The organism is Streptomyces sp. NPDC001222, from assembly GCF_042896945.1.
In the GTDB taxonomy this organism is placed as follows: domain Bacteria; phylum Actinomycetota; class Actinomycetes; order Streptomycetales; family Streptomycetaceae; genus Streptomyces; species Streptomyces gibsoniae.
This window is the reverse complement of record NZ_JBIAXT010000011.1, coordinates 1-57,671: the sequence shown is the minus strand read 5'-3', so window position 1 is coordinate 57,671 and position 57,671 is coordinate 1. Positions and strand designations below refer to the sequence as shown.

Annotated in this window: 44 protein-coding genes and 3 pseudogenes; 22 read left to right on the top strand and 25 right to left on the bottom strand. The window is 69.9% G+C overall.

Annotated features, from left to right (window positions below):
- Positions 1–368: 368 nt before the first annotated feature.
- The 7 genes from ACFY2Z_RS17065 (at position 369) to ACFY2Z_RS17035 (ending at position 11,822) form a co-directional block, all read left to right on the top strand.
- On the top strand, positions 369–1,613 hold the full coding sequence (locus tag ACFY2Z_RS17065) for a ThuA domain-containing protein (protein ID WP_390744959.1): 1,245 nt from the start codon (positions 369–371) through the stop codon (positions 1,611–1,613).
- A gap of 770 nt (positions 1,614–2,383) precedes the next feature.
- On the top strand, positions 2,384–3,988 hold the full coding sequence (locus ACFY2Z_RS17060) for an amino acid permease (protein ID WP_390744958.1): 1,605 nt from the start codon (positions 2,384–2,386) through the stop codon (positions 3,986–3,988).
- A gap of 62 nt (positions 3,989–4,050) precedes the next feature.
- Positions 4,051–4,962 (top strand): urea amidolyase associated protein UAAP1, encoded by a 912-nt coding sequence (locus ACFY2Z_RS17055; protein ID WP_390744957.1) that lies wholly within the window; start codon positions 4,051–4,053, stop codon positions 4,960–4,962.
- Position 4,963: 1 nt separating this feature from the next.
- The gene (locus ACFY2Z_RS17050; RefSeq protein ID WP_390744956.1) at positions 4,964–5,764 is read left to right on the top strand and encodes an urea amidolyase associated protein UAAP2; all 801 of its coding nucleotides are present in this window, start codon (positions 4,964–4,966) and stop codon (positions 5,762–5,764) included.
- A complete protein-coding gene (gene uca / locus ACFY2Z_RS17045; protein ID WP_390744955.1) occupies positions 5,761–9,354 on the top strand; it encodes an urea carboxylase in 3,594 nt (1,197 codons plus the stop codon). Before ACFY2Z_RS17050 ends, uca begins: the two co-directional genes overlap by 4 nt.
- Before the next feature lie 5 nt (positions 9,355–9,359).
- Positions 9,360–11,063: an allophanate hydrolase gene (locus tag ACFY2Z_RS17040; RefSeq protein ID WP_390745109.1), complete on the top strand. Its 1,704-nt coding sequence runs from the start codon at positions 9,360–9,362 to the stop codon at positions 11,061–11,063.
- 75 nt (positions 11,064–11,138) lie between these two features.
- The gene (locus tag ACFY2Z_RS17035; protein ID WP_390744954.1) at positions 11,139–11,822 is read left to right on the top strand and encodes a TetR/AcrR family transcriptional regulator; all 684 of its coding nucleotides are present in this window, start codon (positions 11,139–11,141) and stop codon (positions 11,820–11,822) included.
- A gap of 70 nt (positions 11,823–11,892) precedes the next feature.
- Here ACFY2Z_RS17035 and ACFY2Z_RS17030 read toward each other — a convergent pair.
- The 4 genes and pseudogenes from ACFY2Z_RS17030 to ACFY2Z_RS17015 all read right to left on the bottom strand — a co-directional run.
- Positions 11,893–11,964, bottom strand: a pseudogene (locus ACFY2Z_RS17030) (oxidoreductase); the annotation flags it as partial.
- A 28-nt stretch (positions 11,965–11,992) separates the two neighbouring features.
- Positions 11,993–12,121 (bottom strand): annotated as a pseudogene (locus tag ACFY2Z_RS17025) (XdhC family protein); the annotation flags it as partial.
- Positions 12,122–12,127: 6 nt separating this feature from the next.
- Positions 12,128–12,604, bottom strand: a complete 477-nt coding sequence (locus ACFY2Z_RS17020) for a (2Fe-2S)-binding protein (protein WP_390744953.1) — start codon at positions 12,602–12,604, stop codon at positions 12,128–12,130.
- A gap of 8 nt (positions 12,605–12,612) precedes the next feature.
- Positions 12,613–14,895, bottom strand: coding sequence for a molybdopterin cofactor-binding domain-containing protein (locus ACFY2Z_RS17015; RefSeq protein WP_390744952.1), 2,283 nt, complete (start codon positions 14,893–14,895; stop codon positions 12,613–12,615).
- 266 nt (positions 14,896–15,161) lie between these two features.
- Between ACFY2Z_RS17015 and ACFY2Z_RS17010 the strand changes: the two genes are divergently transcribed.
- Positions 15,162–16,379 (top strand): PucR family transcriptional regulator, encoded by a 1,218-nt coding sequence (locus ACFY2Z_RS17010; protein ID WP_390744951.1) that lies wholly within the window; start codon positions 15,162–15,164, stop codon positions 16,377–16,379.
- Positions 16,380–16,597: 218 nt separating this feature from the next.
- Here the strand turns inward: ACFY2Z_RS17010 and ACFY2Z_RS17005 are convergent, their stop codons facing one another.
- The 16 genes and pseudogenes from ACFY2Z_RS17005 to ACFY2Z_RS16930 all read right to left on the bottom strand — a co-directional run bounded on the left by ACFY2Z_RS17005 (position 16,598) and on the right by ACFY2Z_RS16930 (position 31,405).
- On the bottom strand, positions 16,598–17,356 hold the full coding sequence (locus tag ACFY2Z_RS17005; RefSeq protein ID WP_390744950.1) for a hypothetical protein: 759 nt from the start codon (positions 17,354–17,356) through the stop codon (positions 16,598–16,600).
- A 34-nt stretch (positions 17,357–17,390) separates the two neighbouring features.
- Entirely contained in the window at positions 17,391–17,906 is a 516-nt protein-coding gene (locus ACFY2Z_RS17000; RefSeq protein ID WP_390744949.1) for a hypothetical protein, read from the bottom strand.
- Positions 17,879–19,159: an MCE family protein gene (locus ACFY2Z_RS16995; protein ID WP_390744948.1), complete on the bottom strand. Its 1,281-nt coding sequence runs from the start codon at positions 19,157–19,159 to the stop codon at positions 17,879–17,881. Before ACFY2Z_RS16995 ends, ACFY2Z_RS17000 begins: the two co-directional genes overlap by 28 nt.
- Entirely contained in the window at positions 19,156–20,439 is a 1,284-nt protein-coding gene (locus tag ACFY2Z_RS16990; RefSeq protein ID WP_390744947.1) for an MCE family protein, read from the bottom strand. Before ACFY2Z_RS16990 ends, ACFY2Z_RS16995 begins: the two co-directional genes overlap by 4 nt.
- Positions 20,436–21,560 carry an MCE family protein gene (locus ACFY2Z_RS16985; protein WP_390744946.1) on the bottom strand — a complete coding sequence of 375 codons (1,125 nt, stop codon included), beginning with the start codon at positions 21,558–21,560 and terminating at the stop codon, positions 20,436–20,438. The genes ACFY2Z_RS16990 and ACFY2Z_RS16985 overlap by 4 nt, the downstream gene beginning before the upstream one ends.
- On the bottom strand, positions 21,557–22,642 hold the full coding sequence (locus tag ACFY2Z_RS16980; RefSeq protein ID WP_390744945.1) for an MCE family protein: 1,086 nt from the start codon (positions 22,640–22,642) through the stop codon (positions 21,557–21,559). The genes ACFY2Z_RS16985 and ACFY2Z_RS16980 overlap by 4 nt, the downstream gene beginning before the upstream one ends.
- Positions 22,639–23,676, bottom strand: a complete 1,038-nt coding sequence (locus ACFY2Z_RS16975) for an MCE family protein (protein ID WP_390744944.1) — start codon at positions 23,674–23,676, stop codon at positions 22,639–22,641. Before ACFY2Z_RS16975 ends, ACFY2Z_RS16980 begins: the two co-directional genes overlap by 4 nt.
- A complete protein-coding gene (locus tag ACFY2Z_RS16970; protein WP_390744943.1) occupies positions 23,673–24,920 on the bottom strand; it encodes an MCE family protein in 1,248 nt (415 codons plus the stop codon). The genes ACFY2Z_RS16975 and ACFY2Z_RS16970 overlap by 4 nt, the downstream gene beginning before the upstream one ends.
- 5 nt (positions 24,921–24,925) lie before the next feature.
- Positions 24,926–25,741 carry an MlaE family ABC transporter permease gene (locus ACFY2Z_RS16965; protein ID WP_390744942.1) on the bottom strand — a complete coding sequence of 272 codons (816 nt, stop codon included), beginning with the start codon at positions 25,739–25,741 and terminating at the stop codon, positions 24,926–24,928.
- 3 nt (positions 25,742–25,744) lie between these two features.
- The gene (locus ACFY2Z_RS16960) at positions 25,745–26,515 is read right to left on the bottom strand and encodes an MlaE family ABC transporter permease (protein WP_390744941.1); all 771 of its coding nucleotides are present in this window, start codon (positions 26,513–26,515) and stop codon (positions 25,745–25,747) included.
- Complete coding sequence (locus tag ACFY2Z_RS16955; RefSeq protein WP_390744940.1) at positions 26,512–27,447, bottom strand: ABC transporter ATP-binding protein; 936 nt, start codon at positions 27,445–27,447, stop codon at positions 26,512–26,514. Before ACFY2Z_RS16955 ends, ACFY2Z_RS16960 begins: the two co-directional genes overlap by 4 nt.
- 117 nt (positions 27,448–27,564) lie before the next feature.
- The gene (locus tag ACFY2Z_RS16950) at positions 27,565–28,578 is read right to left on the bottom strand and encodes an RNA polymerase sigma factor (protein ID WP_390744939.1); all 1,014 of its coding nucleotides are present in this window, start codon (positions 28,576–28,578) and stop codon (positions 27,565–27,567) included.
- 52 nt (positions 28,579–28,630) lie between these two features.
- Complete coding sequence (locus tag ACFY2Z_RS16945) at positions 28,631–29,641, bottom strand: lytic transglycosylase domain-containing protein (RefSeq protein WP_390745108.1); 1,011 nt, start codon at positions 29,639–29,641, stop codon at positions 28,631–28,633.
- 386 nt (positions 29,642–30,027) lie between these two features.
- Positions 30,028–30,153, bottom strand: a pseudogene (locus ACFY2Z_RS16940) (IS481 family transposase); the annotation flags it as partial.
- 227 nt (positions 30,154–30,380) lie between these two features.
- Positions 30,381–30,650 carry a DUF3761 domain-containing protein gene (locus tag ACFY2Z_RS16935; RefSeq protein WP_390744938.1) on the bottom strand — a complete coding sequence of 90 codons (270 nt, stop codon included), beginning with the start codon at positions 30,648–30,650 and terminating at the stop codon, positions 30,381–30,383.
- A 317-nt stretch (positions 30,651–30,967) separates the two neighbouring features.
- Positions 30,968–31,405, bottom strand: coding sequence for a hypothetical protein (locus ACFY2Z_RS16930; protein WP_390744937.1), 438 nt, complete (start codon positions 31,403–31,405; stop codon positions 30,968–30,970).
- Positions 31,406–31,644: 239 nt separating this feature from the next.
- On the opposite strand from ACFY2Z_RS16930, the gene ACFY2Z_RS16925 reads away from it, so the two are divergent.
- The 7 genes from ACFY2Z_RS16925 to ACFY2Z_RS16895 all read left to right on the top strand — a co-directional run bounded on the left by ACFY2Z_RS16925 (position 31,645) and on the right by ACFY2Z_RS16895 (position 42,941).
- Positions 31,645–32,649 (top strand): helix-turn-helix domain-containing protein, encoded by a 1,005-nt coding sequence (locus ACFY2Z_RS16925; RefSeq protein ID WP_390744936.1) that lies wholly within the window; start codon positions 31,645–31,647, stop codon positions 32,647–32,649.
- A 372-nt stretch (positions 32,650–33,021) separates the two neighbouring features.
- On the top strand, positions 33,022–36,870 hold the full coding sequence (locus tag ACFY2Z_RS16920) for a S8 family peptidase (RefSeq protein ID WP_390744935.1): 3,849 nt from the start codon (positions 33,022–33,024) through the stop codon (positions 36,868–36,870).
- Positions 36,871–37,491: 621 nt separating this feature from the next.
- Positions 37,492–38,508: a GlxA family transcriptional regulator gene (locus ACFY2Z_RS16915; protein WP_390744934.1), complete on the top strand. Its 1,017-nt coding sequence runs from the start codon at positions 37,492–37,494 to the stop codon at positions 38,506–38,508.
- On the top strand, positions 38,505–40,265 hold the full coding sequence (locus ACFY2Z_RS16910; RefSeq protein WP_390744933.1) for a thiamine pyrophosphate-binding protein: 1,761 nt from the start codon (positions 38,505–38,507) through the stop codon (positions 40,263–40,265). Before ACFY2Z_RS16915 ends, ACFY2Z_RS16910 begins: the two co-directional genes overlap by 4 nt.
- Positions 40,237–40,905 carry an SRPBCC family protein gene (locus ACFY2Z_RS16905; RefSeq protein ID WP_390744932.1) on the top strand — a complete coding sequence of 223 codons (669 nt, stop codon included), beginning with the start codon at positions 40,237–40,239 and terminating at the stop codon, positions 40,903–40,905. The genes ACFY2Z_RS16910 and ACFY2Z_RS16905 overlap by 29 nt, the downstream gene beginning before the upstream one ends.
- Positions 40,902–41,921 carry a 3-oxoacyl-ACP synthase III family protein gene (locus ACFY2Z_RS16900; protein WP_390744931.1) on the top strand — a complete coding sequence of 340 codons (1,020 nt, stop codon included), beginning with the start codon at positions 40,902–40,904 and terminating at the stop codon, positions 41,919–41,921. The genes ACFY2Z_RS16905 and ACFY2Z_RS16900 overlap by 4 nt, the downstream gene beginning before the upstream one ends.
- Positions 41,922–41,924: 3 nt before the next feature.
- Positions 41,925–42,941: a histidinol-phosphate transaminase gene (locus tag ACFY2Z_RS16895; RefSeq protein WP_390744930.1), complete on the top strand. Its 1,017-nt coding sequence runs from the start codon at positions 41,925–41,927 to the stop codon at positions 42,939–42,941.
- A gap of 295 nt (positions 42,942–43,236) precedes the next feature.
- Here ACFY2Z_RS16895 and ACFY2Z_RS16890 read toward each other — a convergent pair whose 3' ends face one another.
- Positions 43,237–43,467 (bottom strand): hypothetical protein, encoded by a 231-nt coding sequence (locus tag ACFY2Z_RS16890; RefSeq protein ID WP_390744929.1) that lies wholly within the window; start codon positions 43,465–43,467, stop codon positions 43,237–43,239.
- Positions 43,468–43,976: 509 nt separating this feature from the next.
- Between ACFY2Z_RS16890 and ACFY2Z_RS16885 the strand changes: the two genes are divergently transcribed.
- From ACFY2Z_RS16885 to ACFY2Z_RS16870, 4 genes are all read left to right on the top strand, one after another.
- Entirely contained in the window at positions 43,977–44,396 is a 420-nt protein-coding gene (locus tag ACFY2Z_RS16885) for a hypothetical protein (protein ID WP_390744928.1), read from the top strand.
- A gap of 808 nt (positions 44,397–45,204) precedes the next feature.
- On the top strand, positions 45,205–45,582 hold the full coding sequence (locus ACFY2Z_RS16880) for a MerR family transcriptional regulator (RefSeq protein ID WP_390744927.1): 378 nt from the start codon (positions 45,205–45,207) through the stop codon (positions 45,580–45,582).
- Positions 45,583–46,252: 670 nt separating this feature from the next.
- Positions 46,253–46,459 (top strand): hypothetical protein, encoded by a 207-nt coding sequence (locus ACFY2Z_RS16875; protein WP_390744926.1) that lies wholly within the window; start codon positions 46,253–46,255, stop codon positions 46,457–46,459.
- 323 nt (positions 46,460–46,782) lie between these two features.
- The gene (locus ACFY2Z_RS16870) at positions 46,783–47,415 is read left to right on the top strand and encodes a DUF4360 domain-containing protein (RefSeq protein ID WP_390744925.1); all 633 of its coding nucleotides are present in this window, start codon (positions 46,783–46,785) and stop codon (positions 47,413–47,415) included.
- A 466-nt stretch (positions 47,416–47,881) separates the two neighbouring features.
- Here ACFY2Z_RS16870 and ACFY2Z_RS16865 read toward each other — a convergent pair whose 3' ends face one another.
- On the bottom strand, positions 47,882–48,334 hold the full coding sequence (locus ACFY2Z_RS16865; RefSeq protein WP_390744924.1) for an SRPBCC family protein: 453 nt from the start codon (positions 48,332–48,334) through the stop codon (positions 47,882–47,884).
- A gap of 714 nt (positions 48,335–49,048) precedes the next feature.
- On the opposite strand from ACFY2Z_RS16865, the gene ACFY2Z_RS16860 reads away from it, so the two are divergent.
- Entirely contained in the window at positions 49,049–50,422 is a 1,374-nt protein-coding gene (locus tag ACFY2Z_RS16860; RefSeq protein WP_390744923.1) for a vanadium-dependent haloperoxidase, read from the top strand.
- A 692-nt stretch (positions 50,423–51,114) separates the two neighbouring features.
- Here the strand turns inward: ACFY2Z_RS16860 and ACFY2Z_RS16855 are convergent.
- Both ACFY2Z_RS16855 and ACFY2Z_RS16850 read right to left on the bottom strand, forming a co-directional pair.
- Entirely contained in the window at positions 51,115–52,233 is a 1,119-nt protein-coding gene (locus tag ACFY2Z_RS16855; RefSeq protein ID WP_390744922.1) for a SpoIIE family protein phosphatase, read from the bottom strand.
- A 638-nt stretch (positions 52,234–52,871) separates the two neighbouring features.
- Positions 52,872–53,312 (bottom strand): VOC family protein, encoded by a 441-nt coding sequence (locus tag ACFY2Z_RS16850; RefSeq protein WP_390744921.1) that lies wholly within the window; start codon positions 53,310–53,312, stop codon positions 52,872–52,874.
- Between the two features lie 179 nt (positions 53,313–53,491).
- Between ACFY2Z_RS16850 and ACFY2Z_RS16845 the strand changes: the two genes are divergently transcribed.
- Positions 53,492–53,872 (top strand): transposase family protein, encoded by a 381-nt coding sequence (locus ACFY2Z_RS16845; RefSeq protein WP_390744920.1) that lies wholly within the window; start codon positions 53,492–53,494, stop codon positions 53,870–53,872.
- A 656-nt stretch (positions 53,873–54,528) separates the two neighbouring features.
- Positions 54,529–55,995 (top strand): SpoIIE family protein phosphatase, encoded by a 1,467-nt coding sequence (locus ACFY2Z_RS16840; protein WP_390744919.1) that lies wholly within the window; start codon positions 54,529–54,531, stop codon positions 55,993–55,995.
- Between the two features lie 1,362 nt (positions 55,996–57,357).
- Here the strand turns inward: ACFY2Z_RS16840 and ACFY2Z_RS16835 are convergent.
- On the bottom strand, positions 57,358–57,671 hold a 314-nt coding region (locus ACFY2Z_RS16835), incomplete at its 5' end, for a DNA-directed RNA polymerase subunit alpha C-terminal domain-containing protein (protein ID WP_390744918.1).

Sequence of the window (57,671 nt, the reverse complement as noted above, 5' to 3'; positions counted from 1 at the left end):
GGAGGCCGCCCAGGGCTTCGACGCTCACCTGATCGTCGTCAGCCCGCACCACCGGACCGCCTCACCCCCTGGTTCTCCCCCAGCGTCGGCATCGCGATCGCCCACAAGCCGCGCACATGGTGCCCCGAGGATCACCGCGGCATTACGCAGAAAGGGACGGTGGATCAACCGGAGGAGAGTCGAGCTGCTGCCGCACGAGCGCGACATCCATGCCCGCCGTCGGTCCTCAGATCGGCGGGCACGTGCCGTACGCGTGGGCGACGGACGGCTTGGCCTAGACCAGAGTTGGCATGTACTCTCCCAGCACCTCAGCACTGCGGCACACCACAGCACGGCTCCCCACGGTCGCGCACCAGGAAGGTCCCCGCATGATGCCCTCCCGTACACAAGTCCGCTTCCCTCTTAGCCTGTTGAGGCTGTTTGCCCTGTTCGCCGTGCTCCTCGGCGTCCAGACAGGACCCGCGTACAGCGCCCACGCCGCCACTCCCTTCAAGGTGATCGCTTTCTACGACGGCACCTACGACGCGGCGCACATCAGCTTCGACCACGAGGCCAACGCGTGGTTCCCACAAGCCGGTGCACAGAACGGTTTCACCTACACCGCGACCACCGACTGGAACCAGCTCAACACCGCGAACCTGGCCAACTACCAGGTCGTCATGTTCCTCGACAACTACCCGCACACCGCCGCACAGCAGTCCGCCTTCCAGACGTACGTCACCAACGGCGGCGGCTTCATCGGCTTCCATGTCTCGGCGTACAACGCCGACACGAGCGACTGGCCCTGGTACCACAACACGTTTCTCGGCACCGGGACGTTCCAGAGCAACTCCTGGGGGCCGACCTCCGAGACGCTGCGGATCGAGGATGCCGGCCACCCGGCGACCGCGGGTCTGTCCGCCACCATCACGTCGTCGGTCAGCGAATGGTACAGCTGGCAGAACGACCTGCGGCAGAACCCGGACATCGACGTCCTGGCCTCGCTGGACCCGTCCACCTTCCCCGTTGGCACCGACCCCAACCAGACGTGGTACAGCGGCTATTACCCGATCGTGTGGTCAAACCGGCACTATCGGATGGTCTACAACAACTTCGGCCACAACGCGATGGACTACTCGACCAACACCACCCTGTCCTCCACGTTCGCGAGCGCCCAGCAGAACCAGCTGCTCCTGCAGGAGATCAAGTGGGCGGCGGGGCAGTCCGGTCCGGTGACCCCACCCTCGAACTCCAAGGGCCCGATTCACGGCTACGGCGGCAAGTGCGTGGACGTCGCGGGCGCGGGCACGGCCAACGGCACGGCCGTCCAGCTCTACGACTGCAACGGCACGGCCGCGCAGAGCTGGACCGTGGGCAGTGCCGGCACACTCACTGCGCTCGGCAAGTGCATGGACGTGACCTCGGCCGGCACCGCCAACGGCACCAAGGTGCAGTTGTACGACTGCAACGGCACCGGTTCCCAAATCTGGCAGCCCGGCGCGAACGGCTCCCTGGTCAATCCGCAGTCGGGCAAGTGCCTCGACGCGACCGGGCCCAGTTCTGCCAACGGCACCCGCCTGCAGATCTGGTCCTGCACCGGAGCGGCCAACCAGAGCTGGACCCTGCCCTCCTGAGCACAAGGAGCCCGGCGGGCGATGAGTATTGCCGGACCCCGGCGAGGCGATGAGCCTTGCCGGGCCCCGGCGACGCCGCTCGGTCGTCAGTTGTGGTCAGGGAAAGGGGAAAGGTGCAGAGTGGATGCACCGGAGGCGTCCAGAGCCTGATGTGCCTGGGTGGATGACGGATGATGGCGGGCTGAGGAGTGTGCGGCACGGGGGTGTCGGGCTGTCCGCGCCAAAGCCATCCGGTCCTCCCGAATGCGAGCCGGTAGTGGCAAACCCCTTGCGCGGCATCGTCGCCGAGTCGTCGAAGGCGTACGAACAGGCCTAAGGCGCTGCCCGTTTGGACACCTTGGTGCAGTCGACCGGCCACTTGGCGGGTACGCAGTTCTCACGGCCTCGCCCACTGGACGCGGCAGCAGTAGGTGTCGCCGCCGAACGCCGCGCGCGGGCGGCTTGCAGCCGACGACCTGACCGCCCGCCACGGCCTGCATGCCTTCTCGGAACGGGCAAGGCGCTCCGCACGCTGACGGCTTTCACGCCCGCCGACTGGGACGACCGGCAGAGCCGGCGGTTCACCTGCCGACCGCCTCCCTACCGCGTACGAAACCGGGCCGCCGGGGCATGCCGGTGCCACGAGAGGGCTCCCCCGGGCCGGGGTGAGCCCTCTCGTGGCACCGGATACACGAAGTTAACTCCCCGGACCCGGGCGTGAGACCGGTCGGGCCGACGATCGCCATACCTGTCAAGCGACAGGTATCCGTCGACCGATCGGAGGTGCGATGATGAGCCGGTCCCAACTCCCCCTTGGGCAGGGCCCTGACGGTGGTGTCACGACCAACCCTGCTCACTTCGGCTACCAGCAGGAACTCCGCCGCGGGGTGGGCGGCTTCGCGTCGTTCGCCGCAGGCTTCTCCTTCGTGTCGATCCTCACGACCGTCTTCCAGCTCTTCGGCCTCGGCTTCGGTCTCGGGGGCGCTGCGTTCTTCTGGACCTGGCCACTGGTCTTCGCGGGCCAGCTGCTGGTCGCACTGTGTTTCGCCGAACTGGCCGCGCGCTGGCCCATATCCGGGGCGATCTACCAGTGGTCGAGCCGACTGGCCGGCACCACGACGGGCTGGTTCGTCGGCTGGATCATGGTCATCGGGCAGATCCTCACGGTCGCGGCTGCCGCGATCGCAGCACAGGCGGTGCTGCCGGGTATCTGGTCCGGGTTCCAGATCGTCGGCGGACCGGAGGCCGATCCGTCGGTGGGTTCTGCGACCGGCGCGCAGAACGCGGTCCTTCTGGGGTGCGCCCTGCTGGTGATCACCACGATGGTGAACATCCTGGGCATCCGCCAGATGGCCGCCGCCACCAGCTTCGGCGTCACGGTCGAGATCATCGGCGTGATCGCACTGGTGCTGGTCCTCTTCTTCCTGCCCGAGCGGGGTCCCCAGGTGGTGGCCCACCCCACCGGCTGGGCAGGCCACGGGAGCTACTTCGGGGCCTTCCTCGCGTCCTCGCTGATGGCCGCGTACGTGATGGTCGGCTTCGACTCGGCGGGCGAGCTGGCGGAGGAGACCCACAGCCCGCGCCGGACCACTCCCCGAACCATCCTGCGGGCGTTGATCACCTCCGGGGTCGGCGGCGCGCTGCTGATCCTCTCGGGGCTGATGGCGGCACGCAGCCTGACCGACGGGAAACTGGCCACCGGCGGCCTCTCCTGGGTGCTCACAGACCGGCTCGGCGAGGTCCTGGGCCGACTGCTGCTGTGCTGCGTGGCGGTCGCGGTGTTCGCCTGCACCCTTGCCGTGCAGACCTCGGGGGCGCGGATGATGTACTCCATGGCGCGCGAAGGCGCCCTGCCGTTCCACCGGCGCCTCGGCGAGGTCTCGGCCCGCACCGGCACGCCGATCACCACGTCGATCGTGGTGGGCATCGGCGCCGCGATCGCGCTCGTGGTCAACATCCGCCAGTCGGCGGTCTTCACCGCCCTGTCCAGCCTCTGCATCGCCCTGCTGTACCTGGCCTATCTGGGCGTGACCATGCCGATGCTGGTCACCCGGATCCGGCACCGGGGCAGCGGCGGGCTCCCGGAGGGCGTCGACGAGAGCGGCCGCCCCCTGTTCTCGCTGGGCCGATGGGGGCTGGCGGTCAACACGCTCGCCGTGCTCTACCAGGCCTGCATGACGGTCAACCTGATCTGGCCCCGCACGGAGATCTACGACCTCACCGGCGGCACGTGGTGGCTGCGGTGGAGCGCCCTGCTCTTCATCGGGCTCAGCCTTGCCGCCGGTGCCGCCTACTTCCTCACCCGCCGACTGCACCGCCGTATCAAGCTGAGGCACGTACCGCACACGCACACCAAGTCGCCCCTCGAGGCCGAGACCGTCGCCGAGCCCGCCTGAGGGCCCGTGTGACGCGAGCAGACGCACTGATGACATACCAACGAAGGGACGACGGGGCATCCATGACCACCGCCGAGAGCTCGACGGCCGAGACGCCGCAGGGCCGGTACCCGACCGGGCAGTCTCCCGCCCGCGCCCGTGATCTGCACCTGACCGACAGTGTCCGCAGTGCCCGCGAAGACGCCCGCGCCCAGGGCGGGCAGGCCGGCGCGTGGATGCCGTACCTTCCGGCGTCCGGCAGCCCGCACTGCCCGCCGGGGGTGGACCCGGCCGCCCTGGTGTGGGCGGAGACGGTGGCACCCGGCGGCTACACGCACAAGGTCCTCGCCCGCGGCACCCGGCTGCGCTTCGACGACCCGAGCGGTGACGCCTGTGCCCACCTGCTGCTCTTCAACGCCCTGGAGCCGGTCGAGCGGCTCAACGTCGCCGACACCCAGAAGGTGCCGTGGCAGGCGTATCTGGGCGAGAACCATCCCCTGCTGTCCGGCGACGGCCGGGTCATGGCCGTGGTCAGCGGTGACTCCTCCGGCCGACACGACGCCTTCTGCGGCACCACCACCGACGCCTGGAACGAGCGCAAGTACGGTGACGCCCGGCCCGAAGGGCCGTCCCCGTCCGGCCGCGGGCTCTTCCTCAAGGCGGCCGCCAAGCACGGTCTGAGCCGGCGCGATCTGCCACCCAGCCTCTCCTTCTTCCAGGGCGTACGCGTCGAGGCGGACGGCGCCCTGGCCTGGCAGGGCAGCGCGGGTGCGGGCACTCATGTCGAACTCGTCGCGGAGATGCCCCTGTTGGTGCTGGTCGCCAATGTCGCCCATCCGCTGGACCCGCGTCCCGGCTACGTCGTCGGTCCGCTGCGCATACACGCCTGGCGCGGTGCCCCGACCGGCCCGGACGAGCCGCGGTTCACCGCCTCGCCCGAACTGCACCGGGCGTACCTGAACACCGTCGACTACTGCGAAGCCCGGGGGCTGTGACATGGCGACCACGCGGACCGAGAACACGCCGGCCTTCTGCCCGACCGCCGCGGGCGGCACCGCCGCCTCCACCGTCCCGGTCGGTGCCGTGTACGCCGAAGGCTCCCCTCTGGACTGGGGAACGAGCCTGGTCGAGGGGGCCGTCGTCCTGGACGAGGCGGTGGCCCCCAACGCACCCTGGTCGGCGGTGGTGCGGAAAGGGCACGTTCTGACGATCGTCGACGTAGGGGGCAACCAGTCGGCCGACTGCCTGCTCTACAACGCGAACGATCCCGAGGAGCGCTACAGCGTCCCCGACACCCTGGCCTGGCAGGGCAATGCCTACGTACGCACCGAGACAGTGCTGCGCAGCAGCGAGGGCCGCCCGCTGATGACCGTCGTCGCCAACGAGATCGACCGCCAGGACACCATCGGCGGGGCGTGCGGCAAGGAGTCCAACACCGTGCGCTACGGCCACCACGTGATGTTCCAGCACGGCTGCCGTGAGAACTTTCTCGCCGAGGCCGGCCGGCGTGGCCTCGGGCTGCGGGACATCGTCTCCAACCTCAACTGGTTCATGAACGTGCCCATCGAGGCGGACGGCGCACTGGGCATCGTGGACGGCATGTCCGGGCCGGGCCGCCGGGTCGCGGTGCGCGCCGAGACGGACGTCCTGGTGATGGTGTCCAACTGCCCTCAGATGAACAACCCGTGCAACGACTTCAACCCGACCCCGCTGCGGATGATCGTCGTGGACCCGGTACGGGCCGTCGGTGACCTTCGGTCAGCGGAAGCGGTCCGCGCCCCGGAGGTAGCCTTGTGAACCGTCCCACCGCAGTCCTCGTCGCCAACCGCGGTGAGATAGCCCGCCGGGTGATCCGCACCGCCAGGAGGATGGGCCTGGGCACCGTCGCCGTCTTCTCCGACGCCGACCGGGCCGCACCGCACGTCCGTGAGGCCGACCACGCGGTCCGCCTCGGTCCGGCGCCCGCGCGCGAGTCGTATCTGCGTGGCGAGGCGATCATCGAATCCGCGCTCGCCCATGGCGCGGGCATCATCCACCCCGGCTACGGCTTTCTCTCCGAGAACTCCGCCTTCGCCCGTGCCGTGGAGGAGGCGGGCCTGCGTTTCGCGGGACCGACCGCCGACCAGATCACCGCCTTCGGCGAGAAGCACACCGCGCGTGCCCTGGCCAAGGCAGCCGGAGTGCCACTACTGGCCGGGACCGAGCTGCTCGCGAGCGCCGAGGAGGCCGTCACCGCGGCCGGGTCGATCGGGCTACCCGTGATGGTCAAGGCCACCGGCGGTGGTGGCGGCATCGGCATGCAGGCCTGCGCCACCGCCGATGAGGTACGCGAGGCCTTCGCCCGGGTCGCGGCGCTCGCGGAGTCCAACTTCGGGTCCGCCGGCGTGTTCCTGGAGCGCCTCGTACGCCCCGCCCGTCATGTCGAGGTGCAGGTCTTCGGTGACGGCACCGGCCGGATCGCCGTCTTCGGCGACCGGGACTGCTCTTTGCAGCGCCGCAATCAGAAGGTGATCGAGGAGGCCCCGGCGCCGGCCCTGCCTCCTCATGTGCGGGCACTGCTGCACGACTCCTCGCGCCGACTGCTCGCCTCGGTCGGCTACCGGGGCGCCGGGACCGTGGAGTTCGTCTACGACCCGGTACGCGAGGAGGCCGCCTTCCTGGAGGTCAACACCCGTCTCCAGGTCGAGCACCCGGTGACCGAGGAGGCGTACGGCGTCGACCTTGTCGAACTCATGCTCGTCCTGGCCCGCGACGGCAAGGTCGAAAACGCGGTGTTCGAGCGCGAGTGGACACCCGCCGGGCATGCCGTGGAGGCCCGCGTCTACGCCGAGGACCCCGGCAAGGACTCACTGCCGTCCTCGGGCCTGATCACCCGGGTGGCCTTCCCCGGTCAGGGCGCCGGCGAGATGCCCGGCGTCCGCGTCGACGGCTTCGCCGAGACCGGTCTGGAGGTCTCGCCGTACTACGACCCCATGCTCGCCAAGGTGATCGCCAAGAGCCCCACCCGGGACGCCGCGTTCGACCTGCTCGGCCGGGCCCTGGCCGCGAGCCGGGTCGACGGCATCGTCACCAACCTGGGCCTGCTGCGCGAGCTGACGGTGCGGGGCGAGGTGCGTGAGGCGGTGCACAGCACCAGCACGCTCGCCACCACCGTCGACCCCGAGCCGCGTATCGACGTCCTGGTGCCGGGGGCGATGACCACCGTCCAGGACCTCCCCGGCCGACTCGGCTACTGGCACGTGGGTGTGCCGCCGAGCGGCCCCTTCGATGCCGTCTCCTTCGCGGAGTCCAATCTGGCCGTCGGCAACCTGGCCCAGGAGGCCGGCCTGGAGGTCACCGCGGGCGGGCTGGCACTGCGCTTCTCGGCCGCCACCGTGGTCGCCGTCACCGGCGCTCCCGTCCGGGTCACGGTGGACGGCAGCGCGGCGGCGCTGTGGGAGCCGGTCACGGTCCCGGCCGGCGGCACCCTGGTGCTCGGCGCCTGCCAGGGGCCCGGTCTGCGCAACTATGTGGCAGTACGGGGCGGCATCGACGTACCCGAATACCTGGGCAGCGCCTCGACGTTCACCCTCGGCGGCTTCGGCGGGCACGGTGGGCGGGCGCTGCGCGCCGGAGACGTTCTGCGTCCCGGAGCGTCGGCGACCGCCGGCGGCGGCCCGACCCCGCCCGAGCGCCGGCCGGCCATCACCTCGCACTGGCGGATCGGTGTCACCGAAGGGCCGCACGCGGCGCCCGAGTTCTTCACCCGCGAGGACATCGACACCCTCTACGCCACCGACTACAAGGTGCACCACAACTCGGCCCGCACCGGCATCCGCCTGATCGGGCCCAAACCGCGGTGGGCCCGCCAGGACGGCGGCGAGGCCGGGCTGCACCCCTCCAACATCCACGACACGCCGTACGCGGTGGGTGCCCTGGACTTCACCGGCGACACGCCCATCATCCTGGGCCCCGACGGGCCGTCCCTCGGCGGTTTCGTCTGCCCCGCGGTGGTCGCCAGCGGCGAACTGTGGAAACTCGGCCAGCTCCGCCCGGGCGACACCGTCCGCTTCGTCCCGGTCAGGGAAGCCGAGGCAGCCGCCCTCGACGCCCGCCGCGCCTCGCCCACGCTGATCAGCACGGGCGGAGACGGCGACGACGGCGTACTCGGCCGCCTGGCGGCCACCGATGCCCGTCCCAGCGTCACCTACCGCCGGGACGGCGACGACAACGTTTTGGTCGAGTACGGCCCCATGGTGCTCGACCTCGGCCTGCGGATGCGGGTCCACGCCCTTCAGGAGACCCTCACCGCGCACGCGCCCGCCGGCATCGTCGACGTCACCCCGGGCATCCGCTCCCTCCAGATCCACACCGACGCCCGCCGGCTGAAGGCCCGTGACCTCACCGCCCTGCTGCGCGAGCTGGAGGACGAGGTTGCGCCCACGAACGAACTGGTGGTCCCCTCCCGCACGGTGCGCCTGCCGCTCAGCTGGGACGACCCGGCGACCCGGCTCGCCATCGAGCGGTACATGGCCGGGGTGCGCGACGACGCCCCGTGGTGCCCGTGGAACATCGAGTTCATCCGCCGTGTCAACGGCCTTCAGACCGCCGACGACGTCTACCGCACCGTCTTCGACGCCTCCTACCTGGTGCTCGGCCTCGGCGACGTCTATCTCGGCGCCCCCGTCGCCACCCCGCTCGACCCGCGGCACCGCCTGGTGACCACCAAATACAACCCGGCGCGCACCTGGACCGCGGAAAACTCCGTCGGCATCGGCGGCGCCTACCTGTGCATCTACGGCATGGAAGGCCCCGGCGGCTACCAGTTCATCGGCCGCACCGTGCAGATCTGGAACCGGTTCCGCAGAGGCGGCCTGTTCAAGGACTCCCCGTGGGCGCTGCGCTTCTTCGACCGCATCGAGTGGTACCCCGTCACCGCGGAGGAACTGCTCGAGCTGCGCGCCGAGACCGACGCCGGCCGCGGTGACTTCCCCACCGAGGAAGGCACCTTCTCGATCGCCGAGTACAACGCCTTCCTGGCCGCCGACGCCGACTCGATCGCCGCCTTCCGGAAACGGCAGAGCACCGCGTTCGAAGCCGAGAAACAACGCTGGCGGGCCGCGGGCGAGTTCGACCGGGACCACGAGCCCGAGTCCGTGACCGCCGCCGCTGCCGTCACCGTCCCGCACGGTGCGGTCCCCGTCACCGCGCCGTTCACCGCCACCGTCTGGCAGACCGTCACCGAGCCCGGCGCCACCGTCGCCGAGGGCGACCCGATCCTCTCCCTGGAGGCGATGAAAATGGAGTCCAAGGTGAACGCCCCGGCCGCCGGGACCCTGCTGGAGATCTACGTCAAGCCCGGTGAACAGGTCGCCCCCGGCCAGATCCTCGCGGCGGTGAGGGCGTGAACGCCATGACGCCGGCCGCACGCGTCGAGGCCGCCTACGACCGTATCGAAGGCGCCGACCGGCCCGAGATCTGGATCCATCTCAGGCCGCGCGAGGAGGTGCTCGCCGAGGCGGCCGGCATCGACCCGGCGCTGCCGCTGGCCGGCCTGGTGGCGGCCGTCAAGGACAACATCGACGTGGCCGGCCTGCCCACCACCGCGGGCGCCCCGTCGTATGGTTACACCCCTCGGGCCGACGCGCCCGCGGTGGCGCGGCTGCGCGCGGCCGGCGCGGTGGTGCTCGGCAAGACCAACCTGGACCAGTTCGCCACCGGCCTGGTCGGCACCCGCAGCCCCTACGGCGCGGTACGCAACGCCTGGGACACGGCCCGCATCTCCGGCGGGTCGTCCTCCGGCTCCGCCGTCGCGGTCGCGCTGGGCATCGTCGACCTCGCGCTCGGCACCGACACCGCCGGCTCCGGGCGAGTGCCCGCCGCCCTCAACGGCATCGTCGGGGTCAAGCCCACCAAGGGCCTGGTGCCCGTGACCGGGGTGGTCCCCGCCTGTTACACACTCGACTGCGTGACCGTCTTCGCCCGCGACCTGCGGCTCGCCCGCACCGGCGCGGAGATCGTCGAAGGCCCCGACCCGGCCGACCCGCTCTCCCGCACCGGCACCCGGCTCCCGCCGCCCCCCGCGCGCCCCAGGGTTGCCGTCCCGGCTCCGGAACACCTGGACGGCATGGCCGACGGCTGGCGCGCGGCCTTCGATGCCGCGGTCGCCCGCCTGGCGAGCACCGGCGCGGAGATCGTCGAGGCCGACATCACCCCGTTGCTGGAGGCCGCGGAACTGCTGTACGGCGGCGCGTTCGTCGCCGAGCGATACGCCGCCGTGGGCGAGCACCTGGAGAAGCACCGCGACCTGATCGGTACGGCCCTCGATCCGACTGTCGCCTCCATCGTGCTGGCCGGCCGCGAGAAGACCGCCGCAGACTGGGCCGCCGACACCGCCCGGCTCGCCTCGCTAGGGGCGGCCGGACGCGCGGTGTTCGACGGCTGCGCGGCGCTCTTGACCCCGACCACCACCTGGCACCCCACCCTCGATCAGGTGGCGGCCGACCCGGTCGGCGTCAACGCCCGGTTGGGACGCTTCACGAACTTCGCCAACCTGCTGGACTGCGCCTCGCTCGCCGTTCCCGCCGGGTTCGTGGACCGCCTGCCGTTCGGCGTGATGTTCACCGGGCCGGCCTTCTCCGACCGCGCCCTGGCCGCGCTGGCCGAGCGGTTCGCCAACCCCGGGCTCGACCTGTTCGTGGTCGGCGCCCACCTCACCGGGCAGCCGCTCAACGCCCAGTTGGTGCAGGCGGGAGGCACCCTGGTCGGGTCGGCGCGCACCGCAGGCGGCTACCGGCTGTATGCCCTGTCCACCGAGCCACCCAGGCCTGGTCTGCTCCGGGTCACCAGGGGCGGGCGGGACCCCGGCACCGGGGCGGGTCACGGCACGGTGGCAGGCGGCGATGCGAGGACGGGCATCGAGGGCGAGATCTGGCGACTGCCTGCTTCCGGGTTCGGGGCGTTCACCGCCGCCGTGGCCGCGCCGATGACCATCGGAACCGTCGAGCTGGCCGACGGGCGGCAGGTCAGCGGCTTCCTGGTGGAGCCGTGGGCCGTCGAGGGCGCCCCCGACATCACCCGCTTCGGTGGCTGGCGGGCGTACACGGCCTCCGCATGACTGGAGGCCGCAGAGAGCGGGCGGCTGGTGCCGGGCACGGCCGGGTGCCCGGCACCAGGGTGACAGGATGGGTCCATGACGACGACGCGTCCCCGTCAAGGCAGGCCCCGGCACACGCCGCCGCCCGACCCCGGCACCTCCGCCCGGGAACAGATCCTCGACGCCGCCGGAGCGCTCTTCGTCGACCATGGGATCACATCCACCAGCACCCGCATGATCGCCGAGCGGGTCGGCATCAGGCAGGCCTCGCTCTACTACCACTTCGCCACCAAGGAGGAGATACTCGCCGAGCTGCTGGCCACGTCAGTGCGGCCCAGTCTGCAGATGGTGGACCGGATCCGGGCACTGGTGCCCGAGCGGGCGAATCCGGCCGCCGCGCTGTACGCCGTGGCCGCCATGGACGTACGCACCCTCTCCCGCACTCCGTACAACATCGGCACGCTCTATCTGCTGCCGGAAGTGCGGGCCGAGCGATTCGACGCCTTCCGGGCCGAGCGGTGCCGGCTGCAGGCGAGCTACGGCACCCTCGGTGCCTTGGCGGCGACCGAGGACATCGCCCGCGGCATGCCCGCCGAGCGGCTCGGTGAACTGCTGATCCAACTGGTGGAAGTCGTCATCCAGATACGGCGTACCCGCGAACCTGAAGCGACCGACACGGATGCCATCGCGTCGTCGTGCCTGCGACTGTGCGGGCTCGACGAGCCGGCGGTGGCCACCGCCAGACACCAGGCACGGATCCTGCTCAGCAGCCTGGACTGACCGGCGGCTCGCAGAAGGCTCCGACGGCGCCACACAGCGGCCCGGACCCGGCCGCTCCAACTACCCCGCAGACATCCATGGTGATGCTGATCTGGGAGTGCCCGAGAATCTCCATCACGACGCGAGGCGCGATCCAGAGGGCGGGCAGTGGGACGGCGCGACGGCGGCGACTCGCTGTCGACCGCCATCCCCGCGCCCGGCTGCCGGGGTGCGCTCCCCGACACGGAGACGACGGTCGCCACGGCGAACGCTCTGCCCTCGGCGCACCACCGCGCCAGCTGCTCGGCAAGCTCCAGCATGGCGCCTCAGTACTTCTTCGCGCCGGCCTGGATCGCCTCGCGGATGCGGTGGTACGTACCGCACCGGCAGACGTTGCGGATCTCGTCGAGGTCGGCCTCGGTGATCTCGCGGCCCTCCTCGCGGGCCTGGCGGACCTTGGCGACGGCGGTCATGATCTGGCCGGGCTGACAGTAGCCGCACTGAGCGACGTCGTACTCCAGCCAGGCCTCCTGCATGGGGTGCAGGTCCTTGCCGACCGTGGCGGGCAGGCCCTCGATGGTGGTGATCTCGTCGTCGGCGCCGATGTCCTTCACCGGCACCGAACACGGGTTGAACGCCTTGCCGTTGATGTGACTGGTGCAGGCCTGGCAGACCCCCAGCCCGCAGCCGTACTTCGGTCCGGTGACACCGAGGACGTCTCTGAGCACCCACAGCAGCCGGACGTCGTCCTCGATGTCGACGGTCGTCCGCTTGCCGTTGAGGATGAAGGTGTGTTCGGGCACGGGGTCTCCTAGAAGGCGCGGTCGAGGCCGTCGGTGGGGGACGCGGGGATCGGCGGGGTGGTGGGCAGTGCCTCGAAGCCCAGCGGTCCGGTGTGGTTGAGCGGGAAACTGGTCGGCATGGTGCCGGTGGCGCGGCCGTAGGCGCAGGCCACGGCAGCCGCCGCACCCGCCACGGCCAACTCGCCCGCACCGCCGGGCTGCCCGGTGGTCGGCGGCATGACCACGATCTCCAGCTCGGGCGGGGTGTTCCACTGCCGGGTGTAGAAGTAGTTGTCCCAACTACCTTCCAGGAAATGCCCGTTGTCGAGGTGGAGGCCGGAGCTGAGGGTGATCGCGATGCCGTCCATGATGCCGCCCATCATCTGCGCTTCGAGCCCTCGCGGGTTGATGGCCAGACCGACGTCGACCGCGCACACGACCTTGGTGACACGGGGGCCGGTGTAGGCGTCGCGGACCTTGCGGCCGGTGGTCTCCGGCCGGCAGTCGATCTCGGCGAGGACGGCGACGTAGGCGTGGTACTCGGGGTGGAGCGCGATGCCCTGCGCCGTGCCGGCGGGCATGCTACGGCCCCACTGCCCGAGGTCGGCCACCTTGTCGAGGACGGCTCGCGCCCGTTCTTCCTTGAGGAACTCGCGGCGGATACGGTACGGGTCCTTGCCCATCCGCTTGGCCAGCTCGTCCACGACCAGTTCCTGCGCGCAGCGCACGTTCGGGGAGTAGATGTTGCGCATGGAGCCCGTGTGGAAACCCTTGTCGGTCTCGCTGAGCAACTGGGTGACGACACCGAAGTGGTACGGCGTCTGCTGACTGAGCGCGAAGATCGTCTCGGAGAAGGTCAGATCGCCTACGGGCAGTCGCGCGGCCTCGGCAGTGATGATCTCGCCGACTCCGTGCCCGAAGTCGGTGGCGACGGAGGTGTGCCTCTGGTCGTAGGTGAGCACCTGACCGAGCGCGTAGGTGGCACGCACCCGCGAGGTGGCCATCGGGTGGGTGCGGCCCTGCCGGAAGTCGTCGGTGCGGTGCCACATCAGCTTGACCGGCTTGCCCATCGCCTGCGAGATCTCGGCGGCCTCGGCCGCGGCGTCATGGAAGAGCTTGCGCCCGAAGGAGCCCCCGCCCTCGGTGACATGCACCTTCACTGCGGAGACGGGCAGTCCCAGCTTCAGTGCGATCTGCTCCTGGGCCACGATCGGGGACTTCAGGCTTCCCCAGATCTCGGCCGAGTCCGGCCGTACGTCGGCGATGGCGCAGTTGGTCTCCAGCGCGCTGTTGCTCGCGAAGTGGAAGGTGAACCGCGCGTCGACCGACTTGGTCAGCAAGCCCAATGCAGGGAGCGGGAGTTCCGCCTTGCGGAGTTCGTCACGGATGGTGTCGTCACTTTTTCCCTCGGCTGTTCCCGGACCCCAGGAAAGCTTCAGCGCGCGCACGGCGTCGATGCACTGGCCGAAGGTACGGCCGCGGACCGCGACCCCGGTGGAGACTGTCACGACATCGGTGATGCCGGGCATCGCCCGCACCTCCGCGAGGTTCGCCACCGAGCGCACGGCGCCGTTGACCGTCGGCGGCCGGCACACCATCGTCGGCAAGGCGTCGGTGACCTGTAGGTCCATGGCGAACTTCTTGCGGCCGGTCACCGCTTCGTGCGCGTCGATGCGCCGCTGCGAGGTGCCGATGACCTCGAACTCCGCGGCCTCCTTGAGCTCGACCGGCACCTGACTGTCCGTCATTGAGGCGGCCTTGCCCGCCAGTTCACCATAGGTGAGACTGCGGCCTGAGGCCGACGAGGTGATGACCCCGGCCTTGACGGTAAGGACGTCCAGGCTTTCCCCGAGTTCCAGGGCCGCCGCCTTCAGCAGCCGCCCCCGGGCCACCGCCGCGGCGACGCGGATCGGTGTGAAGGTGGAGATCGTGGTGTTGGAGCCGCCGGTGAGCTGGTTGAACAGCAACTCCGGCCGGGCGTCGGCGAGCATGACGCGGATCCGGTCCAGTGGCAGGTCCAGTTCCTCGGCGATCAGCATGGCGCTTGACGTCGTGATGCCCTGCCCGACCTCCGCCCGAGGCAGCACGAAGGAGGCCGTACCGTCGGCGTCGACGCGGATCGTGATCAGGTTCGCCGTCGGCAGCGCCGCGTCGGTGAGCATGTCGTTGAGGTCGTAGATCTCCGCCGGCCCCGGCACGGAGGGCACAACCGCCGCCGCCTCGTCCGGCGCGAGCACCGCCGCACCGAGTTCCGCGGCCACGGTCAGCGTCGAGGCGGCCAGCACATATCCGAGGAATACGCGACGCCCCATCCCGGCCGTTCCGGGCTCTTGCCCCTCCCGCGAAGAGCACCTATCCCTGTCCGTCAACTGTCCTCCCGGTGACGCCCATTGCCGCTGTCCATGCGATCTCCTCCGATCCGCCATGACTTGTGCACACGCCCCCTGTGCGCGGCCGTGGCGAAGCACCGCCACCGGTGATTCCACCGCTCACCACAGGTTTCGGCCATAGGCAGGGGGCGGGAGAAGGCGACGCGGGACTGTGCCGGTGCACAGTCCCGCCGGACTACACTGCGCCCGTGACGACGCAGCTGAGGGCAGGCGACCGGGTCGTCGAACTGGTCGGCCGCTTGCTGACCGAGGTGGACCGGCTCGCGGAGGACCTCACCGACAAGATCCTCGGAGGCGAGCACTCGTACGCCGAGAGCACGCTTCCCGGCCGGGACCAGTTGCGCGCGGTGGTGCGCGACAACCTGTCGACGATGTTCGCGGCGCTGCAGGGGCGGCCCAGAACGCTGGAGGCGCCCCGTGCCGCTGGGCGGCTGAAGGCCGAACAGGGTATTCCGCTGGCCGCACTCCTGCACGCGTACCGGCTGGCCGGCCGCTTCATCTGGGACCGGCTGCTCGCTATGGCCGTCGACGAGGAGAGCATGGTCCAGCTGCTGCACATGGCCTCCGACATGTGGGCGGCCATCGACGACTACTCCGGCGCGGCAGCCGATGCCTACCGGGCAACCGTCGAGGAGCGGTCACGTCGTGACGCCACGGCTCGGAGCATGATGCTCACCACCCTGCTGGACGGCAGGGCCGGCACGAACGCGAGCGCATGGGAGATCGCACGCGTCCTGGACCTCGACCGCCAAGGCCCCTATCTGGTGGTCTGCGCCGAAGTCCACGACAGGGTCGAGCCCTTGCCCAGCGTGCGCAGCCGCCTCCGTGCCGCCGGGGTCGGGTCCGAGTGGATCCAGCCGATAGGGGCGTGGGTGGGCCTGCTGTCCCTCCCGGGTGAGCATGCCATCGCGGTGGCGGTGGGCCAGCTGTCCGACATCGCTCTGTCCCGGGTCGGGGTCAGCCGCGCCTTCACCTCGCCCGTGAAAGCCCCGGCGGCCTGGCGGCAGGCCCAACTGGCCGTACAGTGCCTGCCACACGGAACCAACGGCACCCACCTGTACGGCAGCGCGCCGGTGTCCCTCCTGGCGGCCGCCTCCCCCGACACGGCACAGGAAGTCGCCCTGGGGGTTTTCGGCCCCCTCCTCGCCCTGCCCCCGCAAGAACAGGTCACCCTGCTGGAGACCCTGCACGCATGGTTCGCCGGCGGCGGATCGACCACGGCTGCGGCCGACCATCTGCACTGCCATCGAAACACGGTGCTGTACCGCCTCAACCGCATCGCCGAACTGACCGGTCGCCGTACCACCGACGCGGAGTGTTCCGCCGAGCTGTACATCGCCCTTCAGGCCGTACGCCTGAGCGGCCGGCCGGGGTCGTCGTTCGGGATGCGCGGCACGATGGACTGAGTCTCTGACACGCCACAGGGCGGACGACGGTCGCAGGAGAGCAGGGCATGACGGGAACCCCCGTGCTCGTCCGGGTGATGCGTCCGGGAACACCGTCGTGCGGGGGAAGGGCTCGGCCGGTGTTGCGCAGGCGCGCGGCCACGCGATGCCGGATCACTCTTGGACCGGTTGAGGAAGTGCCCCCGCGCGACTGCGCGAGGGTAGTTGCAAAGGCCTGGTCAGAGGGCGTCGACTCCGCTCACCTTCCAGCCGTCGGAGGTGCGGGTGAGCGTCATACGCACCCGGTTCAGGTCCAGCCGGGGCTCCGGGACCTGGGTGCTCCGGGTGACCTGGTTGACGAAGACCAGGACGACGGCCCGGTCGGGTGTGGCCGACACGACGGAGACCGCCGGGGCGCCGCCGTCGGCGGGTGTGGCCACGGTCGCCTTCACCACGCCGTGGTACTTCGTCGCGGTCGGCGCGACCACCGCCTTCGTGGTCTTGTCGTACTGGTCGCGGAAGTGCCCGGTCAGCAGGGCGCGGGCGCGGGAGAAGTCCCGGTCCAGATGCCGGTAGTCGTACGACAGTACGAGCGGCGCCGTCTTCCGTGCGGCCGTGAGGGCCTCGCCACGGGCGTGCTCCGCCTGCCGCCCCTGCCGGTACTGCCACCCGAGGACGGCGGCCGCTACCAGGGCCGCCACGAGGACGACGCCCAGCACCGCCGTGAGCGCGCTCCGCCCAGCCTTGCGCGGGGGCACGCCGTCCTCCTTCTCCCCCTCGAACGACTCGGGCGACTCGGGCTCCGGTGGGTCCTCCCAGCCGTTCGCCGGGGGCTCGACGAGCAGGGTGCGCCCGGAGGCAGTCTGCTCTTCTCGGCGGGTACCGCGCTCGGGGGGCGCGGGCCGCCCGGTGCGCTTGGCTGCCGCGCGGGCGGCCGCAGTCATGGTGCGGCGGGCCGGTGAGCCGGTGCCGCGGGTGCGGGAGGTCGGGTTCGCCACGGTGTCTCTTCTCATCGATGGCCTCACGGGTGGGTCAGCCCACGAACGCGACGTCGGAGGTCAGCCAGTGGCCCGCCACGCGCGTGAGGTCGAGCTGGAGCCGGTAGGTGCGCGCCTGGCCCTCGGGGGCGGCGGTGTTGGTCACCTTGCTGTCGGCCACGACCAGGACCCGGGCCGAGCGCGCGTCGGACCGCACGATGCCCGCTTCCAGGACCTGCCCCTCGGACACCGACTTGTTCCGCGCAACCAGCTTCGTCAGCTGCGCGGTCTGCGCCGCGAACTGCTTCTTGAAGTCGCCGGTGGCGCCCTTCAGCACGTTCTGGCTGTCCCGGCCGTAGTGCCGGTAGTCGAGCGAGGTGAAGTTGAGCGCCGACTGGCGGGCGGCGGCCAGGATGTCCTGGCGGCGCCGCTCCACCGCGTGCTGGTCGGACAGCCCCGCTCCCAGCCAGACCGACAGCGCGATGGTCACCGCGGTCACGGCGATCAGCCCAGCGAGCAGCGCCCTGTTCATGCCGACGGCGTTCACGCCATCGGTCCGACGAGCAGCCATTGCCACGACTCCTTTCCGAATGTGCTCTGTTCCCCGCCCGTCGAGCCGATCTCGACGGGCGTCCCGTCCGGGCCGATGGCGGTGGCGGTGCCGGTCTCCGGGTCGTACGGGGTGACGTAGGCGGACTGGTTCGCGCCACCCGAACCGGCGGACGCACCGGGGGCGTTCTGCGCGCCGCGCACCGACGCCCTGCCGCCCCGCGGGGCCGTACAGCGGGCGTCGGTGTTCGCCGGACGTGTGCTCGTGTCGGAGGGGTCGCGCTGCCGCGTTCGGTAGCCCTGGGTGCAGGCCGGGGGATCGTCGGCGTTCACCGTCAGCCCGAAGTGGGTGGTGCCGTCGCCGGGCACTACGGTGTAGCTGCCCGCGACCACCACCGGGAAGGTGACCAGGGCCTGCTCCACGCCGGGCAGCCGCGCCAGGGTGATCTGGCCGCCGCTGATCAGATTGGCCAGCAGGACCGGCAGATAGGGCCGGGTGGACTTCAGCAGGGAGTCGATCTGCTCGGCGGCGGGCACCGCGTTGCCGATCAGCCGGCGCAGATCACCGTCGCTCGACTTCAGCTGTGCGGTGAGCGCCGCGAGATCACGGGAGAACGACTTGATGGCCGAGCCCTGGTCGGCCTGCGTCTTGAGCACCTTCCGCGAGTCGTTGATCAGCGAGACCGTCTGAGGGAGCGACGCCGACGCCGACTCGACGAGCGCGTTGCCGGAGTCCACCAGGCGGCTCAGCCCCGCCCCGGTGCCGGCGAAGGCCTTGCCCAATTCGTCGACACTGGTACGCAGGTCGTTCCTGCCGACGGAGTTGACCAGCCGGTCCAGGCTGAGGATGAGGTCGGTGACGGGCAGTGGCGTCCGGGTGCGGTCGCGTGGGATCGGGCTGCCGTCCATCAGATACGGGCCGCCGGAGTGCCGGGGCTGCAGATCGACGTACTGCTCGCCCACCGCCGACCGGTCGGCGACCACCGCCAGGGTGTCCGCCGGGATACGCGGCGCGCCGTCCTCGATCCGCAGCGCCACCGACACCCCGGACCCGTCGAGGCGCAGGTCGCTCACGCGGCCCACCGGAACGCCGCGGTAGGTGACCTCGGCGCCGGGGAAGACGCCGCCGGAGTCGGCGAAGTCCGCGTGCACGGTGTAGCCGCGACCGAGGAGGGTCTCCGCAAGACCCGTGTACTGGACACCGACGTACGACACCCCCACGGCGGTGACCGTGGCGAAGGCGAGCAGCTGGGCCTTGACCGTACGTGTGATCACGGCTGTATCCCCTTCAGCATGAGCTCAGCGAGCGCGAGATCGATCCCCGGAGAGAAGCGGCCGGCGTCTCCTCCGGTGCCGTGGGCCGCGGTGCACACGGGCGGGCACAGCACGCCGCCACCGCTGCCGCCCGTCGGGGCCGAGGGCTGGACCGGCAGCTTCGGCACCTTCGGCACGCTCGGGGTGCTGGGCAGCGCGGTGGGTAGCGGCACGCTCGGCAGGCTCGGGAGCGAGGGCGTCGGGGTAGGCTGCCTGCCGGCTCTGCCCTTGCCCGGCTGGTTCGTGAGATTGCCGTAGATGCTCGCCAGGTCCAGGTCGGCGGTGATCTTCAGGTTGACGTAGTCGCCCTTGACGGCGTCCGTCACATCGCGCGGGAACGGGTAAGTGGTCAGCAGCTCAAGAGAGTTAGGCAGGTCGTCGCCCGCGTCGTTCAGTTGCTGCAGGATCGGCCGAAGCTGTTTGAGGTCGGCGACGGTGTCGTCCCGCGAGGCGTCGATCACCTTTGTGCCCGTCGTGCCGAGGTCCGACAGCGAGGTGAGCATCTTCGTCAGGTCGCGGCGCTGGTCGGCCAGGACCTTCAGCGCGGGCGGGATGGCGTCGACGGCCTGGGCGATGGTCTCCTTCTCCTTCCCCAGCCGCTTGTCCAGCCGGTCGATGCCCTTCAGGGCGCGGACGATCTCCGTGCGCTGCCGGTCCAGACCGCCGAGGAACGTGTCGAGCTGCTTGAGCAGCGACCTGACCCGGTCCTCGCGGCCGTTCAGGGCTCTGTTCAGCTCCGCGGTGATCGTCTTGAGCTGGGCGACACCGCCGCCGTTGAGAAGCGCGGACAGGGCGGAGAGCACCTCCTCGATCTCCGGGTTGCGGCCGCTGCGGGACAGCGGGATCACGCCGCCGTCGCGAAGCCGGCCGACCGGCGGTGTGCCGGACGGAGCGGACAGCTCCACGTACTTCTCGCCGAGCATGCTGGTCTGCCTGAGGTCGGCGACAGCGTTCGCGGGCAGCTTCACCGAGTCGGCCACGCGCAGCCGCACACGCGCGTGCCAGCCGTCCAGGTCGATCTTCTCGACCGCGCCCACGGTGACGTCGTCGACCTTGACCGCCGACTGCGGCACCAGATCGAGTACGTCCCTGAACTCGACGGTGACGTGGTAGGCGTGGCCGTCGGCCGCCGCACCCCCTGGGAGTTGGACGTCGTACCAGCCGTTGAACCCGCAGCCGGACAGCAGTAGTGCACCTGCCGCAGTCCACGCGACCGACCTGCCCTCGCGCGGCGCGCTCATGCGCTCGCCCCCAGGATTCCGCCGAGCGTGCGGTCGACCGTGCCCGTACCCGTGGAGGCGGCCTGCGGCTTCGGCAGCGAGTCGAAGAGCTTCCGCAGCTGTGAGCAGTCGGGGTTCTTGCCGCCCGTGTCGCCAGTCGTCCGCAGCAGGGAGCACAGGAGGGACGCGGGGTCCTGCGGGCTCTGCGGGTTGTCGCGGGTGTCAAGGGTGCCCGACGCCGGGTTGTAGGCGTCCGCGAGGTTCGACAGGCCGGTGGGGGCGACGGTCAACAGCTCTTCCAGGGCGGCCCGTTGGGTCACGAGGACCTCGGTGACCTTGCTGAGGCCCTTGACGTCTGACGTCAGTGATGTCTTGTTGTCCTTCACGAAGCCGGACACGTCGCCGAGCGCCACCCCCAGGTGCTGGAGCGCCGCCGCCAGGTCCGTGCGCTCCCCGGCGAGCTGCTGCGCCACCGTGGCGAGACTGGTGTTGAACGACCGCACGCTCTGGTCGTCGGCTGCCAGCGCGGCCGTGAACACCTGGAGGTTCCGCACGGTGCCGAACAGGTCGCCCCGGCCGTCGGAGAGCGTGGTGACCGCCTGTGAGAGGTCCTCGACCGTCTGGTTGAGGTTCGTGCCCTGCCCCTTGAGGTTCTCCGCGCTCACCCCGAGCAGCCGCGACAGGGAGCCGTCCTTGTTCGCGCCCTTGGGGCCGAGCGCCTCGGCCGTGGTGTGCAGACTGTCGAAGATCCGGTCCAGCTCGACGGGGACGGCGGTGCGGGACTCGGGGATGACGGCGCCGTCCCGCATGACCGGGCCCTTCCGGTACACCGGCAGCAGCTGCACGTAACGGTCGCTCACCACCGACGAGTTGATGATCGCTGCCCGCGCGTCCGCGGGCACCTTGCGCCCCTTGTCGTACTCCAGCTGCACCCGCACCCGGTCGCCCTCCGGCGTGATCTTCTCGACCTCGCCGATGCGGACGCCGAGGACGCGCACGTCCGAGCCGGGGTAGATGCCGACGGTGCGCGGGAAGTACGCGGTGACGCGGACGGTGCCGGAGCGCGGCCACAGTTCGACGGCGAGAGTGGCGGCGACCGCGAGGGCGGTGAGCAGGGCGAGGGCCCAGATTCGGCGGTTCATCGTGAGCCTCCCGTGCGCGGCGCCACCGGGGTGGCGACCAGGTTCTGGACGTAGGAGTCGAACCAGCGGCCGTTGCCGAGGGTGTTGGTGAAGAGCCGGACGTAGGGGGCGAGCAGGGCGATGCTGCGGTCGAGGCTCGCCTGGTTGCGTTCGAGCATGGTGACGAAGGTGTTGAGGTTCTTCAGGGCGGGCCCGATCTCCTTGCGGTCGTCCTCGACCAGGCCGGACAGCTCCACTCCCAGCAGGGCGGAGCTGACCAGCAGGTTGTGGATCGCGGTGCGCCGCGCGCTGATCTCCTTGAACAGCTTGTCGCCGTCGGTCACCAGCGCGGAGAAGTCCTTCGTGTGCTGCGCCAGCACCTTGGTGACCCCGTTCGCGTGGGCGAGGAGGTCCCCCAGCGCCTGGTCGCGCGAGGCGATCGTCCTCGAGATCCGCGACAGTCCCTTGATGGACGCCCGCACCTCGGCGGGCGAGTCCTGGAAGGTGGTGGAGATCGTGTCCAGCGCCTTGGCGAGCCGCTGGGTGTCGACCTGCTCCGTCGTGGTCGTCAGGTCGCTGAACGCCTGCACGACGTCGTACGCCGACACCGTCCGGCTCAGCGGGATCTCGCTGCCCGGCTTCAACTGGCCATGCCCCTTCGGATACAGGGCGAGGTACTTCGCGCCGAGGATCGTCTTGACCCGGATCGACGCGCCGGTGTCGATGCCGAACGCCGGGTCGCCCTTGACCTTGAACGTCACCCTGACGTGGTCGCCCTCCAGGTCGACGCCGTCGACCTTGCCGACCTTGACGCCGGCGATCCGCACCTCGTCGCCCGGCTTGAGGCCGCCGGCCTCCGAGAAGGCGGCGCGGTACGTCTCGCCGCCGCCGATCAGCGGCAGGCTGTCGGCGTTGAACGCGGCCACGGCCAGCAGGGCGAGCACGGTGAGGCCGACGACGCCGACGACCACGGGGTTGTGCTCGCGGAACGGCTTCAGGCGCGGGCGGCGCAGGCTGAGGCGCGGCAGCTTCGGGGGCAGGACGCGCACCTTGACCAGGGATGCCGGGCGCCGCCTCCTGCGCGGCACGAAGCGCATGCTCATCCGCCACACCTCGCCCGTGCCACATGGAACTCCGGGGTGAGCACCTGGTTCGTCTTCGGCAGCACGATCCGGCCGTCGAAGTCGCAGAGGTAGAAGTTGAACCACGAGCCATAGGACGCCGTCCCGGTCAGCGCGTTGAGCTTGTTCGGCAGCCTCTTCAGCACGCCCTCCACAGTCTTGTCGTTCCTGTTCAGCGTTCCGGTGAGACCGGTCAGCCCGGCGATGTCGTCCTTCAGCGACGGACGCGCGTCCGCGAGGAGCCCCGAAGTGGCGTCGGTGAGGGCGCCGATGTTCACCAGGGAGTCCCCGATGGGCTTGCGGTCGGCGGACAGACCGGAGATCACCCGGCGCAACTGGGTGAGCAGCCCGGAGAAGCGGGTGCCGCGCTTGTCGAGCGTCTCCAGTACGGTGTTGAGATTGTCGATCACTGAGCCGATCAGCTGGTCACGGTCGGCGAGGGTCGTGGTGAGCGACGCCGTGTGCACCAGCAGGCTGTTGACCGTGCCGCCCTCGCCCTGGAGGATCCTGATGATCTCCGTCGCCAGCCGGTTGACGTCGTTCGGGCTGAGCGCCGCGAACAGCGGCTTGAAGCCGTTCAGGAGCGCGTTGAGGTCCAGTGCCGGCTGGGTCCTGGACAGCGGGAGGGTGCCGCCCGGTGGCAGCCGCGTGCCGTCGCCCACGCCCTCGGTCAGCGCGATGTACCGCTGCCCGACGAGGTTGCGGTAGCGGACGACCGCGTGGGTGCTGGTGAGCAGCGGCCGATCGGCGGAGACGCTGAAGGTCACCTCCGCCAGCGTCCGGTCCTTGATCCGGATGCCCTCGACCTCGCCGACCCGCACCCCGGCCACCCGGATGTCGTCGCCGTTCTCCAGGCCCGTGACGTCGCTGAACACCGCGTGGTACGTGCGCTCGGGGGTGAACGAGAGGTTCACGATGGTGGCGGCGAGCAGGGCCGTCGCCGCGATGGTCACCAGTGCGAAAAGGCTGAACTTGATCAGTGGTGCAGCGGTCTGCCGGGATCGTGAGGTGCTCATGCGACGCTCACCGCCGTCCCACGGGCCAGCGGCCCGAACAGCAGGGTCGCGACGGGCGGTACCTGGTCCGCGGGGACGCCCATGACAGGCGCCACCAGCGAGTCGACCGCCCGCTGCTCGGCCGCGGTGGAGGACACGTCGACACCTCCGGGCCGTGTGCCGGCCGAACCACCGGACGACGTACCGTCGTCGAGCCTTGGTTTCGGTCCGGGGACCGGCGGATGGGGCATGTCCCGGCAGTTCGGTCCCGAGCGGTCGGCGTACTGCGGCTCCTCGCCGGGCTGATACGCGCCTTGCGGCCGGACGACCTCCAGGGTGATGTGCATCTCGCCGCCCCGGAACGCGTCCTCCGACGCCCGCTCCTCCCTGACCAGCCCGTTCAGGAGGCACGGGTACTCAGGGGAGTAGCGGGAGAAGAGCTCCAGCGTGGGGCGGGAGACCCGGCCGAGGGTGATGAGGCGGTCGCCGTTTTCGTCGAGGAAGTCCCGCGCGGTGCCCGCGACCGTCGCCGTCGTACGGAGCGCGGCGGCCAGTTGGTCCTTCCTCTCGACGATCGTGCGGCTGGTGGCGACGGTGTTCCGAAGGATCGCCATCAGGTCCGGCGCGGCGTCGCCGTACACCTGGGCCACGTCCGCGAGGCGCGAGATGTCCTCCTGCAGGGACGGCAGGTGCGGGTTGAGCCGGCGCAGATAGCCCTCGACCCGGACCAGGTTGTCGCCGATCCGGTCGCCGCGTCCCTCCAGAGCGGTGGCGAACGCCGAGAGGGTGGCGTTGAGTTCGCCCGGCTGGACCGTCCGCAGCAGCGGCAGCAGGTCGTTCATCAGCTGCTGTACCTCGATGCCGACCGTGGTGCGGTCCTGCGTGATGACGTCCCCGGCGCGGATGGGCCGGGCCGCGGGCCTGGCGGGCGGCACGAGGTCGACGTACTTCTCGCCGAAGAGTGTCTTGGGCAGCAGCCGCGCGTGCACATCCGAGGGGATGTACGTGACGTACTTCGGCTTGAGCGCGATGTCGAGCGTGGCCCTCGTCCCGTCCGCGTGCACCGCCCGAACCTCGCCGACCAGCAGCCCGCGCAGCTTGACGTCGGCGCGCGGCTCGAGCTGGTTGCCGAGTGTGTCGGCCCGCAGCGTGATGCGCACGACCGGCGTGAACGCCTGCTGGTAGACGGCCACGGCGAGTGACAGCAGCAGCGCGAGCACGGCGATGAACGCGACGCCGTACAACCTGAGTCTCAGTGCTCTCATCGGCCTCACCCCGCGATCCGTACGGTCGTGTTCGCGCCCCAGATCGCGAGGCTCAGGAAGAAGTCCAGGACGTTGATGGCGACGATCGAGGTCCGCACCGCACGGCCGACCGCGACGCCGACGCCCGCCGGGCCGCCGCTCGCGTGGTAGCCGTGGTAGCAGTGCACCATGATGATCAGGACGGCGAAGACGATCACCTTGCCGAAGGACCAGAGGACGTCGACCGGGGGCAGGTACTGGTGGAAGTAGTGGTCGTACGTGCCCGTCGACTGGCCGTAGTAACCGGTCGTGATGGTGCGGGCGGCGAGATACGAGGACAGGAGCCCGATCACGTAGAGCGGGATCACCGCGACGAAACCGGCGATCATCCGCGTCGTCACCAGGAACGGCAGTGACGGGACGCCCATCACCTCCAGCGCGTCGGTCTCCTCGCTGATCCGCATCGCGCCGAGCTGCGCGGTGAAGCCGGCGCCGACTGTCGCGGACAGGGCGAGCCCGGCCACCAGCGGGGCGATCTCCCGGGTGTTGAAGTATGCCGACAGGAACGCCACGAAGTTGGAGGTGCCGAGCTGGTTGAGGGCCGCGTAGCCCTGGAGGCCGACCTCGGTTCCGGTGAAGAAGGAGAGGAAGGCGATCACGCCGACCGTGCCGCCGACGACGGCGAGGGCGCCTCGGCCGAAGCTCACCTCGGCGAGCAGCCGCAGGATCTCCTTCTTGTAGCGGCGCACGGTGCGACCCGACCAGGCCAGTGAGCGCCCGTAGAAGGAGAGCTGGGATCCGAGCTCTTCGAGAGAGTCCAGTGGACGGCTGAGAAGTCGCATCGGCTAACCCCTCTGGGGGACGACCTGGAAGTACACCGCGGTCATCACGAAGTTGGTCACGAACAGCAACATGAAGGTGATCACCACCGACTGGTTGACCGCGTCGCCCACGCCCTTCGGGCCGCCCTGCGCGGTCAGCCCCTTGTAGGAGGCGACGATCGCGGCGATCGCCCCGAACACCAGCGCCTTCAGCTCGGCCGCCCACAGGTCGTCCAGCTGGGCGAGGGTGGTGAAGGAGGCCAGGTAGGCACCGGGCGTGCCGTTCTGCAGGATGACGTTGAAGAAGTAGCCGCCCGCGACGCCGACGACCGACACCAGACCGTTGAGCAGCACGGCCACCACCATCGAGGCCAGCACGCGTGGCACCACCAGCCGGTGGATCGGGTCGATGCCGAGCACCTGCATCGCGTCGATCTCGTCCCGGATCTTGCGCGCCCCGAGGTCCGCGCAGATCGCCGTGCCTCCCGCGCCCGCGATCAGCAGCGCCGTGACGATCGGCGAGGCCTCGCGCAGCACCGCGAGCACGGACGCGGCCCCGGAGAAGGACTGGGCGCCGAGCTGCCGGGTCAGGCTGCCGATCTGGAGCGCGATGACCGCGCCGAAGGGGATGGACACAAGGGCGGTGGGCAGGATCGTGACACTCGCGACGAACCACGCCTGCTGGATGAACTCCCTTGCCTGGAAAGGCCGTCTAGGCAGGGCCCGGATGACGTCCAGGGCCATCGCGAACAGGTTGCCCGAGTGCCGTAGCGCACCGGTGGGAGACAGGCTCATGCGTCCGCCGCCTCCTTCCGCTGCTCGGCCTCCCGTGTCGCGATCGCCTTCCAGCGGGGCGGTCGGGTGATGCCGGGGCCCGGCAGCAGGCGGGGGGTCAGGGGCCTGCTGCCGGGAGTCTTGGTGGGTTCCTGGATCTGGGCGAGTTCCTGTTCGACCTGGGCCGCGTCCTTCTCCTCCGCCATGCCGATCGGCCCCTGCATCCGGCCGTTCAGGAACTGGCGGACGACGGGCTCGTCGCTGGTCAGCAGCTGCTCGCGGGGCCCGAACATCACCAACTCGCGCCGGAACAGCAGCCCGATGTTGTCCGGGACCTGGCGGGCGGAGGCGATGTCGTGGGTGACGATGAGGAAGGTCGCGTCGATCTGCGCGTTGAGGTCGACGATGAGCTGGTTGAGGTAGGCCACGCGCACCGGGTCGAGGCCGGAGTCCGGCTCGTCGAAGAGGATGATCTCCGGGTCCAGGACCAGCGCCCGGGCGAGCCCAGCGCGTTTGCGCATACCGCCGGAGATCTCCCCGGGCAGCTTGCCCTCGGCGCCGAGCAGCCCGACCATGTCCATCTTCTCGAGCACGATCCGCCGGATCTCGCTCTCCGACTTGCGGGTGTGCTCGCGCAGGGGGAACGCGATGTTGTCGTACAGGTTCATCGAGCCGAACAGCGCGCCGTCCTGGAACAGCACGCCGAACAGTTTCCGCACTTCGTACAGCTCGTGCTCGCGCAGCTTGGTGATGTCCCGTCCGGCCACCGTGACCGAGCCGCGGTCCGGCTTGAGCAGGCCGACGAGCGTTTTGAGGAACACCGATTTGCCCGTCCCGGAGGGGCCGAGCATGACCGAGACCTCCCCGGCGGGCAGCGTCAGTGAGACGTCCTGCCAGATGACCTGGTGACCGAAGGACTTGGTCAGCCCTTCCACACAGATCTCGACACCCATCCGGTCCCGCCCTTCGTCCGTGCCCTCGCCCGTGAGCAACTCCGACGACTGCTCTACGGGGAGGGGCGGGGCGTCCGTCGCGGCGGACCGGGATTTTTTCGGACGGGTTCGCGGGCCCTACGGCAGCTTCACGGGAGGCGTGCTCGGGGTGGGCTCGAAGAGCCGGGCGGACGGTACGGCGTCAGGGGCCGGGACCGGCGGCACCGACGGCGGCGAGGGGACGGCCGAAGCGACCGGCAGGTCCGGAAGCCGCGGAACCGTGGGAGCCGACAGGCTCGGAAGCGGGGCCGGCGGGACAGCCGGCAGGGGTGGCACGGACATCTTCGCCGACGACCCGCCGGCAGTGGGCTCGGCCGGCCGGGGCGCGCGGCCCGCCGGCCTGCGCGCGGCTTCGGGCGTCCCCGAGACCCGCATCCGGGCCGGGCTGTCCGACCGGATCGCCCCGGCGCCGGTGGACACCGCCGGCCGGGGCGCCGGGCCCTTCCCGCCCCCGTCCAGCGCGTACGGCAGCGCGAAGCCCGCCACCACCAGCGTCGCTGCCGTCGAGGCCGCCGCCACCGCCTGCGCCTTGCCGCCCGCGCGCGGCCGGCCGCGCCCCAGCAGGAACAGCACGAGGCCGAGCGTCCCGGCCAGCGAGGCGCGCAGCGTCCGCCGGGCGCGGGCCAGCAGGGACTCCACGGTCCGGTAGCTCAGCCCCATGCGCACAGCGACCTGGCCGACGTCCAGGTCCTCCGACTTCAGCCGGAGTGCCTCCGCCTGCCGGGCGGGCAGCTCACCGCTGCGCACGGCGAGCCACTTCGCCTCGGCCCGGTCGCACACCGCCTCCTCGACGGGTACCGGGCCCGGCGCGACGAGTGTGGGGCGGCTGCCCACCTCGGCCTCGCGGTTGACCTGCCGGTGTCGGTCGACGCACAGCCGCATCGTCACCGTCGTCAGCCAGGCGCCGAGCCGCTCGTCGTCGAGGTCCGGGCGCTCCGCGGCCCGCAGCATCGCTTCGTGAACGGCGTCCTCGGCGTCCTCCTGGTTCATGGATCGCCGCCGGGCCACCTTGAGCAGCTGCTCGCGATGGCTCCACATGCGCTGCCAACGCTCGTCGGTGGCCGCTGTGTCCGCAGGCATGTCCGTCGCCATGAGGGCCCCTTCGCACTCACCCGCCGGCTTGAGCTTCCGGCAGGTGGCGACATTACCGCCGGGTAGGGGCAGTTGTGGAGGGGGATGCGCCCATCGTGTTCCAGCCGTTGCCGGTGGTCAGCGGCCCCGCGTCGGGCAGCACACCGCCGCCGGGCAGCGTGAGGGTCGGTTCGGGGGCGGGAACCAGCGGCGTCCCGGACTGCTTCGGAAGGCCGGCCTTGGGGGACGGGCTGTCGGAGGGTGAGGCGGGTGGGGTCGACGGCGTGCGCGAAGGACCGGGGACCGGCTTCCGGTCGTCCGACGGCTTGGGCGGCGAGGGCTTCGGCCTCTTCGGCCGGCCCGACCGGGATCCGTCGGACGCGTCCGGCACCACGCGGTGTCCGGTCAGGTAGTACGCGTACCACCCCTTGACGGTGCGCAGGTAGGCGTCCGAGTGGTTGTAGCCCAGGATCGCCCGATCCAGGTCGGCGGGATTCGACAGGTCCCGGCCGCCCGCGCACAGGTAGCGGCCGGCGGCGAGCGCCGCGTCGTAGACATTGTTCGGATCAGTCCGGCCGTCGCCGTTGCCGTCCGCTCCCCAGCGGGCCCAGGTGGACGGGATGAACTGCATCGGGCCGACCGCGCGGTCGTACACCGCGTCCCCGTCGTACGCGCCGCCGTCGGTGTCCGCCACGACGGCGAAGGCGCCGCCGGTCAGCCGCGGGCCGAGGATGGGCGTCAGGGTCGTACCGTCCGGGGTCACCCGGCCGCCCCGTGCCTGCCCGGACTCCACCTGGCCGATCGCGGCCAGCAACTGCCAGCGCAGACGGCAGCGTGGCGCGCTGCGCGCCAGCTCCTCCTCGGCACGCCGGTACGCGGCGAACACGCTCACGGGCAGGGCGCCGCCGTCCGTCACTCCCTGTGCCGCGCCCTTCTTCCGCGTCCGCAGCGGGGGAAGACCGGTGCGGTACGGGGTGTCGCCGGACACGCTGAGGCCGTGCTCGGCGGCTGCCGCCCTCCGCGCGGGTTCCGCGGCATCGGCCGAGACCGCCCTCGGCGCCTGCGACGCGGTCAGCACGGCCATCGCCGCCGCCGCGATCGCCGTACCCCTGGCACCCCTCAGTGCCCCCTTGAGCGCACGCGCTGTCACTGTGCAGTCCCCTCCCTGGGTGAATCCGTCGTCTGCTCTACGCGGCCGGAGGGCAGGTCCGTCGTGCGGAACCGGGGGACCGGTCGGGCGCGTCTTCGGGAGCGGGGTACACATGCGTGTCCGCCGAGGTCTCACCAAGTGGTGGAACGCCACGGTGATGGTTCTTTTTCCGGTGTTGGTCAGACGGGAGCACTCGATCACGGCGGAGTGCGGGGGCAGGGCCGATTTGACCGCTGCGCATGGGCCGGCCCTGCCACCATCACCTACGGCCGGACCTGATGGGCGGTCAGAGGACGAGGAAGGACCCTGGTGCGCAGGGACAGGCGGGCCAGGCCGTGGTGGGTCAGTACGCGGTGCACGGTCGAGGGCACCAGGCGCAGCAGGTGTGCGATGCGGGCCGGTCCCCATCGGCGCAGCACGCGGACCTTGATGATGCGCCGCTCGGTGTGTCTCGCCGAGGATGGCGCGGTGAACGACAGCCGTAGGCGGCCACTGTGGAAGCGCGCGAACGAAAGCCGTAGGCGCCCGTGCTGGTGGCCCCGGTCGGTCCGTGCACGCTCCGCGCCGGCCACGGCAACCGCTGCCGCTGCCGCTGCCGCTGCCGCTGGGTCACAACGGGCAGGTGGCCTCTCCGGACGCGGAGGAGGCCACCTGTTCCTGTAACGGCATCGGCCTACTTGAACCAGTACCTCACGCCGTGGTGGCGGGAGCAGGTGCCCTGCGAGTGCCGCGAGTACGACACGGAGGCGTCCTTGCACTTCGCCGTCTCGTACTTGTCCTTCGGTTTCTGGTGGTGCGTCCACCCGCACGTGCCGGTGGTGTGGTGGATGCAGTGGTGTGCCGTGTTGGTGGACGGCAGTGTCGCCGCGGAAGCGGCCGGTGCGCTGAAGAAGACGCCGGCGACGGCGACCGCCACGGCGCAGGCAGCAAGACGTGCGCGCAAAGGAACCCCCCTTTGAAATCGAACAAGTGCAGCGGGAGTTTATAGCGGCTTCAACTTCCCGCCAGAGGGAAACTACATCTCTTTGCCATACCTGCGGCAGTCCCTGGATGAGGCCAGGTTTATTGGTCGATCGCGGCTGGCGTCGCGGCGCCGGTGATCGTGTGTGCCACCGGTCGGTGGGCAACCTGAGCGCGGCTTCAAGCCTTCTGCACACAAGACCACGCACAGGTGGCTCCTGGGACGACCGCCGCGGCTGCGGGAGTACGCGGAGGCCCGGCGGTGCCGGTGGGTTGCGACCCTTGGTCCTCGAAGCAGGCTCAGTCGTGGCGGCCGTCGTATCGCAGCGTCGGCCGGCGCAGGACTTCGCCGATCCAGTCGGCGGTGAGGGCCGCGAGCTCGTCGGCTGAGCCCTTCGCTTCACAGGCGACGATGTCGTCACGTTGGTCGGTCGGCGCGAGGCTGCCGATGTGCAGTTGGCTGCACAGCACCTCGTCACCCTCCACATCCGCGCCGATCGCGAGAAAATGGCTCCCCTGGCGGCTCAAGTCGACGACGAGACGCATCAGGTCCTGTTCTGCCGGTGCCCCGTCGTGGCCCGTTTCACCGGCGGGAAAGAACATGACGTACGTCGCATCGGGCGGGCACGGCCACCCCTCCGCACGTTCCCGCACCAGGCGCAGGACCTCGAGCTGGAATCCTCCGCACACCTCGTCCTCGTCGTCGAACTCGAACCATGGAGAGTCCACGCGCACCACCGTACAACGATGAGCAACAGCCACCTGGTCAGCTGCCCGGCCGCAGCCGCTCTCCGGCTTCCCTCCTGGGTCAGCCGCCGTCGTGGGCCCGGCTAGGCCCCATCCCCAGCAGGAAACCAGGTCACCACGTCGCTGCCACCGCTTCCTGCTGGTCCTTCGCGTCGGTCCGCACAGACACGGCCGCCTCCCATGTAATACGATATTCAACCGCCGAAGCCGAGGATCCGGGGAGGGCGTCCGTGGTGCTAGAGGTCGCCGGCGTCTCGCGCGAGGAGGAGGCCGCCTACCGGCTGCTCGTCACGTCCGGCCGGGCCACCGCACAGGACGTGGCTCAGCGTGCCGGTCTGCCCTACGCGGACGCCGTGCGGATTCTCGACGCACTGGCCTCCAAGGGCCTGGCGAGTCATACGGACGGCACACCCCGGGTGTTCCGGGCCGCTCCCCCGGACGTGGCACTGCTGCCCCGACTCAAGCGCAGTGCCGATGCGCTGGAGCTTGCCCGGTTCGAGGCCGCCCGTCTGGTCGAGTCCTACCGGGACACAATGCGCAGGCACGACGCAGGCCAGTTGCTCGAGGTCATCACCGGGGCAGAGGCCCTGCGTCAGCACCTGAGGCAGATCCAGGCCGGCGTGCAGGACGAGATGCTCTGGTTCTGCAAGGCCCAGTATGTGGCCATGCCGTCAGGCAGCAACGCCGAGGAGTTCCAGGCGCTGGGCCGGGGCGTACGCTACCGGGTGCTGTACGAAAAGGCGTTCTTCGACGACGAAGGAGCCGTGGACAACGTGGTGGCAGGCGTGCAGGCCGGGGAGGTCGCCCGGGCCGTGCCACACCTGCCGCTGCGCCTCGCGATCGCCGATCGATCCGTCGCCGTCTTCCCCCTCGTGGCGGGTGGGCCGCACGGCAGCCCGGAGGAGCCCACCACCGCACTGGTCAGGGACAGCAATCTGCTCGCGGCTCTGATCGCGCTGTTCGAGCGCTACTGGGAGGACGCGGTCCCCCTGAACGTCGACGGCGCCGGCGCCATCTCAGGGACGGACGGAGCCGGGCCGTCCGACGCCCTCTCCCCCACCGACCACAAGGTGTTGTCCCTGCTGGTGGCCGGAGTCGCCGACAAGGCGATCGCCTCACAGATCGGGCTTAGCCGGCGTACCGTCCAGCGCCGCATTCAGGGCATGATGGAGCGCGCCGGCGCGGCGACCCGCATGCAACTCGCCTGGCAGGCCGCACGCCGCGGATGGCTGTGAGCGGGCCGTTCGGGGGGAGCACGAGCCGCGGTCGCCACCGGTGATCGATGGGCGCCACCGCCCGAGTGCTTGCACAGCAGGTGGAGGACGAGCTCTTCCAGTGCTTCGGGGATCTCGTTCTTCAGGAGGCACAGCGGTACGGGTCTCCATCGCGAGGGTCGTACTGATCACGTGGCCTTGACGGGGAGAAACAGACCTAATTCGTGGCAATCACCGCCGTGCTGACAGTGTGGTGGCGGCGCGCAGGCGGCGGGTGTCGCAGTTGGAACATGTCGCAGTTGCGACACCCGAGGTCAGTGACAGGTTGAGCTTCATCAACGGATGCTTTCGCACAGCTTTTGCCCCTCCAGCTGTACGAGAGGTGTCTCACTGATGTCTAGAATCCGCCCAACGGCGGCTATATCAACGGGATTGTTGCTGGTCGCCGGAGCTGTGCCAGCCGCATTCGCTGGGCAATCGGCAGCCGCCGGGACCCCCGCTCATCCCGCTGCCGTATCGGGGACCGCCTCCGCGACCGTGCGACTGGTGACCGGCGACCGGGTGACCGTCACGACGCTGCCCGGTGGACGGCACACCGCGTCGGTGCAGCCCGGACCCGGGCGCGAGCACATCCCCTTCCATACGCTGGAGGGAGACGACAAGCAGTTGACCGTGATGCCGTTCGACGCCGAGGCGCTGGTGTCGGCCGGCACCCTGGACCGGCGGCTGTTCAATGTGACGGCGTTGATCGCCGAGGGGTACGACGAGGCGCACACCTCCGCGCTGCCCTTGATCGTCTCCTCTCAGCCGGAACCGTCGCGGGAGGGGGCCAGGGTCACCGCACAGGCAGCGAAGACAGCCTCGGCCACTGCCGACAGGCTGGTGGCCCTCAACACGGCCGGGACGACCCCCCGCAGACTGGACAGCATCCACGCGCGGTCGGTGCGGGTCTCCGGCCACGACCTGGGGAAGTTCTGGAAGACGCTCAACCCCCGCGGAGCGTCGGACACCGCCCGCACCGCGGTCACCCCGCGCATCTCGCTGGACGGCAAGGTGAAGGCCCTGCTGGACCGGAGCACCGCACAGATCAACGCCCCCACCGCCTGGAAGGCCGGCTACGAAGGCCAGGGCGTCAAGGTGGCCGTGCTGGACACCGGTGCCGATGCCGGTCACCCCGACCTCGCCGGCCGCATCGCGGAGGCCAAGGACTTCTCCGGCAGCGGGAACACCGACGACCACTTCGGCCACGGCACGCATGTCGCCTCGATCGTCGGCGGGACCGGTGCCGCGTCCAACGGCACCCGGCGCGGTGTCGCGCCCAAGGCCGACCTGCTCATCGGCAAGGTGCTGGACGACAACGGCTACGGCGACGAGTCGGGCATCATCGCCGGCATGGAGTGGGCGACCGCCGAGCACGCCAAAGTCGTCAACATGAGCCTCGGAGCGGACGAGCAGACCGACGGCACCGACCCGCTCAGCCAGGCCGTCGACAATCTGACCGCCTCCACCGGCACGCTCTTCGTCGTTGCGGCGGGCAATTCGGGGCCGGGCCAGTACACCGTCGGCACCCCGGGCGCAGCCGATGCCGCGCTGACCGTGGGCGCCGTCGACCGCGACGACTCCCTCGCCTCCTTCTCCAGCCGCGGCCCGCGCTTCGGCGACGACGCGGTCAAGCCCGACGTGACCGCCCCCGGCGTGGGCATCATCGCCGCGCGCGCGGCCGGCACCACCCTGGGCGACCCGATCGACGCCAACTACGTGGCGCTGTCCGGGACCTCCATGGCCACCCCGCACGTCGCCGGCGCCGCCGCGCTGTTGGCCCAGGAGCACCCGGACTGGACCGCCCAGCAGCTCAAGGACACCCTGATCAGCACCGCGCACACGGTGCCGGGCACCAAGGTGACCGAGCAGGGCGGCGGCCGCATCGACGTGGCCGCGGCCATGGGCCCGGTCACGGCCACCGGCTCGGTCACCCTCGCCCCGCTGACCACCGGTGGCACGCAGGAGCAGCCGCAGGCGACCCTTCACTACACCAACACCGGCGATCACCCGCTCACTCTCTCCCTGGCCGTCAACCTGGCCACCGAGACCGGGCACTCGATCCCCGACGGGGTGGTCAGCCTCGACTCCGGCACCGTGCAACTGGCCCCCGGTGCCACCGCCGACGTGCCGCTGCACACCGACGCGACGCACGCAGTCCGCGGGAAGTTCTACGGATACGTCACCGCGAAGTCCGCCGACGGCACCGTGCTCGCCCACACCACCGTCTCCCTCGTGGTGCACGCCCCCCAGCACCGGCTGACCGTGATCTACCGCGACCGCAACGGCCAGGTCGTGCCCGGCTCACTGCCGACCATCTGGGGCCCGGACGGGTTCGTGGACTACACGGACCGCGATGCCGGAGTCGCCGTCGTGGAAGAGGGCACGTACAACATCAACGCCGGTTTCTACGACCGGACCGATGACGGCGAAGAGGTCGGCCAGATCGTCGACCCCGAGGTGAAGGTCACCAAGGACATGACGGTGACACTGAACGCCGCCGACGCCACCGAGGTGAAGATCCGCACGCCGCGCCCCGCTGAGCAGCACGGCGTTCTCAGCACCAACTTCTACCGTCAGATCGACGGTCATGGCCTGCTCCAGGGCGCCATGTTCTTCGACACCGTCAAGCGGCTCTACGTCAGCCCCACTGCTCCGGTCACCGACGGTGCCTTCGAGTTCTCGTCGCGCTGGCAGATGACGGCACCGCAACTGCGGGCCAAGGTCTCGGGCAGCGCGCAGCAGTTCGCGCCGTACTATCAGGCGACCTCCCCGGTCTTCGGGGACCAGGGCGCGCGGCTGACCGCTGTGGCCGCCGGCCTGGCGGCGGCGCCCGACTTCCGCGGGACGCGCGGCAAGCTGGCCGTCGTGCGGGACGACAACTCCGCCTGGTTCGACCGACGGGCTCTCGCGCGGACCGCGGCGGCCGCGGGAGCCAAGGCGCTGCTTCTGGTGCAGCCCGAGGGTTTCTCCGACTGGACCCGGTGGCAGCCGAACGGTGACCGGATGGCCCTGCCCACCATGCAGACCTCCTGGAAGATCGGGACGGCCCTGCTGGACCGCATGGCGAAGGGCGCCACGACGGTGGAGTTCTCCGGCACGGTCCGCAGCGCGTACCTGTACGACGTGATGCAGGTCTCGAAGGGCTTCGTTCCCAAGCAGGTGGTCTACACCGTCTCGGATCGGAACAGCGCGGAGGTCCACAGTACGTACACCCGCACCGGTGCTGCGGGCTGGGAGAGCGAGCAGCGTTTCGCGTGGCGGCCGTTCCAGGACACCGCGTGGGACCAGTACAGCCGCTATGTTCCGGTGGGACAGGAACGCGTCGAGTTCGTGAGCGCCGGAGACACACTGTGGCAGCACGTCGTGCACCACAACGTCGTCTTCGACCCCGACTTCCCGCTCGGGGCCGGCATGCACGACGCACCGCACACCTACCAGCCCGGCCGGCGCGCCACAGAGCGGTGGTTCGGAGCAGTGATCCGCCCGTCGATCCCGCGCGGTGAGGTCCTGCCGTCGGTGCGCAACGGTGACACTCTGTCGGTGTACGTTCCGGACTTCAACGACTCCGGCGCCGACCACTGGTCGTTCGCGGAGAGCGACCCCTTCGGCGGAATCGGCGGCGGCGGCGTCGGCACGGCTTCCGTGAACGACACGTCCAAGGCAGTGCTGTACCGGAACGGCGAGCAGATCGCCACGTCCGACGACGGCGCGTGGGGCAATTTCGAGGTGCCCGCGGGCAACGCCGAATACCGGCTCGACCTCACCACAGCCCGCGTCTCGGACGACTGGCACTACGCCACCGGCACCCACACGTCCTGGACGTTCCACTCGGACACCGCGGCCGAAGGGACCCTGCTGCCGCTGCTCCAGCTCGACTACGCCGTTCCGGTCGACGCACAGAACGCGGTCGGCCCGGCGCGCACGCACGCCCTCGGCCTGACCGTCCGCATGCAGGACGGCATGGCAACCCCCCGCGGGGTGACGCTGAAGGCCGAGGCGTCGTACGACGACGGGAAGAGCTGGACCACCGCGCCGACCGCGCGGCACGGCGGTGAGGGCCAGTTCACCGCCACCGTGACACGGCCGTCGAGCGTGCACGGCGATGCCTACGTGACGCTGCGGGTCACCGCCACGGACGCCGCCGGCAACAGCGTCCAGCAGACCGTGGACCGCGCTTACCTGCACCACGGGACCGCATGAGCCGCCGGGGACGCTGACGCGGACCGATCCGGCTGGACCACGGCGGGTGCCAGGGCCTTTCGGGCCCTGGCACCCGCCGTGAGTACGGCGCTGTCGATGTCGGCGCGAACCGGAAGGCTGTGGCCTGTTCGAGCGAGTAACTCCCGCTCCTGATCGGTGAGTTCGTGGCGGTGCCCCCCGTGATCCACCATCAGGCGATCCTTGAAGACGGACTCCAGCGTCGAGGAAGTGGGCGACCACCCATGATCGCTCGCCATCGGACGCTGTCGGTACGGCAGACAGGGGCACAGGCCCGGACGGGCGACAGGCATTCTCATGCCTGCATCCGCACCTGCTCAGCGGCTCCAGCCGATCACTTACCACGCGCGGAGAGATACGCGAAGCGTCGGCGGGACAGAGGGCCTCGAAGCCGGAGGTGATCCGGAGGTGATCTGGAGGTGAAGGCGTCGGTGCAGCGCGCAGCCGTACCGACGCCCTGTGAGCTGCCTCACCCATCGCCGCCCGCCCCGCGCGCGAAGTGCCTGGCCAGCACCCTTCCTGACCGTCCGGCGCCACAGGATGGCCGGATGCGTCAGTAATCTGTCATTGCAGCCAGTAGGACGCCCGATACAGGCTGTGACCGTGTTGCAGCGACGTGTTGTTGTGGTGGTGTACGCGGGCGCTATGGCCCTGGACGTCACCGGACCGATTGAAGTGTTCGATACCGCGAATCGGCTCCTGGGTCCCGCGGGCACCCCCTACCGGACCGACTTCGTGTCCGCCGACGCGCCGCTGGTGCGCATGAGTTCGGGGGTGGTGGTGGAGGCCTCGCCGCTGGAGGCTGGGCAGGGTCCGATCGACACGCTCCTCGTGCCAGGCGGATGGAGTCTCGCCGACGCGCTCAGGGACCAGGCGCTCGTGTCCTGGATCGGCGGGGCAGCGGCCCGGTCGCGCAGGGTCGCCTCCGTATGCGGCGGATCCTTTCTGCTCGCCGAGGCGGGGCTCCTCGACGGCAGACGCGCCACCACGCACTGGGCGTACAGCGAGGCGATGGCGTGCCGCTATCCGGATGTGACGGTGGACGCGGAACCGATCTTCATCTGGGACGGCCCCTTCGTGACCTCCGCGGGCGTGTCGACGGGCATCGACATGGCGCTGGCACTGGTGGAGGCCGATCACGGATCGGCGCTCGCGCTGGAGACGGCACGGTTCCTGGTGCTGTTCCTCAAGCGGCACGGCGGACAGTCCCAGTACAGCGCCGTCCTCGACGCACAACTGGCCGACCATCCGCCGATCCGGGCGGCACAGGAGTGGATCCTGGACAACCTGGACGGCCCGTTACCCGTGGCCGAGATCGCGGGGCAGGCCAACATGAGTCAGCGCAACTTCGCCCGGGTCTTCCGGCGCGAGGTGGGCACGACGCCCGGCCAGTACATCGAGCGGACGCGTATCGCCCGCGCACGCGAACTGCTGGAAACCACGGACCTGTCGATCAGCCAGATAGCCGGCCGCTGCGGATTCGCCGCCACCGAGACCTTCTTCCGTTCCTTCGGACGAACTCTGGGACTCACCCCCAAGGAGTACCGGCACCGCTTTCAGGTCATGTCACCGTCCGGCCTCATCGACGGGCACCACGGGAGGGAGGGGAGCCCCGCATGATCACCACGACCTCGGAAGCACGCGAGGCGGAAACGGTACGCCTGGTCGACCATCTGGCCGGGGAACTGGCCAGGGCCGGCGTCACCCACATGTTCGGCGTCGGCGGCGCGAACATCGAGGACCTGTATGACGCGGTGCACCGCGGTGGCGCCGTCCGCGGCGTCGTCGCCAAACACGAGTTCTCGGCTGTCACCATGGCCGACGGATACGCACGTACCACCGGGCGCCTCGGCGTCGTTGCCGCCACCTCCGGCGGTGGGGCGATGAACCTCGTGCCGGGTCTGGCGGAGGCGTACGCCTCCCGGGTGCCAGTGCTGGCCCTGGTGGGCCAGCCGCCGACCGGCCAGGAAGGGCACGGGGCGTTCCAGGACTCCAGCGGCAAGGAGGGCTCCTTCGACGCGCGGGAGGTCTTCGCACCCGTCTCCCGGTTCTGCGCCCGGGTCGGCGACGCGGACTCGCTCACGGAGTTGCTGCCCCGGGCAGTCGCGGCGGCACAGGCCGATCCACGCGGGCCGGCCGTGTTGTTGCTGCCCAAGGACGTACAGCAGGCGCGGATCCAGGTGCCCACCCGCGACCCGGCCCCGCCACCGGTCGGCACCACGACGGCATCCGCGTCGCGGATCGACCCAGCTGCCGTCAGCGCCGTGTCGGACGTCCTTCGCGGGGCCGGTCGCGTCCTGGTCATCGCCGGTGAGGGTGTCGCCGCCGACGACGCGCGTGGGGATCTGGCCGAACTGGCCCGGTGCCTCGGGGCATGGGTGGCGGTCACCCCGGACGCCAAGGACGTCTTCGACAACCGTGATCCCCGATTCGCAGGTGTGGCCGGGGTGATGGGCCACGCCAACGTGGAACACTGTCTGCACCGGGCCGAGGTGTGCCTGCTGGCCGGCACCCGACTGCCGCTCCTGGCACGCGGCGGCCTCGACCGGGCCCTGGCCGGCACCGACGTCGTCTGCCTCGGCCCCGAACCGCCGTTCGTGCCGGGCATCTCACTGGGCGGGAACCTGCGGGACGCGCTGCGCGCGGTGACCGCCCGACTGCCGTCGCACCCACGTCCCTGCCCGCCGCACGCCGGCCCCCTTCCCACACCCATGCCGGGGCCGCTCGTCCCGGCCCGGGAGCGAACCGTCCCCCATGCCCAGGCGGTCGCCGCGGTGGAGGCGGCACTCCCCCAGGACGCACACGTGTTCGTGGACGCCGGCAACACGGGGGCCAGCGCGATCCATCTGCTCCCGGCACCGCGCCACGGCCGCTTCGTGGTGGCGGTCGGCATGGGCGGCATGGGCTACACCTTCGGTGCCGGCATCGGCGCCGCGCTCGCCACCGGCCGACGCACCTACGTCCTCGCCGGCGACGGGGCCTTCTTCATGCACGGGATGGAGGTGCACACCGCCGTGGAGTACGACGCACCCGTGACGTTCGTGATCTTCAACAACAACGCTCACGCCATGTGCGCACTGCGGGAGGAGTTCCTCCAGGGCGGCGTCCGCAGCGACGATCTGTTCGCCCCGACCGACCTCGCCGCCGGAGTCGCCGCCGCCTTCCCGTCCCTGGAGGCCACCGGAGCCATCGACGCGGCGCAACTGCGCACGGCACTGCTGCGCGCCAACGCCGGCGGCGGCCCGGCGTTCGTCGCGGTGGACTGCGACCCGCGGGAGATCCCGCCGTTCCTTCCCTTCCGGTCCTTCACCGAAATCACCAACGGCACCAAGAACAAGGAGCCTTCAGATGAGCAAGGAGTCGTCCACGTTGGCTGACATCCCGCTGGCCGGCATCCCCGGTCTGGTCCGGATCGAGAACGCCGGCAAGGAGGAACTGACCGCCCACTGCATGGAGCTCACCCACGCGGTCTACCCCCATCATCAGGTCTACGGGCAGTACTGCACCATCCACGAGCACGTCGACTGCCCCCCGGAGCAGGTCTACGACTACCTGCGCCAAGGGCACCATCTGGAGGAGTGGACCTGCAGCCTGCGGGACTTCGCGCCCACCGGCACACCGGGGCTGTGGGTCGGTCGCGACCGACTGGAGGACGACACCAGGATCTACTGCAAGGTGCTCGCGAACCCCGAGGCCATGACCGTGGACTACCACTGCTCCTGGGACCAGGGCGAAAAGCTGTGGATGATCTACCTGATGCGGGTCGTCCCGGCCCGACTGGTACTGGACAAGCCGGGTTCGTTGATCACCTGGACCAACTGCCGGCACCCCTACTACGACGACAACCCGCACCCCGACCTGGCTCCCCGCCCGGACCGGCCCTGGGTGGGCGACTACTGGGACCTTTTCTACGCCGGGCACACGGTGGAGATGCACAACCTCAAGGCCATCCTGGAACACCGGCACCGGGGCGGCCTGCCGATCGGTTCCGCTCCGGCGAGGACGGTGGCGCAGTGACCACGGTCAGCCTCACCGACGTCGCGAGCTACCTGCCCGGCAAGCCGGTCCCCGCGGAGTTCTACACGGACTTCCCCGGAGCCGAGGACAAGCTCCGCAACCACCCCATGTTCAAGGTCCCGCCGTTACGGCACCACGTGGCCAGGGACGAGACCAACGCGGACATGGTCGAGCGCGCCGTACAGCCCCTGATCGAACGGCATGGCAAGGCGGAGATCCGAGGCGTCGACGTGCTGTTGGTGCACAGCCAGTTGCCGGACCTGCCGTTCGTCGGCGCCGGAACCGAGGTGGCGCGTCGGCTGGGCCTGAACCCGGAGTGGCTCCTCGACGTGGCCAATGCGGGCTGCGCGTCCTTCGTGTACATGGTGAAGCTGGCCCGGCAGATCCTCACCTCCACCGACGCGAAGACCGCGCTGATATGCAACGCGCAAAGCGCCGCGGGACAGTGGTTCACCCAGTCCGAGGTGCGCAAACTCGCCCAGGCGGCAATCCCGGGCGACGGGTGCGGTGTGGGGTACGTGACGACGTCGGCGGAATCACCGGTCCTCGACGTGGAGACGCGGCACATCGGCGAGTACGCCGGCGACATGACCGTGGCGGTCGACGACGGTCGCAAGTACTGGGAGCCGGGAGAGTCCCAGCTGCGGATCGGGTTCACCGACGCCAGCGTCGCCAAGGTCCTGGCACGCGGCAACCGCCTCGTCCCCGAGGTGATCACGGACCTGTGCCGACGACTGGGCGTGGCGAGCACCGACATCGACGTCCTCATCACCAACCAGCCCAACCGCACCTTCCTGCGGAACTGGCGAGAGGCGCTGCAACTGCCGGCCGAACGGCACCTCAACACCTTCGACGAGTACGGGAATCTGTTCGGAGCGGCGATCCCGATCACCTTGGACCGCGCGATCAGCTCCGGGCAGGTGAAGGACGGCGACCTGGTGGTGCTCGGAGGATTCGCCCACGCGGGCGACTTCGCCGGTGCCGTCGCCGTTCGCTGGCACGGCGGACGGGACTGAGCCATGGACATCCCTGTGCTGCACCGCCTCGCCCTGAACGAGAGTCCGTATCCCCCACTGCCCTCGGTACGTGAGGCGATGCACCGGGCCGTCGCACAGGCCCACCGCTACCCGCAGTTCCGCCCCGACGACCTCACCGAGCGGATCGCCGCATGGTGCCGGGTGACCCCTGACCGCGTGGCTGTCGGCAGCGGATCGGTCGGCGTGGCTCTGCAGTTGCTCCGGGCCGTGGTGGGGCCCGGCGACGCAGTGGCCTACGCCTGGCGAACGTTCGACGCCTACCCCCTCCTGGCCGCCATGGTCGGTGCCGAACCCGTACCGATACCCCTGTCACCGGACGGAGACCAGGATCTTGACGCCCTGCTCGCGGCGCTGGACCACCGCACCCGCGTCGTGGTGCTGTGCAATCCCCACAACCCCACCGGAACCCTCGTCACCGCAGACGCGCTCTCGACTTTCCTGCGTCAGGTCCCCCGACACGTCACCGTGCTCCTCGACGAGGCGTACGTGGAGTTCGCCCGCGACACCGACGTACCGGATGCACTCGCGCTCCTGGACACACATCCCAACCTGCTGGTAATGCGCACCTTCTCCAAGGCCTACGGTCTTGCCGCCCTGCGGGTCGGCTATGGAATCGGCTGCCCCGACCTGGTCGGGCAGATCCGTCGGCAGCAGCTGCCCTTCGGGATCAACGCGGTGGCAACAGCGGCGGTGGAGGCGTCACTGCGGGCCGAAAGCGAGCTGCGGCTGCGCGTGGACACCGTCGTCGCCGAACGCGAACGGCTCCGACGTGACATCGTGTCCCTCGGCTGGCGCGTACGCCGCGGCCACGCCAATTCCGTCTGGCTCGCCGCGCCCGATCCGATCGATGAGGGCGCCGCGGCACTCACCGACGCCGGTGTCCAGGCGCGCCACTACCCCGGCGAAGGACTCCGGCTCACCGTCGGCAGCCGGAATGCCAACGACACGGTGCTGACCGCGCTGGCGGGACTGCGCGCGCACCAGAGTGCGTCGCGCTGAACCAGGGCGTACGCGCGCTCACCCGTGCAACGCGATGTACTTGCTCCGGTGAACTCCAAGCATCCCGCCGTGGCCGCCCGCGTATCCGACGCCGGACTGCTTGACGCCGCCGCACGGGGCGGCGGGGTCCGACACGACGGGGCGGTCGCGGCCGACCATGCCGGACTCCAGTGCCTCGGAGAGAGGCGTCGCGCCGCAACGGGCCTCACCCTTGCCGCAAGGGGACCCATGCGGTCCAGGCAGGCCACGACGTGTTTCGCCGTCGCGGAGTTCCTGGCCTGGCCTGCAGCAGGGTCTAGGCGGCGACTTCCTGGTCGGCCGTCGTGAGCTGGTCGGTGACCAGCCGGAGAAACCGGGTGTGGTCCCCGCGCCAGGCCCGCATCAGCTCCCCGCTCATACGGACGTCCAGGCGCGAGCCTGGGTCGGGGCTGCTCAACTGCTCGGCCAGCACCTCGGTGCGCTCGGGCACCCGGGCTCCCAGGGCTTCGTGGAACGTACGCAGCAGGGCCGTGGTCGGTGCGTACACGCGTGTGCCGGTGGAGATCCTCGAAGGCGGCGACGATCTGAGGTGCGACTCCGTCAGCGGGTGCCGCCGGTCGGCTCGGGGCCGGTGCGATCCGCCGCACGGGTATGGCGCGGGCGGTCTCGCGCAGCAGGCCGACGGCGGCCGTTACGACGTCGTCGCCGATCTCATCCGGGGCGCAGCGGACCCGCTGGACCAGGGCCGCGAGTCGGGTCGCAGGGCCCTGGGCCGGTCGGCGGCGAGCCTGATTCTCTCGGTCGATCACGCCAGTAGGCGGCTGATCGTCCGTCAGGAGCGCGGGCACCGCCAGGACGTCGACACGGACCTGTTGGAACCTTCCTGGGCAGTTACTGAGAGCAACCGAGCTTCGATCGGCTGTTACAAGACAGCGACATAACTCCGATGAACGCATGCCCCTTCCGTGCCCTCTCTATGACTGACTACACCAAACAGCATGTAGTTCTCTTCCAACAGGAAAAGTTGTTTTCGCCACGGAAAGGGATATATCTGTGATGAACTCGAAGCGGCGCTCTCTGCGTGTAGCCGTCATCGGTGCTCTGGGCGCCGCCTCTCTCGCCCTCGCCGGCACCGCGACGGCCGCCACCACGGCCACGCACCCCGCGTCTCCCGTTGGCCTGGTGCAGCAGGCCCAAGACGCCAAGGCCAGCATCACCGCCACGCCGTCGACGACCTCGGTCCAGGCCTGGCAGCTGTTCCGGGTCACCGGCAAGACCACCGGCCTCAAGGCCGGCAGCAACGTGACCCTGCAGCAGAAGCAGCACGGCACGTGGGTCTCCCTGCCCGCGTCCGCCCCCGTCTCGCGCAACGGCTCCTACTCGCTGGGCGTGAAGCTCGGCCTCAAAGGCGAGAACGACCTGCGCATCGTCAACGGCACGACGGCCTCGCCGGTATTCAACGTGACGGTCCGCTGAACCACGCCGCCGCCACTCGGCCCGGGCCGAACCGCCACTCGCTGCAGCGCGGTTCGGCCCGGGTCGAGTGGCGGCCGCGCTCGGGTGCCGTCCCATCCGACGGATCGAGGCGCCCAATCATCGACAGCCCTCGGTTCCGCGGCCCCGCCGACCCGTTTCAGGCGCAGCGGCGTTCGCGCCCATCGGCGGTCGGTGACCTGCGACCCGGCCGGCGGCAGGGCGGCACTCCCGGGCCACCCGTGGTCGCAGGGCCGACCGACGTCGTAGCCCTGCAACCTCGCAGGCGTCGAGGACGCGGGTGAGCGCGCCCGACGACGAGCGGTCACCGGCGGTCAGAGCGTCCTGTCCGGCCTCGTGCGAACGGATCGCACCAGGTCGCCGCCCACCCACCCCCGTCGACCGTGAGGAAAGCCCGCGTAACGGCCGGAGAGCACTTCCCCATACGCCCACCACCGCCCTTTTACCGTGCCGCCCCAGCACTCGGCGTAGAAGTCGGTGCTCTTCGGCAGCACGGCCAGGCAGCGGTGGCCGGCGCCGCGGCCGGCGCGCAGGTACGGCATCGGTGGTGTGCAGTCGCGCCCAGGGATGGGGACGGACACCGGCTGCCGTACGACTGATCAGTGGTGGCGGCCCCGGGAGACGGAGTCGACGGTGCCTCCGCGCTGGTTGCGCAGCGTGGCGGTGGTCGTCACGTCATGCCTCCTTCGTGATCCGAACCGCCGGGATCCCGATCACGGCGGTTACGCTAGAACCTGACACGGACGTCAGAGGCTGGGGTTGCGCTCAAGATCACGACGGGGAGGGCGGCATGCGGATCGGGGAGCTCGCGGCACGCGCCGGAGTCAGCGTCCGGTCGCTGCGCTACTACGAGGAACAGGGCCTCCTCACGAGCACTCGCAGCCCCAGCGGGCAGCGGCACTACACGGAGGAGCACATCGAGCGGGTCACGTTCCTCCAGCGGATGTACGCAGCGGGCCTGTCCAGCCGGACCATCGCCGAGCTGCTGCCGTGTGTCGACTCACCCAGCGAGGAGACCTCCGACGCCGCGCTGGAACGGATGGCCGAGGAGCGCGAACGGCTCTCCGAGCACATCGCCGACCTGATCCGCACCCGGGAGGAGCTGGACAAAGCGATGGCCGCGAACCGGGCCCACCGCGAGCGCCTGCGGTCGGCCGTGACAGGCTGAGGCCTCTGACTCAAGTCGTCCGCATGGAGCGCACGTGACGTGCGACCTCACCGCCCTTCGCGCCCAGTTCCCGGCCCTGACCGCCGGTGTCGCCCACTTCGACGGCCCCGGCGGCACGCGGACTCCCATGCCCGTCATCGGGCCATCGCCGACACGACGGCACAACCCCTGTCCGACCGGGGTCGCACGACGCCGGGGGCGACGATGGCGTCGATCGCATCGAGTACGTCCCGCGGAGAGCGTGGTATCTGCGGTGGCGAGCTGCGAGTGCAGGTGCTCCAGCGTGCGGGCTTGCACGATGCGGTAGGCCGGAAAGGTCGAGGAGCCGAAGTAGCTCCGATGCTCCAGTACTTCTCCCGGAAGCTGGGCGAGCACTTCGCCGGGACAGCGTAGGCGAAGTACTGCGCCGACCCGTCAGCGGATGCCGATCCGTCGGATGTCGGCCGCGGCTGAACGGTTTTGCGCTCATCGGCGGCCTCGTGAGTGACCCGGTAAAGGCCTGGAGGGGGTCCGACTCCGATGACATTCTGCGCACGGGCCGGTTCCCATGAGAAGGAAGGGCCCGGAGCCCGGGCGCCGACGAGGATGCCTGTACCAGCATCGTTCATATCCAGAACGCCCGGCGAGTTCGTCGGGTCTGAGAGACGAAAGGTCACTCATGCCTCGATCCATGCGCGCGCTCGGGGCCGAAAAGGTCGGCGAGCCCACCGATGTCCTGCGGCTGGAATCCCGGCCTGTTCCCACGCCAGAAGCCGGTCAGGCGTTGATCCGTGTGAAGGCGACCCCGATTCACGCCAGCGATCTGCACGTGCTGCGTGGCCGCTACGGTTTCTCCCCCGAGTTTCCCACTGCTGATCGACGGCCTGCTGCGAGCTGACCTGGACGCTCCTCTCGGACAGCGGCACGCTACCCAGCGCATCTATGACCGCTTGGTGGAGAGCCACCGGCTTGTCACCCTCGGCGCGCGCCCCGGGTGATGCAGCGGTAGGGCAGATTGAGTCTGCCGGTGTATCCGAGCTCGCGCCGCTCTCCCCCGTGCGTGGGTGAACGAGGTCTCCTCCCTGAAGGCTGTTTGAGTGACTGGAGCGTCACGTTGCGTACGCGGACACGCAACGTATGGTGCGATGCCCACGTGAAATCCGGGGGTCGGGCTCGGAAATGACGCCCGCCCTGGATCCGTGGACGATCGAAGGGAAGCCCATGGTGCTCCGCGCGCTGGCCGCGACTGGTGTTGCCGCATCATTGTTCGGCTCGTCAGCCATCGGCGGCAACCCGCCCGCACCGTCGGGCCGGATCGTCATCGACACTGTGGCGGTCAACGGTTCCGGCTGCCCGGCGGGGACGGCCGCCGTGGCCGTGTCCCCTGACAACACCGCCTTCACCGTCACCTTCAGTAACTACATCGCCCGGGTGGGGCCCGGCTCGGCGCCGACCGACCGGAAGAAGAACTGTCAGCTCAGCCTGCTCGTGCACGCCCCCGGTGGCTACACCTACGCGATCGTGTCCGCCGGCTACCGCGGCTTCGCGTCACTGGCGCCGGGTGCGTCCGGGACCCAGCGGGCCAGCTACCACTTCCAGGGCAACGCCCACCCCACCAACTCGATCCATCACTTCAAGGGCGGGTTCAACGGCGACTGGCAGACGACCGACACCGTGGACGTCGCCGCCCGGGTCTTCGCCCCCTGCGGGGAGGAGCGCAACTTCGACATCAACACTGAACTGCGGGTCGAGCGCGGCACCTCGAGCCCGAGCGCCACCAGCTTCATGGAGATGGACTCGACGGACGGCAGGATCAAAACCGTGTACCACATGGCCTGGAAGCGGTGTCGGTGATCTCCTGGCGCCGCGATCGGCGGGTGCGTCCAGGCCAACGGCTCTCGTAATCGGTGGTAGCACCGTGTGGTGATCACTGGAGGAGAATGCGCTGGCGGAGCAGGGGTAACTCGGCTCGCCCGTGTATCTGCCTCTTGCGGCACGCGAGCCGCCGAGTGACATCAAAATCATGCACGTTGATCAAGCCGACACCTCCTTGAGTGACTCCCGAAGTCACCGACAAACGACTCCCGAAGAAACAGGCACAGTCCGGCGTCGATAGCAGATGAGACTGCAGGCGATGGCGGTGAGGGCCGGGAAGTACTCGGCCTTGCGCTTGTGACGGCGGTGCAGGTGGCCGTAGTCGTAGCCCTGTCGCCATGGAGCTTGGCAGGGCGTCGGCGGGGCGGGCCGCGACGGAAGCGGATCGGCGGGAATCCCGCACCAGACTTTGAGGGCCTGGCTGAAGTTGGCCGGTGAGTGTCGGCTAGAGCCGGTCAGCGCCGGCGCCTTCCAGCAGCCCCTTCAACGCGGCCAGGTCCTTGACGTTTGCCCTCCGCACAGCTGCAGCCATCATCGGAGCGCTCACTTTGGCAAGGCCGGATGGCTCGCCGCGGTTACGGAGCGTCATCCGGGTATGGTCGGCGTCCACCGGCTGCCAGGTGTAGGTCGTCTCCATGGGAAACGGCCCCTGCGCGGTGCGCATCACGAGTCGTTCGGAGGAGTACTCGACGACCTCGTACGTGTAGGTCAGGGTGCGCCCCAGAAATCGGGCGACGAAGTCGAGCTTCGAGCCCACGGCGAGCGGCGGCGAGGTCTGCCAACGAACCGAGACGATGTTCGCGTACCAGTGCGGCGCGTTGGTCGGATCCCCGGCGTAGGCGGCGACCTCCGCACAGGGACGGGCGATCACGGTCTCGGTGAGGACATCTACGGCCATAACTCAACGCTATCCCGGCCACTCACGCTCGGGAGTTCGACACACGTGCTGCCCGTGGTTGCCCCACGCTCCCAGCGGTTGATCGGGAGCTATGGCACCGCCGCGCCTGGGGCCTGTCGTCAAACTCCCGCCTGCCCCGCGAAGCCATGCACGCGTGGTGGCCGTGGGCGCACTGGACAAAGACCAGGACGAGCGACCCAGTGCCGAGGGCACTCTTCGACCTGCCTCAGCCACTCGTCAGGAAGGCCGGCCTGGAGCTGCCGGCCGAAGCTGCGCTTGAGCGTGGCTACGCGTTCGAAGCCGTGCTCCTCAGGGGAGCGGTGCTCATCCTCGGGAGTAGCTCTCTCTGGATCAGTCACCTGGGGTCATAGACGTCGCGCCCACGACTCTCGGAGCGGGTGTTGGCCATCGCCGGTTGCTGTGGTTGCTGTGTGAGACCTCGTCACGCCTGGGTCACCACAGCTCGGTTGGCTGTCGATCGTAATCGGATGAGCATTTATGCGTAAATCGTGATTCATACAAGATCATCGCCACATCGGCGTGGTTCGTCTTGATCTTGACATATCCGACATTACGCTGCCGCTGTTGATCAGCGACGAAAGGAATGTCGTGCCTCGCAAGCCCAATCATGGCCGTCGGCCGGCCGTGAAGTCTGTGCTCCCACGCCTGAAGTCCCGTGTTGACGGACGCCGGGGACGGCTAAGGGCCGCCGTCGTGGCCGGTGCCCTGCTCGCCGGACTGAGTCCGGTGGCGGCCGGTGCGCCACAGGCCGCCGCCGCGACCGGGCACAAAGGCGATCCGACGCAGTACTGGAGCAAGGTCCTGCTCCAGACGTTCCGCGATGCGCGGGGCTGGGACGCCTCGCCCGGCAAACTCTCCAGGTCCGGGGCAATGGTCTTCGCTGCGATCTACAACGCGGAGAGCGCCTATCAGTACACGTACGGAACCCTGAAGTACGAGCCGTACCTCAACCGGCCGCTGAAGTATGCCGACAAACACTCCCGGCCGCGTCCGGACGAGGAGGAGCGGCTGATCGACCGCACGGCGTACCGGATGATCTCGCAACTGTATCCGGGCGATCAGGCGTACATCGACGCCCAGTACAGGGCCCGGACCGGCCGCTCCCCCCACTCCTACGACCCCCTCGACCGCAAGGTGGTCGACCGTGTGGTGAGGCAGATCAACAAAGCCCGGGCGGGCGACGGTTCGGACAACCCGGACGTCTACAGCGGCGACACCACCACACCTGGAGCCTGGCGGCCGACGGGTGAAGCGGACTGCAAGCAGCCGAGCGACGCGGTGACCCCGAACTGGGGCAAGGTGAGGCCGTTCGTGCTCGTGTCCGGCTCGCAGTTCCGGCCTCCCACCCTGCGAGGCTTCACTTCGTACGCCGATCTGGTGGCCAGCCCGGAGTACGCGATCCAGCGCGACGAGGTGCGACGGCTCGGTGCCGTCGACTCCACCGAGCGCACCTTCGAACAGACCGTTGTCGGCTGGTTCTGGGACCATGACCTGGACGGCACCTACCACCCCCCGGGGCAACTGCTCGAGCTGACCGGGATCGTCGCCAAGAAGTTCAGGCTCGACAAGTACGAGACCACCCACTTGTTCGCGCTGTCGTCACTGTCGTTGGCGGATGCCGGGATCGCGGCCTGGGACACCAAGTTCGACACCCCGATCAAGCTGTGGCGCCCGGTGTCCGCGATCCAGGCGACGGGCGGCGCGAACGCGACCTGGGAGCCTCTCAGCGCGGACCGCGCAGGGGCACCGTTCACCCCGTGCTTCCCCGCCTGGACCTCCGGGCACGCCAACTTCACGGCGGCGTGGGCAAGCGCGATGAAGCACTTCTTCGGCCGTGACAACGTCTCGTTCATCGCACACTCCGAGGACCCGCACACCATCGAGCCGTACCGCAAGATGGCCAGCTTCAGCCAGGTCGCCGAGGAGGGCAAGCTGAGCCGACTCTGGCTGGGCGTGCACTTCCGCTGGGACGCCGAGGACGGGAACGCGATCGGTACCAACGTCGGCGACTACGTGTTCGCCAACGCGCTGCTGCCGACACGATCGGGCCGTCCGCACCGGCACTGAAACGACACCGCGGCCCACGCCTGCGGAGGGGCTGCCAGCCTGGCCGTCGCCCCGCCCGCGGCCGGATCGGCGGGCGCCCCAGCTTTGCCACCGAGGAAGTCATCCGCGCCGACCGCGACTTGTTGCCGGAACCCGGCCGCTCGATCACCTCGATCGCCGCACTGCGCTTTCTGTACCTCAACCACTCACGCCCGGCAACGAAGGGTTGATCCGGGCTCGTGGGCGATGGGCGCCGCCGCGACCACGCCGGCCGGACCGTGGGCAACTCCCCACCCTTCGGACGTTTGGAAAGCCGTCAGCGCCATTGCCAAGTACCGCATGGTGAATGCGCTGACGGCAGGTTCGTAGTGGCTGTGAGGGCGTCGGCATCCGGCGAGCCAGGCCATGGTGCGTTCAATGGTCCAGCAGTACCGGCGGCCTTGGGGTCGTGGTCGAGAGGCCTGCCCGACGCCCCGCCTCTGAAGGCCGGCATGCCGATCGTCGACGTCAACAGCCGCCTGCCGTGAACGTTCAGTCTGTCATTACGGTGGGACACGAAGACCTCCGTGCGGTGCGTTCCTGGACAGCTCCACCACACCGGAGGTCTTCGCCATGATCAAGCCCGGCCAGTGTCAACAACGCTCGTGATCAATGAAACTGGCGCGGCAGCGAGATGTCTCGGCCTCTCCTCAGGCGGATGTGGCCGGCCGGGGTCATAGGCGCACGATGACGAGGGCGGTGTCGTCGGTGACGCCGTCGGGTGGGAGCAGGTCGGCCAGCAGGGCGTCGGCGAGGGTTTCGGGGTCGTCTGCTCGGTGGCGGGCCAGGGAGTCGGCGAGCCGGGCGAGGCCGGTGTCGATGTCTTCGCGTCGGCGTTCGATGAGGCCGTCGGTGTAGAGCACGAGGGATGCGCCCTCGGTGAAGGGCATGGCGGCCTGCAGCCAGGGGCCGTGTTCGGGGCGGGCGCCGAGTGGAGGGTTGGTGGCCTGGTCCAGGAACTCGACGGCGCCGTCGCTGTGCAGAAGGGCTGGCGGTGGGTGGCCGGCGCTGCTGTAGGTGATGTCGTGGGTGTCCCAGTCGACGAACACGTTGGCCACGGTGCTGTTCTCCGCGCCGGCGACGGAGCGGGCGTACAGCTCGAGGACTTCCAGGGCCCGGGCGGGACCGCTGGCGACTCGGGAGGTGGTGCTGAGCGCGCTGCGCAGTTGCCCCATGACGCCGGCCGCGGACAGCCCGTGACCGACAACGTCGCCCACGGCGACCCCGAGGCGGTCGCCGGGCAGATCGACCAGGTCGTACCAGTCACCGCCCACGTCCAGCGCGCCGATGGCGGGCCGGTAGCGTACGGCCATCGGCCGGCGCCCGATCGGGCGAGGGGCGGGCAGCATTGCCTCTTGCAAGCTCAATGCGACTACGCGGGCGCGGATGAGTTCGGTGACGTCCTCCACCCGGTGCAGCAGCAGCGCCACCCGCCCGTCCGGACCGAAGACGGGAATGTTGGTCATGCTCCAATAGCTCGCTTCTCCTGTCCCGGGCCAGCCGGGGTCCCCCGGCTCGAACCGCTCCTGCAGCTCCATGGTCTCGGGTTCACCGGTTTCGGCGACTCGGCGTAGTGACGCCTGGATATTGCGCACCACAGCTGCGTCGGGGTGGTTGGGACTGTCGGCGAAATCGTCGGGCATGTAGCGGCCGATCACCTGCTCACGGATGCGGCCGAGTACGCGCAGCCATTCCTTGTTGACGTCCGCATAGACCAGCTGCGGGGTCAGGAGCGCCACTGCTCCGGGAAGGGCCTGGAACACTGCCGTGTAGTCGATCCGAGGTTCTGTCATGTCTGTCTCGCCTCAATCCCGATGCCTTTTTGCACGGTAGGCGCCGCAAACCAGGGCAGAAGTATTCCTCTTGCCGTCGAGCTGGCCAGGTCACACGGGCGGCCCACGGCGGCTGCCAAACGGGAGCTGGACACTCGATGCCGCCGACTGCCGTGCTCACTCACGCCGCCGCGGCGGGACTCGGATCCGCGGTCATGCCTTACGACTCGGTACGGGGTAGCGCGGGGTCGGCCGTGACATGACGACGGCCGCGCCGGTTGAGTGGATTGTGACGTCCTCCTCCGCCAGCGGGCCTTCGGGTTGAGAAGGTCGACTGTCAGGGCCGGCGCCTCGTCGCCCGAGCCGTTCGACACGACGAGCGGCACCCCCGCGGCTGCGGTGCTGGCCGGCGTCCTGGGCCCGTGCCGTGCGCCTGCGTTGTCGGGCGCCCTCGTCGACGCCGGGGCTGGACCCACGCTTCGGACAGCCGGATCGGGGGAAGGAAGATGTGCCACCAACCGGGGCCCGCGAAGTCCTCCCCGCGCCCGATACCGTCAGCCGGCGGAATCCCCGGGCTCGTACAGCAGCCTGCATCGCCCCTGTCGCGGATGCGTCACAGCGGTGCTGACCGTCGACATGTTCCGCGCGGCAGGCCCGCGTCAGCCAATCTGTTCGGCTAGGGCGACGATGATGCCTGCCGGACCGCGGAGGTAGCAGAGCCGGAAGATGTTCTCGTACTGCGCTACCTCGCCGAGGAGTTCGGCGCCGTGGGCGCGCAGGCGGCCGATGGTGTCGTCGATGTCGTCGACGGCGAACATGACGCGATGCAGGCCCAGCGTGTTGGGCGGAGGGTTCCCCGGCTCGGCGTCGGATACCGCGGGGGCGTGGTATTTGGTCAGCTCCAGCTTGCTGTGGCCGTCCGGGGTCCGCATCATCGCGATGTCGCTCCGGACGCCGTCGAGTCCGACGGTGCGGTCCGCGTAGAGGCCTTCGATCTGCGCCTTGCCTTCCAGCTCCATGCCGAGCTCGGTGAAGAAGGCGACAGCCGCGTCCAGATCGTCGACGACGATGGCGACGTTGTCCATCCGCTGAATAGTCATGTCTCTGAGCCTAACGACTCGATACGCGGTAGCGCGGGGTCGGCCGTGGCATGACGACGGCCGCGCAGGTTGAGTGGATTGTGACGTCCTTCTCGGCCCGCGCGGCCTTGTCCCACTCCTGCCTTCTGCGGCCTTGATCGTGCACATCTCGGCGACTTGATCGAGGAAGTGGCTGACCCGTGGGCGGCACAGCGCGAGTCTGCGCTCCAGGAACGGCGCGGCCACGACCGTCAGCGGGCGGCCGGTGCCGGGCCAATCACCAGCCGGTCTTCGTCGACCGGGTACTGATCACCCTGGTCTACTTGCGGCTGAAGCTGCCGCACGCGGCGCTGGCCGAGCTGTGCGGAGTGACCGGGCCCACCGTTACCCGTGCAATCCACGAGATCCGTCCTCTGCCGGCCCGGCGTGGCTTTGCCGTGCCGCAGCGGCCCGGCGCTCGGCTGCATACCCTGGCCGGAAGTCCCGCGGACTCGACACAGCACGAGGTGTCGTTCTCCTTCACTCGCTTTCGAGTTCTGTTCCGCCTGGCCAGGACAGCTTTCACTGTTATCCGCAATTGATCACCACCGTGCTCCGGACGGCTGACTCGTACGCCCGTGAACGTCTCCGGTCGCCGACGAATGAGACCAAGACTGAGCCCACATCCTTTCCGCACTTGGGCTACGTGGCAGCAGTGGCCAGGCTCGGTCGCGGAGCCCTCGCCTTGACTGAGGCATCGCGGCAAAGTGCACGAATATGAGAAAAGAGGCTGTTTTGGGTAGGTGGCAGGGAGCCACGGATGGACGCCATGGACGAATTCCTTCGAGCGGCTGACCCGGCGGCTCTCTTGAGTGCTGGGCGGTGTCATCCGCAACCTCGACGCTGCGATGGCCGCAGCGCTGGGCAGGCCGGCGGAGCAGTGCCTGGGACATGCCTTCGGTGATCTTTGGCCCGCAAGCGAACGGATGTCTGCCGACAGGCTCGCGGTCCACGATGCCAGGACGAAGACGGTCGCCATGCGGGTGTTGGAGTTCCCCGGGCGAGGGCGCAGCACCAGTTGCCTACCTGATCGAGGCGCGACAAGTGAAGGATCCCGCCGGTGACGGGCAGCTGCTCTGGCTGCACACGCTGGATACGCGGAAAGACCTGGCGTGACCGAGGTCCCGGCCAAACCCGACCCGTATCGACTGGCCACCCCACGTGAGCCCTGCTACACCGGAGGGAAGGGAGGTCTGGCATGCCTCGTGATCCGGTCAAGGGGCTGACCGCGCTCCTTGCGGCAGTGGCAGTCCCGCTCGCCGTCTCCGCACTCCTGCTGCCCATCCGAGGCGCCCTTTCCCAGACCAACGTGGCCCTGATCCTGATGTTGGTCGTCGCGGCGGTGGCTGCCCTCAGCTACCGCTGGGCCGCGGCCCTCACGGCCCTTTCCGCCGCCGCATCGTTCGCGTTCTTCTTCACCACCCCGTACGAAAGCTTCACCCGCTTCCACCACGCGGACGACATCATCACCGCCGCACTGCTGCTCGTCGTCGGCCTGGCGGTCTCTCAGCTGGCCCGCCACTACACCCGCGAGCACGCCATCGCCACCACGCTGCAGCGCAGCCTGCTGCCCCGTGTTCTGCCGGACACCAGCGCCGTCCGGCCGGCGTGCCGCTACGTGCCCGCCGAGGCCGAGGTCGGCGGGGACTGGTTCGACGTGATCCCTCTTCCAGGCTTCCGCACCGCCCTGGTGGTCGGGGACGTGGTCGGCCACGGCCTGCACTCCGCGGTCACCATGGGGCGGCTGCGCACCGCGGTCCTCAATTTCTCCACCCTCGACCTGCCACCCGACGAACTGCTGGCCCGTCTCGACGAGGTGGTCGATCAGATGGATGCGGAAGCGGGCGCCAGTCAGGATGTGAACGTCGCGGCCACGTGTCTGTATGCGATCTACGACCCGGTCTCCCGAAGCTGCACGATGGCAAGGGCCGGTCACTATCCGCCTGCCATCGTCCATCCGGACGGTCGCGTGGAGATCGTCGACCTGCCCGCAGGGCCCCCGCTCGGTCTGGGCGGCCTGCGCTTTCAGGCCGCCGAGCGGAGGCTGGCGGAGGACACGCAGCTCGTGCTCTACACCGACGGGCTCATCCACAACCGGCACCGCGACATCGGGACCGGCCTGAAGCTGCTGTGCGACACGCTCTCCGGCGCGGGAATCGACCCGGAAGAGACGTGCGAGACGATCCTGGAAGCGGTGCTACCCGCCCGTTCAATCGATGACGCCGCTCTCCTGGTCGCCCGAACCCGCGCGTTTCCCCGTGACCGTATCGCAGAATGGGACATCCCGGCCATTCCCGCCGCGGTGCCCGCCCTGCGCGCCGAGGTGCTCGCGAAGCTGGCCGAGTGGAACCTGGAGGCGACCGCATTCACCACCGAGCTGATCCTCAGCGAGCTGGTCACCAACGCCATCCGCTACGGGGCTCCCCCCATCCACCTGCGCCTTCTGCACGAAACCAATCTGGTGGTGGAGGTCAGCGACGGCAGCAGCACCTCCCCGCACCTGCGCTACGCAACGGACACGGACGAAGGCGGTCGGGGGATCTACCTTGTCGCCCGGTTCGCCGAGCGGTGGGGAACCCGCTTCACCCTCACCGGGAAGATCGTCTGGGCCGAGCAGTCGGCCCCGTCGGTTCCCGTCGTCCCCGTCCTGGCCTCGGTTGCGTGACCGGGCTGGACCGCCCGAAGCCCTCCCCAGGGCCTGCTGCCCGGGCCAGCCTCCGATTCGGCGTAGCCAGTTTCTGGAAGATCCCGTATGTGGATGCGCAGTGACCTGACGGAAGGCTGACCTGTGCGTTCTCCGGATGCTCGCCGGGACTCCCCGCTGTTTCCCGCCGTTCGCTGTCCCATCGGGCACGCGGGCGGCACGTGCACGTCCTCGCGCCCTGCCGGCTTGTCTGTGGCGCCTCCAAGCGCCGTTCCGCGGCTCAGGGATGCCGCTACGCCTGGCTGATCATTACGCCCGCGGCGCAGAGGGCAAACGCAAGCATGATGAGGCTCTTCCTTCCGCCGCGGTTGGAACCCTGGCGCTGGAGTTCCCGCGCACCCAGCACCGTACCCGCAGAGCCCGAGAGCACCGTGTGATTGCCTGCATGGGCACCCGCTCAATCACCCCCGAGGCTAGGACGATCATCATACGGGTCTGCGTCGAGGCGCACTTGCCCCTATGGCCCGCAAGCACTCGACCGTCCGCAGGCACACTGTTGCGCGGCGACCTCGACGGACTGTCGTTCCGGCCCGCCATATCCGGCCTGCCCGGCGGATCGCCCCTGTCCTTCAGTGCTTCGGCCACGGCGGACCGGATCCTCTCCAGTACGGCAAGTTGCCCGATCCAGATCAAGGACCTCGTCAGGGAAGGCCTTCTCGTGGCGCAAGTCTCCTCCCCCGTCCCCCAGGGAGGGGACCTTGGGCGCTGACGAAGGGACCGGTACGGGACCCTCGTACCACTCCTGGCGCATCCTGGTGCCTACGGCAACAGCTGGGGCTTCAGCGCCAGTTCGCGCCGTTGTGCCCGCGTCAGCGGGAAGGTCTTCAGCAGCGGGCCCTCGGAGCCCTTGCCGAGGAGGCGCGTCCAGTCCCGGACGGTGAGCAGCGAGCCGTCAGCCGCAGGCCGGCGCCCAGTTCGGCGCCGCTGTACTTGGGCTGGACGTTCCGGGTCGCGGCCCACTGCCAGATGCTCAGGACGCCCCCGGCACCTTCCTATGCGGGTCCTGCGGGAAGGCTGCCCCCAGGCCCCTGCGCCGCTGGGCTGAACTCCTAGAGCGGGTGCCGCAGGTTCGAATCATGCCAGGGGAACTGTGCGCGACCAGGCTATAGGCATCGAACAGCCCCCTCGGAGTCATCTCCGAGGGGGCTGTTTCATACCCCGGGGGTACGAACGATGGCGGCCGCCTTCACCGTCTTGATCAGGCTCGGCGGGCTTGGGCGTCCGCATCTCCGCCGGTGGGCCATCGGGAAGCCGGGTGCGGCCGGCCGGTGCTCATCCCCGGCTCCTCCGCATTCCTGGCTCCTCCGCGACCCGGCGCAGCGTTCAGTACTGCTCGGTCTCCACGAACCCGGTGCCCTCGTCGTCGACGGCGCCGAAAGCATCGGCGGCGGCGGTCGGGTCGAATCCGGGCGGGCTGTCCTTCAGGGCCAGGCCCAGACCGGCCAGCTTCGCCTTGACCTCGTCGATCGACTTCGCACCGAAGTTACGGATGTCGAGCAGATCGGCCTCGGAGCGCGCCAGGAGCTCACCCACCGAGTGGACGCCCTCACGCTTGAGGCAGTTGTAGGAGCGGACCGTGAGCTCCAGCTCCTCGATCGGCAGCGCCAGATCGGCGGCCAGGGCGGCGTCCGTCGGGG

What these genes read in the sequence shown, in the direction of transcription:
- ACFY2Z_RS16885 (WP_390744928.1), top strand. Translation starts at nt 43,977, where the DNA reads ATGAACTCGAAGCGGCGCTCTCTGCGTGTAGCCGTCATCGGTGCTCTG.
- ACFY2Z_RS16880 (WP_390744927.1), top strand. Translation starts at nt 45,205, where the DNA reads ATGCGGATCGGGGAGCTCGCGGCACGCGCCGGAGTCAGCGTCCGGTCG.
- ACFY2Z_RS17035 (WP_390744954.1), top strand. Translation starts at nt 11,139, where the DNA reads ATGACGACGACGCGTCCCCGTCAAGGCAGGCCCCGGCACACGCCGCCG.
- ACFY2Z_RS16840 (WP_390744919.1), top strand. Translation starts at nt 54,529, where the DNA reads ATGCCTCGTGATCCGGTCAAGGGGCTGACCGCGCTCCTTGCGGCAGTG.
- ACFY2Z_RS16970 (WP_390744943.1), bottom strand. Translation starts at nt 24,920, where the DNA reads ATGAGAGCACTGAGACTCAGGTTGTACGGCGTCGCGTTCATCGCCGTG.
- ACFY2Z_RS16990 (WP_390744947.1), bottom strand. Translation starts at nt 20,439, where the DNA reads ATGAGCGCGCCGCGCGAGGGCAGGTCGGTCGCGTGGACTGCGGCAGGT.
- ACFY2Z_RS17055 (WP_390744957.1), top strand. Translation starts at nt 4,051, where the DNA reads ATGACCACCGCCGAGAGCTCGACGGCCGAGACGCCGCAGGGCCGGTAC.
- ACFY2Z_RS16850 (WP_390744921.1), bottom strand. Translation starts at nt 53,312, where the DNA reads ATGACTATTCAGCGGATGGACAACGTCGCCATCGTCGTCGACGATCTG.
- ACFY2Z_RS16905 (WP_390744932.1), top strand. Translation starts at nt 40,237, where the DNA reads ATGAGCAAGGAGTCGTCCACGTTGGCTGACATCCCGCTGGCCGGCATC.
- ACFY2Z_RS17000 (WP_390744949.1), bottom strand. Translation starts at nt 17,906, where the DNA reads ATGGCTGCTCGTCGGACCGATGGCGTGAACGCCGTCGGCATGAACAGG.
- ACFY2Z_RS16895 (WP_390744930.1), top strand. Translation starts at nt 41,925, where the DNA reads ATGGACATCCCTGTGCTGCACCGCCTCGCCCTGAACGAGAGTCCGTAT.
- ACFY2Z_RS17065 (WP_390744959.1), top strand. Translation starts at nt 369, where the DNA reads ATGATGCCCTCCCGTACACAAGTCCGCTTCCCTCTTAGCCTGTTGAGG.
- ACFY2Z_RS16920 (WP_390744935.1), top strand. Translation starts at nt 33,022, where the DNA reads ATGTCTAGAATCCGCCCAACGGCGGCTATATCAACGGGATTGTTGCTG.
- ACFY2Z_RS16865 (WP_390744924.1), bottom strand. Translation starts at nt 48,334, where the DNA reads ATGGCCGTAGATGTCCTCACCGAGACCGTGATCGCCCGTCCCTGTGCG.
- ACFY2Z_RS17060 (WP_390744958.1), top strand. Translation starts at nt 2,384, where the DNA reads ATGAGCCGGTCCCAACTCCCCCTTGGGCAGGGCCCTGACGGTGGTGTC.
- ACFY2Z_RS16945 (WP_390745108.1), bottom strand. Translation starts at nt 29,641, where the DNA reads ATGGCCGTGCTGACCGCGTCGCAGGCGCCGAGGGCGGTCTCGGCCGAT.
- ACFY2Z_RS16855 (WP_390744922.1), bottom strand. Translation starts at nt 52,233, where the DNA reads ATGACAGAACCTCGGATCGACTACACGGCAGTGTTCCAGGCCCTTCCC.
- ACFY2Z_RS17040 (WP_390745109.1), top strand. Translation starts at nt 9,360, where the DNA reads ATGACGCCGGCCGCACGCGTCGAGGCCGCCTACGACCGTATCGAAGGC.
- ACFY2Z_RS16950 (WP_390744939.1), bottom strand. Translation starts at nt 28,578, where the DNA reads ATGGCGACGGACATGCCTGCGGACACAGCGGCCACCGACGAGCGTTGG.
- ACFY2Z_RS16875 (WP_390744926.1), top strand. Translation starts at nt 46,253, where the DNA reads ATGCGCGCGCTCGGGGCCGAAAAGGTCGGCGAGCCCACCGATGTCCTG.
- ACFY2Z_RS16910 (WP_390744933.1), top strand. Translation starts at nt 38,505, where the DNA reads ATGATCACCACGACCTCGGAAGCACGCGAGGCGGAAACGGTACGCCTG.
- ACFY2Z_RS16960 (WP_390744941.1), bottom strand. Translation starts at nt 26,515, where the DNA reads ATGAGCCTGTCTCCCACCGGTGCGCTACGGCACTCGGGCAACCTGTTC.
- ACFY2Z_RS16985 (WP_390744946.1), bottom strand. Translation starts at nt 21,560, where the DNA reads ATGAACCGCCGAATCTGGGCCCTCGCCCTGCTCACCGCCCTCGCGGTC.
- ACFY2Z_RS16965 (WP_390744942.1), bottom strand. Translation starts at nt 25,741, where the DNA reads ATGCGACTTCTCAGCCGTCCACTGGACTCTCTCGAAGAGCTCGGATCC.
- ACFY2Z_RS17050 (WP_390744956.1), top strand. Translation starts at nt 4,964, where the DNA reads ATGGCGACCACGCGGACCGAGAACACGCCGGCCTTCTGCCCGACCGCC.
- ACFY2Z_RS16955 (WP_390744940.1), bottom strand. Translation starts at nt 27,447, where the DNA reads ATGGGTGTCGAGATCTGTGTGGAAGGGCTGACCAAGTCCTTCGGTCAC.
- ACFY2Z_RS16980 (WP_390744945.1), bottom strand. Translation starts at nt 22,642, where the DNA reads ATGAGCATGCGCTTCGTGCCGCGCAGGAGGCGGCGCCCGGCATCCCTG.
- ACFY2Z_RS16870 (WP_390744925.1), top strand. Translation starts at nt 46,783, where the DNA reads ATGGTGCTCCGCGCGCTGGCCGCGACTGGTGTTGCCGCATCATTGTTC.
- ACFY2Z_RS16975 (WP_390744944.1), bottom strand. Translation starts at nt 23,676, where the DNA reads ATGAGCACCTCACGATCCCGGCAGACCGCTGCACCACTGATCAAGTTC.
- ACFY2Z_RS17015 (WP_390744952.1), bottom strand. Translation starts at nt 14,895, where the DNA reads ATGGGGCGTCGCGTATTCCTCGGATATGTGCTGGCCGCCTCGACGCTG.